Here is a 57,671-nt window from a genome sequence, read left to right on the forward strand (position 1 = left end):
ACTGTGACAACAGCTGCAGCCATACATCTTTCTCCAGCAGAGCCAAAGGCAGCACCAACAATTTGTTTGACGGCTGCCTCTATATCTGCGTCTTTTAGGACAATGGAGTGATTTTTAGCCCCTGCAAGTGCTTGGACACGTTTGCCATGCTCTGTACCTTTTTTATAGACGTATTCTGCAACTGGCTGAGAGCCGACAAATGAAATGGCTTTGACCTTTTGATGTTCAAGCAGACCGTTAACGACATCGTGAGCCCCATTGACTATGTTAAGAACACCTTTTGGCAGACCCGCTTCTTCAAATAGCTCTGCTAACCGTGCCGCAAGAACAGGCGTACGTTCTGAAGGTTTTAAGACAAACGTATTTCCGCAGGCAATGGCAAGCGGGAACATCCAGCAAGGAACCATCATTGGAAAGTTAAATGGCGTAATGCCGCCAATGACGCCAATAGGATAGCGATACATGCCTGATTCAAGTCCAGTCGCAATATCTGGCAGCTGTTTTCCCATCATTAAAGTTGGAGCACCGGCTGCGAATTCGACGCATTCAATGCCTCGCTGTACTTCTCCGCGTGCTTCAGTTAAGCTTTTTCCATTTTCGAGCGTAACCAGTTCGGCTAATTCTTCCCATTTTTCGACTAATAATTGCTGATATTTAAAGAGAATACGTGCACGTCTTGGTACAGGGGTTTTAGACCAGCTGGAAAACGCTTCTTTTGCTGCTTGAACTGCTCGTTCTACATCTCCTTTTGTTGATAGGGGAACTTCTGCAATGATTTTCCCTGTTGCTGGATTATAAACGGGTTCAGTTTGACTTGTTTCAGCATCTACCCATTCTCCTCCAATATAATTTTTTAATGTTTTGACAGTTGTTTTAGCCATGGTATTCTCTCCTCTACGATTAAATTGGTTGTGATTGTTCAACTTTTGTTTCGATCATAAAGTCTTTGATTTCTTTAACTGTGGGCATGGCATCTGATGAACTATGCTTAGAAATTACGATGGAGGCAGAAGCGCTTCCAAAACGCATAGCTTCTTCAATGGACATGTTGTTCATCAGTCCATAAATAAAGGCTGAAGCATATGAATCACCCGCTCCGAATGTTTTGAGGACCTTTGTTTTAAAGATGCCGCCTCGATATGACTGTCCATCCGGCGTATAAGCGATGGAACCATCACCCCCATGTTTAATAACAACGATTTTGGCATGGTGTGAAAACCATTTTTTGGCGGTTAATTCATCATTTGACGGTCCATCTGCTATGAGTTTTTCCATCATATCAAACTCTTCTCTTGTGCCGATGATCACGTCTGATTTTTCAGCAGCTAAGTTGTAATAAATCGCTGTTTCTTGCTCGGTTTGCCAAGTGTATGGACGATAATCCAGGTCAAAGAAGACAGTTACGTGATGCTTACGTGCATAATCAAGTGCCACAAATACTGCTTCTCTTGATGGACTTTTTGCTAGCGCAGTGCCTGAGATGAGTAAGGCTTTCGCCTTTTTGATATATTGTTCAGATACTTCTTGGACATCGATTTTTAAATCTGCTACATTGTCTCGGTACATTAAAATACTGCATTCTTCGGGACTCTTAATCTCAGTAAAAGCAAGACCCGTGACAGCACCAGATTGATCTATGACAATGCCGTCTGTATTGATGTTGTTCTTTTCCAAGTAGCTTGTTGCAAAACGTCCCATCTGATCGTTAGCGACTTTTCCAATGAATCCAGATTTCATACCGAGCCTTGCTAAACCAATGGCAATGTTGGCTGGAGACCCCCCGACGTATTTTGTGAAAGTCATCGTCTCTTCCATCGGCCGATTCAGTTCGTTCGCATTTAAATCAATACATAATCTTCCCATTGCAATAACATCAAGCTGCCGATCTTGTTTAAATGTTAAGTCTAGCATCAGCGTCCCTCCCTTTTCATACTCAATTTGTTTTTCATCACCCATTCATGTTCAGCATTGTTATGAAACTTCCAAGTTCTCACTGGCCCTGCCATGACATTCAAATAATAGATTTCATAGCCTGGTGGTGCTGACACAGGGTGATATCCTTTTGGTACAAGAACGGCGGAACTATCTCTTACAGCCATTGTCTCATCTAGTGAAAGATCATCTGTATATACTCTTTGTAAAACAAAACCTTGTTCTGGGTTTACTTTGTGATAATACGTTTCTTCTAAATAAGATTCGTGCGGTAAATTATCTTGATCATGTTTATGCGGCGGATAGCTCGACCAGTTTCCTTCCGGTGTAAATACTTCCACAACAAGCAGGTGGTCAGCTGGTTCATGTTCAGGTAAAATGTTGTGAACCTGTCTTGCAATATTACCAGCACCTCTATGTTCAACCTCTACTCGTTCAGGAAGAATGAGACGAGCCTGATATGTGCCTTTTCCAGGTGCACTACAAACGGCAATCTCAATATCTGTTATGGCTTCAATTTCGTAATGATCATCGTTTGGTATATAAATGGAGAAAGGAGGTGTTTTCTCGAAAACATTCATTCGTTCCCCAATTTCTTTCCATGTCTTTTCTTTCGTTTGGAGATGAAGTTTACCTGAGAGAATGACAATGCACACCTCATTTTCACCTGTTTTTTTACGAAGGTTTTCCCCTTTTGCCAATGTGTACACCTCAAAGCCAATATAGGTCCAACCTGCTGATTGAGGTGTGATGCTCAGCACCTTTCCCTCTTTGTCTCTTTTTTGTTTCGGTACAATTAAATCAGCCATTATGCACACACCTTTCATGTAGCTCTTCTTAATATTGTCTTGCTTGTTTTAATTTTTGCTGTTTTTCTTCATATTCTTTTTTGATCTGTTCTTTATCAGAGATTTCTGAGATACCTACGTTCCACCATGAGTCACCGTAACCTGCTGTCATAGTTTTTGGAAGTACCTTCACATCAATCAGGGTACTGACTGTCTGCTTTTTAGCATCTTCAAGCGCAGATTTCAGTTCATCGAGTGTATGAACTTCATATGTTTTTGCTCCATAACCTTTTGCTGATTGTGCAAAATTGATTCTCATAATCTCTCCATCAAGCTGTCCTGTTTTCTTGTTTCTTTTTCGAAATTCAGTCGCAAAACTGTCCATTCCATGGCCCATTTGCAAATTATTAATACAGCCAAAACCGGAGTTGTCAAAAAGAATGATATTCATTTTATAGCCCTCTTGAATGCTTGTGACAAGTTCACTATGCAGCATTAAATAACTGCCATCACCTGTTAAGGCATACACTTCTTTAGTTGGTTCAGCCATTTTCACTCCAAGTGCAGAAGCAATTTCGTAGCCCATACAAGAGTATCCATATTCAAGGTGATATGTGTTTCGCTCTTTTGTCACCCACATTCTCTGTAAATCTCCTGGGAGACTGCCTGCAGCACATGTAATAATGGCGTCAGATGGAATCCATTCGTTTAAACAGCCAAGTACAGTCGTTTGAGGTAGCGTTGTATGAAGTTTTTCCTTATATTCATCTAATTCATGATCAAAGTGGCTTTTGATTTCAGGTGTAAAGCCTGTTTCAGTGTACTGAATATGATGTAGCCGATGTAATTCTTGTTCCCAGTGCTGCTTTGCTTCTTTGATTTCATTTTGATAACCTGTTTGATAGTTTGCTAGTTCATCCTTTAATGCAAGGAGTGCCATCTTCGCATCAGAAATGACTGTTGTTGCATCTAATTTAGATGCATGATAATCGGATAGATTGATCGTTAAAACATCACTGTCTGCGTATAGCCGTTTAGATGATGTTGTAAAGTCTGTAAATCTAGTGCCGACGCCAATAATAAGGTCAGCCTTCTGAGCGAGTTCATTGGCAGCGCTATTGCCAGTGACACCAAGTCCGCCCACATTTAATGGGTGGTTGCTTTCAACACAGCTTTTACCAGCTTGTGTTTCACTAAAGGGTATATGAAAAGTTTCAGCAAATTGGACAAACTCGTCAGCCGCCTCTGAGTAACGCACCCCTCCGCCTAAAATCAAGAAAGGCTTCTTTTTCTTACGAATGAGTGCCGCTGCTTCTTGAATACTTCTTGCTGAAGGTGCATATCTGTCTAAAAAATGCGTCCGCTCTTGAAAAAAAGACAGCGGGTAATCCCATGCTTCTCCTTGAACATCTTGAGGAAGCGAAATTGTGACCGCACCAGTATCTGCTTGATTTGTTAAAACACGCATGGCGTTAATCAGTGCGGACATGAGCTGTTCTGGTCTTGAAACCCGGTCCCAGTATTTACTCACAGCCCGAAAGGCATCATTCGTCGATAAACTCAAGTCATATGTTTGCTCAATCTGCTGAAGTGCTGGGTCTGGCTGTCGTGTGGCAAAGACATCACTTGGGAAAAGCAAAAGTGGAATTTGATTCGCTGTTGCCGTTGCAGCAGCTGTGATCATATTGGCAGAGCCAGGCCCAACGGATGAGGTGCAGGCCATTACTTGTTTACGTTGCTTTTGTTTTGCGAAAGCCGTTGCAGCATGTGCCATCCCTTGTTCATTTCTTCCTTGATATACCTCGAGCCTTCCAGGGTTTTCTTGAAGGGCTTGACCGAGCCCCAACACATTACCGTGACCGAAAATAGTAAAGATTCCTTTGATAAAAGGCTTTTTTTCACCGTCATATTCAACGTACTGGGCATTTAAAAATTTGACCAATGCTTGACTCACCGTTAATCTGATTGTGTCCATTTTTTCCCCTGCCTTATCTGAAAATATTTTTGATATGTTCCTTCATGTTAAAGGTTGCTGACTTTCATCTTGCGAAGGAGCAACGATCCATTTGATATGATTCTTTTTGAAAAAGGTTGTGTAGGAGGTATCCAGAGAATCGTCAGTGATTAAGTAGTCGATTTCATCCAGCTGGCAATATGTCAACATCGCATATTTATTGAATTTTGTATGATCTACTAATAGAATCACTTCTCTCCCTTTTTTGACGACCATTTCCTTCATGCTTGTTTCTACTGGCGATGAATTTGTTACTCCATTTGAAATAGAAACCCCTGTTGAGGCCATAAACACTTTATCGAAGTTGTATTGAAGTACATCATTTGTATTAGTAATGCTGGAAAATGATTTCGTTTTCCGCTCTAATAGGCCGCCAGTTGAAATGACTTGAAGCTGAGTGTAAGGCAATGCTTGTACAATAAAGTCTAAGTTGTTCGTGACAACCGTTAATTCCTTTTCTTTTATAAAATGAATCATTTCTAATGTTGTGGTACCAGAGTCAATAAAAATGACATCGCCATCATCTACTAATTGAGCCGCATCTTTTGCAATCCATCTTTTTTGAAGTTGGTTTCGTGTTTGTCTGTCATGAAATGATTCAAGCCTTGCATGATTGGCTGCTACTCCCCCATAAACCTTTTGGATATGTCCTTCTTCAACGAGCTTTTGAACGTCTCGCCTAATCGTATTTTTTGACACCCCAAAGGTTGTGACAAGATCATCTAACGAGACAGACTGATGTTGGATCACATATTCTTTTATTTGCTGGATTCTTTTCGTTTTTATCATGCTTCATCTTCCTTTTCATCTTATCTATGGGAGTGTCTGCTAGATGTGATCAAACACGCTGACTTGATCCAAATTGTTGGATTTTCATCTTGACAGCTTGTTTAATGGCTTCTGTACCAGGTGTTAAAATTGTTTGTGGATCATTGGTTGCTTTGTTTTTAGTTAGTTGAGCTCGGACAGCTTGATTCCAAGCTTCCAAGCATTCAGTGTTGACATTGATTTTTGCATGACCAAGTGAGATAGCTCTTTGAATCTGATCAACAGGAATGCCTGAACCGCCGTGTAAGACAAGCGGAACGTCTGTGAGTTCAGCTATTTGCTTCATCTCATCAAATCCTAGCTTCGGTTCTCCTTGATAAGGGCCATGCACTGAACCGAGTGCTGCGGCCAAGGCATCAATTCCTGTTTCTCTAACAAGGCGCACACATTCGTATGGATCAGCATAGATGATATTTCCTACCAAGCCATCTTCCATTCCTCCAACAGAGCCAACTTCAGCTTCGACAGATACACCTCTTTTAGAGGCATAATGAACAACTTCTTTTGTCATGGCAATATTTTGTGAAAGAGGATAGGAAGAGCCGTCTATCATGACTGAGCTAAATCCTGCATCAATGGCAGCTTTGCACCGAGAGACAGTCATGCCATGATCTAAATGTAAAGAAACTGGGACACTGATCTCCAAATCTTTCATTAACCCTTCAACCATGCCTACAATCGTGTGAAAGCCGCCTAAATAATCAATGAGCCGGTCAGATGCTGCTAAAATGATAGGAGATCGCTCCTCTTTTGCCGCAAGTAAGATGGCTTTCACCCATTGCAAACCATTGATATTCATTTGTCCTACTGCATATTGTTTTTGTTTTGCTTCATGCAGTATGCTTTTCATTGAAATGAGCTTTGAATCTATTACGGTCATCTATTGAACACTCCTTACTGTTGAAACTCCATTTTCACAAATTGGTTCGACACCATCTTTGTTTTCATCCCTTTTATTTAAGACAGTGTTTGATGATCTGTTGTGATGTCAATTGATGTTTGATCGTGCTTACGAAAATTCATTTCTAGTTCTTCAAGTGTCAGCCCTTTTGTTTCCGGTAAGCACTTCACCACAAACAAAATAGACAGGACTCCGAAAGCGACAAAAACGAAGAAAGTCATCGAGAGGCCGATCTGAGCAAGTAATATTGGGAACGTCAAACCAATTAAAAAGTTCACCATCCATAGACAAAATACACTTACCCCCATACCAAGTCCCCGCAGCCGAAGAGGAAAAATTTCTGACAGCATGAGCCAAGTGACAGGAGAGATGGCGCCTTGCTGGAATGCAAGAAATGTAATCGTCAAAAATAAAATCAAATATGGAAGAAAGGCTGTTCCTGCAAAAAGATTAGAGCAAATGCCGATAGACAGTAATGTGAAGGTTGTTCCAATCAAGCCTGAAATTAACATAGGGCGACGTCCTATTTTGCCAAGCAGCCAAATTCCAACAAATGTAGCAAGGACAGAGATAACACCATTCCCGATATTCCCAATTAGAGCTGCTTTCGTTTCGAAACCTGCATCTTTTAAAATTTCTGTTCCGTAATACATGATGGAATTAACTCCTGTGAACTGCTGTACAACCGCAATTCCTATGCCTATAAACACAAGCCGCCTAATCCAAGGCGTGGATAAATCTTTTAAAGTCGCTTTATCTAAATTCACTTCTTCCCTGTAAGCATTCTCTATTTCGAGCAACTCTGTTTTCGCCGCTCCTTTTGAGCGAATGCGGTGAAGTACTTGAAGTGCTTCTTTGTTTTTCCCCTTTGTTACAAGCCATCTTGGGCTTTCTGGCACTTTTAGCATACCGAAGAATAAAATAATGGCTGGAATCGCCGCAATTGGTAGCATGATGCGCCATACATACGGGTTCTCTCCAAATAAATTTCCAATCAATGCATTACAGGTAAAAGCAAGTAATTGACCGGATACGATCATCAGTTCATTTTGTGTGACGATTCTTCCGCGATTTTCTGCTGGAGAGATTTCAGCTAAAAAGGCTGGAACTATGACTGAAGCTCCTCCAACTGCAAGCCCTAATAAGAATCGGAATAAGACCATTACTTCAGCGTTTGGTGATACAGTACATCCTAATGTAGAAAAAAAGAATAGAGCGGCTAAGTAAAAAATAGTTTTACGGCGTCCGAACCTGTCTGATAAACGTCCGCATATGACTGCACCTAATGCTGCACCTAATAATAATGCACTTGTCACAATCCCTTGCATCAATGCTGTTAAATTTAACTGATTCGGTAAAGACATGTAAGGTAATGCACCATTTAATACACCAGTGTCATAACCAAAAAGAAGTCCTCCAAAGGTCGAAATTAGGATAATAGATCTTAAATTGGTTTGTTGACTTTTGTTCATGGTCTTTTCTCCTGTTCTCTTTAAGAATGAATAGCCAAGTTTTCATCAATATACTGACGAGCCTTTAATGCATATTCTAAAGGATGGGCAATCGCAGGATTTTGTTCAGCTTCAATGACGATCCACCCTTTATAGCCATGACTGATTAACAAACGGTATACTTCATTAAAATCGATACAGCCATCCCCAGGTACTGTAAACAGTCCATTTAAGAAAGATTCTGAAAAAGACAATTCTTTTTGACGACAGCTTTCCATCACTTCTTTTCTCACATCTTTAAAATGCACGTGCTGGATACGGTCGATATGCAGCTTGAGCAAGGATAAATAATCGCCATCTGATACGTAAATATGTCCAGTATCATATAGAAGGTGAACATACCGAGGGTCTGTTCCAGCTAAAAGACGTGTGACATCTGATAAGGTTTGTACCCCTGTTCCGAGATGATGATGATAGGCTAGTTTGAGATGATAACTGTTTGCTATTTGACCTAATTCATTGAGACCTTCTAAAAGCAGAGCCCATTCCTCACCTGTGAAAGATGGCTGATGCTGATAGATGTTGATGTTTTCTTTTTGAATGGAATACGTTTGCTCTGAGACTACAGCTACACTAGCATGAATGTCTTGCAAGTACTGACAATGCTTTTTGAATGCTTGTATTGAAGCCGCTAAACCATCTCGTATCATGTAACTGCTAAACCATTTTCCAGCTATTTTTAAATTGCGAAGTTTTAGTTCTTTATTCAAGACAGCTGGTTCTGGAAAGAAACCACCTGCTTCAGTTCCTTCAAAACCAGCGACACAAATATCACTTAATAAATGAGATAGTGTGTTTTCAGCGCCAAGTGCTGGAATGTCATCGTTCCTCCATCCAATAGGCGCGATGCCCCATAAAATTTCTTCTTTAGACACGTTGTTTGTCACCATCCTTTTATTCATCATCTTTATTTCCACCAAACTTTATCACGAGTTAACCAATGTAGTGGTGATTAATTGGGTAACTAATGGTTAAGTTTGAGGTAATCATAATATTAAAAGCGCTTTCAGTCAATTATTTTTCTGAATTTTTTCTATTTATTTGTGATTTTTTGTATAAAAAAACCTGATGGCATTTGCACATCAGGTCTTGTTCCTTATTCTATAGATTTGACTTAATTTTAATGATAGATTCACCGTAATGCTTCATGGATTCTTTTAGATCTTCAATAAACTTTTTCGCATATGTTTTCATAATGAATGACTCCTTCGTTTTTCGGATTCTTTCATTATGAAGACAGTGTGTTTTATTTGCAAAACAGATGAAAGCGTCAACAAACTTTCAATTCATTCATTTGTCTCTTTTTCCTGTGATTTTCACCGACTCCTATTTTTTTAAAAAAGATTGATTGACATGATTAATTTGACGATGATGATGAAGCGCTATACTGTGTAGTCCCTTTGTAGGCTGGCAGTATATCCCCATGCGCTTCAATGAGGTCGTCGCAAAGATTCACGATGTCATCAATTGATAGTTCAGCGCTAGTGTGTGGATCCAGTAAAGCCGCTTGATAAATGTGTTCTTTTTTACCGCTGATTGCTGCTTCAATTGTCATCAGCTGTGAGCTGATATTCGTTCGATTGAGTCCAGCCAATTGTTCAGGTATTTCTCCAACATAGCAAGGCATAATGCCGCTTCGATCTGCCACACACGGTACTTCTACACAGGCTTTTTCAGGCAGGTTGTCAATGAGCCTGCCAGTGTTCAGAACATTTCCGCCAAATTTAAAAGGAACGTTCGTTTCGATCGCTTCAATGATCCGGGAACCATATTCTTTTGACCGGGTATGTGTGATCTGTGTGTTTCCCACAAGGTCATGCTTCATTGTATTCCAATTGTTGATTTGTTCCTCGCAGCGTCTCGGGTATTCATCGAGCGGAATGTTAAACTGACCGATTAGTTCTGGGTACCTTGATTTGATGAAATATGGATGGTATTCGGCATTGTGTTCTGAGGATTCTGTGACATAGTAGCCGAATTTATCCATCAGTTCAAAACGAACCATATCATGATGCCGCGATTGCTGTTTTTCTTTTGCTCGTCTTTTGATTTCTGGATACAAGTCTTTACCATCCCGTTTCACCTCTAATAACCATGCCATATGGTTAATGCCGGCGATTTTTTCTTCAATGCCTTCATGATCCATTTCAAGAGATTCAAATAGGTCCTTTGTACAGACTTGCACACTATGACAGAGACCAATCGTTTGAACCTGAGTATAGCGCAGCATCGCCCCAGTCAATGTGGCCATTGGGTTCGTGTAATTTAACAATAAAGCATTTGGGCAAACCTCTTCCATATCCTTTGCAAAGTCAAGCATGACAGGGATTGTTCGAAGGGAGCGGAAGATGCCGCCGATCCCTACCGTATCCGCAATCGTTTGTCTTAATCCGTATTTTTTTGGTATTTCAAAATCAATGACAGTACTTGGACGGTAGCCTCCAACTTGGATGGCATTGATGACATATTTTGCATCCTTTAAGGCTTCTTTGCGGTTGTGATAGGACTGGATGGTCACGTTTGCACCGTAATTTGCTTTTAAATGCGACAGCATTGTTTCTGATTCTTTCAGCCGGTTGTGGTCGATATCATATAATGCGAATTCAAAGCCTGCAAGGGCGGGAACAAACAGACAATCTCCTAATATATTTTTAGCAAACACGGTACTCCCTGCACCGATAAATGTAATTTTAGACATAGACACTCTCCTTTTTACATCCATATTGGGCTAGCCTTTGACAGAGCCTTGTGAAAGCCCTGCGATAAAATATTTTTGCAAAAGTAAAAACATCGTGACCATTGGCAGCATCGCAATGAGTGCAGCTGCCCCAACGAGCTGAAGCTGATGCTGATTTTGACCAAAAAAATGGGATAAGGCGACTGTGAGTGTATGCATCTCTTTATCTTGCAAAAAGAAGATAGCAAATTGATAGTCGTTCCAAATATACACGCAGGCAATGATTAATACAGAAGCGGTAATGGGCTTCAGAAGCGGAAAAACGACAGTGAAAAAAACTCTGAGTGTCCCTGCTCCATCAATACGGGCAGCTTCTTCAAGCTCCTTTGGAATTGTCGACCGGATAAAGCCTGCATATAAGAAAATTGTCAGCGGCAAAAAAGCAGCGACATTATTTAAAATAGCAATTTGATAGGTATTCATCATCCCGATTTGAACGACCATTTTATAGAGCGGGACAAGGGCTGTGAGTGGTGGAATGACCATAATGGCAATAAATAAAACATAGACCGCTTTATTCAGCTTTGTGTTCCTTCTTGCAAGCGGATAGGCTGCAAGAGATCCAAAGATAATGAGCAATACAGCGGAACTGAACGTAATGATCACTGTATTCAAAAAGGACTGGCCAAGCTGAGCCTCTGTCCATGCTGTGCGGAAGTTTTCAAGATGCAGCGCTTTTGGAAACAGCCATTTTGAACTAAAATCTCCTATCCCCTTTAATGATGTCGTCACCAAAATATAAAATGGAATGAGGTGCAGCAATGTGATCAATAGTGCGAGGACGGAGTACCATCTTTTCTTGCGTTTATAGGCGTTATCCATCACACCTCGGTCTCCTTTCGTTTGAAATAAATCAGCGCTGCGACACTAATGACAAGGATGATGACCGCCATGAATACCCCTTGCGTCGCTGCATAGCCTGCATCCTGACGTTTGAAATACAGATCATACATAAAGGTCGACATAGATTGCGAGGAATCTCCAGGTCCGCCGCCCGTGAGTGCCACAATGACATCAAAGAGCTTGAGCCCGCCAATGACATTCAGCACAACATTAATGGTGATCGACGGCATCAGCAGCGGCAATGTAATCCGCCTGAATTGCTGGAAGCTCGATGCGCCGTCTAATTGAGCCGCTTCATAATAATCCTTAGGAATACTTTGAAGTCCTGCTAAATAAATGATCATCGCAATCCCGACGAATTGATATGTGTTGACAAGCACAATGATCCATGTGTTTAATTCCGGGTTGCCGAGCGCATTTATTTGATCAAATCCAAAAAGCGTCACCACATCATTTAAGGCACCGCCTTGGTAAGCAAACACAAAATACCAAATATAGCCCATCGCAATCGGGCTGATCATGACAGGTAAATAGATGACCGTTCTTGTGATGGCTTTCATCTTTAAGCTTTGATTTAATAAAAGAGCATATCCAAGTCCGATGATATTTTGCAAGATGGTGCTCCCAATTCCATAGAGAAGCGTGTTTTTGACAACAAGCCATGTCGCTTGATCCTGAAGCAGCCTTTGATATTGCTCTAGACCAATCCATTGATAAGTTTGTGAGAAACCGTTCCAATTTGTAAAAGAAAGCAGAATGCCGTTCAAAAAAGGATAAATGATAAAGGTACTGACGACGAGAACAGCTGGCATGTACATCCACCAAAGTGAGGAATTCTGGCGTTTTTGTATGTTTTGTTTTGGTAAAGAGGTGAATGCGGCTGGCTGCTTTGCTTTTGTGATGTCATTCATTGGCTTCACTCCTGTTTCAGCATCCATCAGCTATTGTTTTTTCAGACGCTTATATTCCTCTTCCATTTTCTTTGATAACTGTTCTGGTGTGATGGAGCCTGCTAATAATTCTTGACCCGTTGTTGCCATGACTGCCCACATTCCGCTTGGTAAGTATTTTCGATCGAAATACGGTTCAATCTTCACCTGTTCGTATTGATCGTAAAATGTAGAGTAATAGTTTTTCGCTTTCACTTGTTTTAGAGCTGTTTCAGAGGATGTGCCCTCTGCGATTTTTTTTGCGTTTTCAGGTTTTGCTAAAAAATCGATGAATTGTTTTGCTTCTTTTAGATGCTTAGAGTCTTTCCAAGCAGCAACAGTAAAACGTTCTCCTCCAATCCAGCTTTGTTCATCTCCTTCATGAATGGCTGGAACAGGCATCGTACCTACTTTGATCGATGAATTCAGTTCTGTTGCTTCAGGTCCTAAAGATCCACCGACAAAGGTGAAGGCGATTTTGTTTTGTGCCATGAGTTCAGGCGCTTGAGAGAGTTTCGCTGTCAGGACATCCTTGTTTAAAAGGTCTTGATCCTTCAGATCTTTCATGAATTGTGCAAGCGGTGTATAGAGAGACCAATCAAATGATCCGTTTTCAAGTTCCTTTCCGTATTGATGCTTTTGATCGGTGATTAATAAAGGCGTCGCCAGCTCATCAAAGACCTGGGCAATATTTGAGTTATCTCCTCCTGGTATCCAGAGCGGCACAACATCTCCTTTGCTCTTTTCTTTCACTGTCAGCAAAGCAGATTTTAATTCATCAAGTGTTCTAGGGACTTCTATGCCATATTCCTTTAATAGATTGGCATTAAAGCTAAGCCCGTCTTTTGCTTGATTCAGCGGATAAGCGTACACTTTCCCATCTTGGTCTTTTAAAATCTGGTCGAGTGAAGGATCAAGCTGTTTGACCCAATCCATCTCTTTTAAATCAGCCACATACTCGCTATAGCGCAGTTTGGCCCAGCCATGTGTATCAAACAGATCTGGCATATCGTTTGCTCCCATTTTGACGCGGATCATATCTTCATAGCTGTTGCCTGGGAAATTAGCATCGATTCGAATCTGCTCATGCTCCTTCTCAAACTCGCGAATGACTTCTTCAAACGCTTTTCTTTCCCCGCTGTTGCTCATCGTTGAAAATAGCGTCAAGGTGACCTTTCCATTTGCTTCAGATGAGCTGTTATTACCGCAAGCAGACAAAATCATGGTCAAGAACATGGCTGCAGTCAGCAGCATGATTTTTTTATTCATGGTTTCCTCCTTTTAATCACTGAAAATTCAGACGATAATCGGTAGAATTCATGCAGTTGCGGAAACAAAGGAAGTCCATTATACTGGAATTCTATTCTTTTCTAAGAGATAAGAGAGCATACCGGCAGGCTGCCTTATGTTCAGCATGATCTGGCCATCATGCTATGCAGCTTGCTTTCTGCTTTTTTGTCTCTTTTTTGTGTGCTGAAATCTATGGTTCACCCCCTTTCATGGATGAGACAGGTACTGCCTCGCTCGATGAGTGTTGTTGGCACGACGACTTTTAGAGGAAGTTTTCTTCCGTTTATTCTCTCAAGCAAAAGCTTCAGACCGACTTCCCCCATTTCTTCTGTATATACTTTGACGGTCGTAAGCGGCGGGCTTGAAAATGACGCGGCTTCAATGTCATTAAATCCAACAATGGATACATCTGAAGGCACGTGTAGACCGGCTTCATGCAGAGCGCGCATTGCGCCGATTGCCATAGAGTCACTTCCAATGAAAAAGGCTTGCGGCAGTTTTCCCTTTTTGATCGCTTGCTGCATAAGCGTATAGCCTTCTTGCATGGAGTATTCACCAATGTGGATGTCTTCCATATGAAGAGCTCCCGCCTCCTGCATTCTTTTCATAAACGTCGTTTGTCTTTCGTCCTCAATCACAGCATTACCTTCGAAATAATGCTCCCGCTCTTTCCCGCCAATATAGCCTAGATGTGTATAGCCGAGAGATTGCAGATGACGAATGGCACGATCTGCCGCTCTGACAAAGTCCACATGTACACAATCATACAAATCTTCATCTGCATAATGATTGATAAAAACAATGTGTTCCATTCGATTTGTCATTTTTTCAACCGTATCGGGGCTGATTCGTCCAATGACGATCAAGCCGTCAATATCCTTTAGCATCGCCCCTTTATCCATGCTTCTTAGACGAAAGGTATGGAGAGTGGACAGGCCTTGTTTGGCATATTCTTTTTCAATTCCTTTTCGAATCGATGAAAAAAAGGGATCATTTAATTCTTCGTCAATGGATTGAGCGACAACAACACCGATGACTGGGGATTCAGATGGGCTTTTTTCTTCTGCTTGATCGGCTTTTCTTGCTCTCACTGGGGTATAGTTTAATTTCTTAGCAATGTCGAGGATGTTTTGTCTCGTTGTGTGTGAAACGGCAAGCGTTTGATCGCCATTTAACACACGGGAAACAGTGGAAACGGACACTTTTGCATCATGAGCAATATCTTTGAGTGTGGTCATAGGCAAACTCCTCATCGTTATTTGACTAAATATTTACTAAAGATATTTGAAGGATAACACATAAATAAAGCGCTTTCAATCATGGATTTGTGATTTTTATTTTGTTTTCGGGTAAGTTTTGGTGAATGAATTGTGTTTTAGTAAAATTTGCGTAAAAAAGAGGATGGATTTCATCCTCTTTTTTACTAACGTGATTCGATTGAGGCTGTTTCTTTTGCAAATATTTGCTTCATTCTTTCCCAAGCAGTGTCGAGTTCTTTATGAAGTCCAAATAAACCTGAGGTGCCGATGATGTAAATCTCATTTCCAGCCTCAGCAAGCAACCGGAACGTGCTCTCATTACAAGAGCCGTCTACTTCAATTGAAAACGAGTATCCTCCGTGTTTTTTGATATCTCTCACCTGTTTAATTTTTTGAAGCATTTCTTTAATAAAAGGCTGTCCGGCAAAGCCTGGATCGATCGTCATGATCGTCACTCTGTCTATTAAATGAATAAAGGAATCTAGCGCCGCAACTGGTGTGGCGGGATTTAGAACAAAGCCAACCTCACATTTTCTTTGGTGAATATGCCGGATGATTCGAAAGGCATCTTTTTGCACGACTTCTGGGTGTAAACAAATCATCGTTGCGCCTGCATCAATACATGCATCGATTAAAAATTCCTGCGGATGTTCGGCCATTAGATGAACATCAATCGGTAAATTTGTCAGTTTCCGAAGCTGTTCAATGAAAAAGGGTGATAACGTAATATTCTTCACATAATGTCCATCCATCACGTCGACATGGTACCGGTCTGCTCTTGTGTTGAGAAGATGAATTTGTTCACGGAAGTGCGTTAGATCCATGCACATCAGTGAAGGTGAAAAAATGGCTGTCATTCTCAGGCTCCTCCTTTTTACAGCTGAAATAAAAACTGGATCAATCCAATCAAGATTCCGATGATACCAAAGTCTGTATCTCCAAACGTTGTCCCTTCAAAGCCAAGGGCTCCTAACACAGGTAATAAACAGGCAGGTAAAAAGGAAAGAAGCAATCCATTTACAAATGCCCCAGCGACAGCACCTCTTACCCCTCCTGTTGCATTGCCATACACTCCTGCTGTAGCACCGCAAAAAAAGTGCGGGACAAGTCCAGGGACAATGACAGTTAAACCAAACAAAGGTAAAAGAAAAATGGATACAATGCCTCCTGCAAAGCTGCATAAAAAACCGATAATGACCGCATTTGGCGCAAATGGAAAAACGGTTGGCGCATCAAGTGCCGGCTTTGCCCCCTTCACGAATCGATCGGCAATTCCTTTAAACGCAGGCACGATCTCGCCAATGGCCATCCGTACCCCTGCTAAAATAATGTACACACCAGCAGCAAACGTAATCGCCTGAATGAGAATGAAGACAGCGAAGTTCGTGCCCCCGCTAATTTGTTCTATATAAGGAATTCCTGCAAACGGTGCAATCGCAAAGAACAGCAAAGCCATCGTAATCGAAATGGCAACAGATGTATCTCTTAGAAAACCGAGTGATTTAGGCACTTGAATGGTTTCCGTTGATTTTTCTGGAGATCCAACCCATTTGCCGATCATTCCCGCAGTAAAATAACCGAAAGTACTGAAGTGTCCGAGCGCGAGATCATTGCTTCCGGTGACTTTCCTCGTAAACGGTTGAAGGATTGCGGGTGCAATGACCATAGCTGCACCTAATATCATTGAGCCAGTGGAAATGAGCAGCCACCCGTGCAGGCCAGCTGTCGAGAGAACGACGGCGAGCATCGCCGCCATATACAACGTGTGGTGACCAGTCAAAAAGACGTATTTAAGGGGTGTGAATCTTGCAAGTAACAAATTGACCAGCATACCAAAAATCATGATGAGTGCTGTCTGTGTACCGAATTCCTTTTGAGCAATGGCGGCCATAGCATCTGTATTTGGGACAACCCCTTGAATGTGAAAGGCTGCTTCAAACATCTTTCGAAAAACCCCAAGTGAATCAGAGACGACTGTAGCGCCCGCCCCTAATATTAAGAAGCCCATGGTTGTTTTCAAGGTGCCTGACACAGTGTCTGCAGCTGATTTTTTCTGCAAAAGTAAACCGGCTAGTGCAAATAAACCGATGAGAATGGCAGGTGTGCCCAATATATCGTTCATGATTAGTTCTATCATGATGTGAATCCCCCTTTTTCATGACTTAAATGTGTTGACGAAGGACGTCTTTAATGGCTTCCTGGTCTAGTAAATTATTTAAGCCAGCCACATTTCTTGTGCCGTCATTCAGCTGGTCAATAATATCAGCTGCGCCGATATAAAGGTCTGCTTGTTCATTTTTACTTGTACTGAGATCGGTATGATCTACTTCAGCTTTAAGACCTAATTCTTCTAATGCTTTTTTGACATTCATTTCTACAATAAAGCTGCTTCCTAACCCGTTTCCACATACAACAAGAATTTTTTTCATTGTCTTACTCCCCCTTTATACTTGTGAAAATTGATCAATTAGTTTTTGGACCGATGCTAAATCTTCTGCTTCAATCAATTGTTTCGTGCGTTTCTCTTCACTTAACAGCATGGTCAGCTGTTTAAGTGCTTTCAAGTGGCTCATGCTGTCAATAGCGGCTAACACAATGACGAGCCGCACCTGCTTTTTTCCATCCTTTGAAAACGAAATGGGCTGGTTGAATGACATGAGCGTCATGCTCAATTTGTTCACGCCATCCTCGGGCCTTGCATGTGGGATGGCCACTTGTGGTGCAATGACAATATAAGGACCATTTTGATGAACAGACTGTATCATGGCTTCTACATAACTTGGTTTAATAGCATTTTGATCAAGTAAAGGCTGCGCCGCTTTTGTAATCGCCTCTTGCCATGTGTCTGCTGTTTGGTGGAGCTTGATGGTTTGTTCTGTTAATAAATCATTTAACACTGGGTTCCACCCTTTCTGATAGGATACATATGTGGGATGAAGCAGCTCCCGAATGTCATGAAGCAGTGCTTGTTTATTTTGAACGATGGTATGCTGCTGAATGATGTTGAATAGAGCGTTTACATACCCCTCGTCAATCTTCGTTTCTGAGCCTTTTCCGTATTGAAGTAATGTTTTTTTCTCATAGGCAGTTAAAATAGGATGAACGAGATGAACTGGTTTTCCTTTAAATGAAATAGGTGTTGTGGACACAACGAAATCTGCATCAACTGCTGCTAATTCTTCATATGCACGCTTTGATAACAGTCCGCGTACTTCGATGTAGCCGATTAATTCGAGAAGCTGAGTTTTCAGCATGTTACTTGTGCCAATTCCTTCTCCGCAGACAATGTATACAGAACGCCTAACAATGGATGAAATTCCTTCTCTTCTCATCCAGCTGCCAAAATGCATGGTGAGATATGCAATTTCATGGTCACTCAACTTTGAACAGGCCGCCTTTTCTAAATGACATGCAACTTTCTGAGTGATTTCAAACACTTCTGGCTGTGCTTTTTTGATAGAATCCGTCAGTTCGTTGATCATACCAATGTGATAGATGAGTCTGTAATAGGCTGGAATTAAATGCATTGTTAAGTTTTGCTCCAATGCTTTAGGTTCTTGAAAGGAAATACAAGCATATCGCTGAAAGTCCAATATCATTTGTCTGGCGATGGTGCGAATGAGATGTTCTTCTGGTTTTTTAATTGATGGAAGTTTTTGTTTTTTGGCACTGAGCCATAAGGTGCTAAGAAAATAGATCTCATCATCATGAACAATGAGACTGGCCTCTTTTTGAATCTGCGCCATGAAACGAATAGCAGCCAAGCATTCCTCTGTTTCTTGCAATGTTCGCTTTTCTTCGTTTGAAATGTGTACAGCATGCCCTAGCTTCATCCGCTTGAAGTAGAAAAAGAGATCCAAAGAGAGCTGATCCAGCATCTCATCTGCAAATTCAAGCTTAAGTTCTTGTTCTGACTGCTGGAGGAGATGGTGTACCCGTTTGGATGAAATTGGTCCCTTTAACCAAAACGACGGAAACGTTTTTTCGTTTTTTATCATGGTGCGAATGAAATGTATATAAGGTTTGAGTGCCAATCGAATGGCTCTTTCGTCTCCTGAAATGACATAGCCGCTTGCTGCCTGATAGCGGAGTGTGATCTCCTGCTTGAAAAGCGCTTCTTTTAGCTGTTTCATATCCTCAAGCAATGTATTTCGGCTCACCTTTGTCATTTTCATAAAATCATCAATTCTTAGGCAATGCTCGCTGCATGCAATGGATAAAAGCAAGATAGCCCTTCGTTCCTTTACACATGGTTCATAATCGTGACCAACAAGAATGGTATCAGCTTTTTGAAGAATGACTTCTTTTTCATGAGGATTTAAATAATAGCCAAGATGGCCTTTTCGCTGCACACCACTAAGCTGATGAGTTTCCAGCCAGCTGTTCATTCGTTTGATTTCAGCGTAAACGGTTCGAGTCGAGACATTCATTCGATTCTGTAAATCTTCTATTGATAGATAAGATGTCGTATGAAGCAGCATAGATAGTAACGTCGTGCCCCTTTTGGTTAAGTACAGTTGGAATTCCTCCTTTCTTCCCTTTGCTTATAAGTCTAATCAACTCACATGCATCAAAGAAGTCCAAATGTCTTCAGCACGTGCTGTGCAGCGATTGTGTGCTTTTTTCATAAGAAAAACACACTATAAGGCTTGTATACAAAGAGTCCTTTGTCTTTTTTACGTGATAGAAAACCTTTTAAAATGCCTTTTTTTGATCCTTCAATCTAAAAAATGTTCTTCTACAAAGGTATCGCTGTAAAAAAACGGACACCGATCAAGGCACTTAAAATGCTCAAGGCGATCAGTGTCAGTAGGTTCTGGCTTCTGGGCAAATTTTCACTCATTTTGTTATTTTATTTTCACTGCTTTCTCCCTTTGCTCTATTCATCTATCGGTTCTTCTGGTGAATCGATATTCTGATGATTCGATAGATTGAGAAATATGGAACTCTAGGCAAAATAAAAAGAGCCCATTAATGGACTCTTTGAATTATTACCAGCCTAAAGTCTGTCTGAATAGGTTTGGTGGTAATCCTACAAGTTGAACATCAAGTTTCAATGATCCTTCAACTCTGGAACTAGCGTTATGAATACGAGCAGAGATTGTCCAACCTTCATCAAGAACAATTAAAATCGTGTTATCTGATTCAGGCTTGAAATGAATATCATAAAATCTTGTTGGTAGTCTGAATTGCTGCATTTTTAGAGTTGGTCTTACGCCAAGAGATCCCTGATTCAATGTTCCTTGTAAGTTGAAACCTTGGAGCTCGGTTGTTCTGCGACCAGTTTTAACAATCGCTTTGTAGAAATCGTGTCTTCCCAATAAGTACGTCAATAATCTTTGAGGAATCTGACCACGATAAATCCCATCTAGTCTCCACAATTCATCAATTAACGCATTAAGGACGGGTATATAATATCGAGTAGCCTTATCAGGGATCTGGTTCCATAACGTACCTTGCGTTCTTAAATTACTTAGCTCTTTAAAGATTGGTACTATTTGGCGGAAATAATCAGCTGTTGAATTATAACCAAACCAGGAATCGCCTACATCAATTGTTGCTGATAAACGTGAATGCTTAAGAGCAGCATGATTATTCTTACAAGAGATTCCTATCTCCCAACCTTCAGTGCTCCTAACAGCTAGCACGTCACGAACATCACCAGCTTGACCTGCTGAATCAGGTAATATTGAAAGCTGTAAAGTTCCATTGTCATGAGTTAAACGTGGCTCTAATTGAAGAATGGTATTTATTCCTGCGTCAGCACCTTCACTCATTTTCTGTTGTGTCATCTGTGGAAGGGATAAAAAAGCGTTATGCGCTGTTTCTAACTGAGGAGAACCAATTACTTGAACATTAGCTCGTCCATTTAAAGATTGTTCAAGAGATTGTAAAAATGCAAACTCTAAGGACTTTCCATTTACTGTTTGACTTGCCATTAAATCACTACCTTCGTTTTCTCTCTTTCTATAGCTTTCTCGAGTGCTTCGGCAAATTTGTACCCAACGGCTTCGGCAAGTTTCGGTGGAACAGCATTTCCAATCTGCTTATACTTACTAGTTAAATCCCCTTCAAATACAAGAGATTCTGGAAATGTTTGAACAGCCGCAGCCTCCTGCCAGCTGAATCGTCTTGTTGTTCCTTCACCGAATTTCCATAAATCTTTTTCAAGTTTAATCATATCTGGTGAACTTGGATGTAGTGTTACTTGTTTAGCCATTGCTGGTATAGTGTAACTCACATTATCCCAATCACGTTTTCTGTTTCGACTCATGTATCTTGATGAATATGGATCTTGACAAACATCATTTGAATTTGGTTCTGGAAAATGTCCAATTGCCTCTCTAAGAGAAATTCGACCAGTGGGCTCGGGAAACTCAAACCCTTTATCAATATCTTGTCTGATTCCGACTAGAATTACTCGTTCACGATCCTGTGGAACTTGATAATCGGCAGCATTAAGAACTCGGTGATACAGATTGTAACCTTTTGAACTAAAGTCTTCAACAATTTTCTTTAAGATCAGACCATCTTCCATTGTTGTAAGTCCTTTAACGTTTTCCGCTAGGAATCCAATCGGCTGTTTAGCCTCTACAACTCTACAAAGTTCTAAATATAATTTATTTCGTACATCAAGAGCTTGGCGTGGACCAGCTGCCGAGAATCCTTGACACGGAAATCCACCGGTAACTATGTCAATATCGTCTGGAATTTCATCTGCACTAATATTTTCTACTTTGCCGGGTACTACAATTGCATCTGACCACTTCGAAAAAGTCTTACAAGCATCCTTGTCCATATCATTGGCAAAGATCGTCTGGAATTTTCCAGTTGCTTCTAATCCTAAGTCTAGACCACCAGCCCCACAAAATAAAGAGATTACTTTAAATTTTTTCATATTATTTACACCTCATAACTTGTATTATATCTTTTTTTATCTGCTTATCCAACCATTTAAAATTGGAATGATTACACGAACTCTTGTTCTCATTTTACTATATATGACCAAGCTTGTAAAAATAAAAAAGGAAGATTGGCACTTTTTGTTCCTTTTGATATTGAGGTATTAAGTAGATTGCTTCTCAATATCGATTTTTGCCTTGTAGATTTCACTATTTGATATGCATTCTTATCAAAATTCATAGTCGAAATCGCTTTTCCGTCATTTGTCGCATTCAACATTTGAACGTACAATGCCATTGTAGCTTGCTGATCCGTCTCTGACAGCATATTCATCTTTTAAATTTTGAGCAAGCTGCAATGCTTTTCGATTGCTTCAATGTCTCTTTAGAAACAGAACCCCTGAGCTTCATGTTACTCGTCTCTTGCCTAGTAAGCACCACCTTACGCTATTCGCTTAAATAGATTTTTCAATGATGACTACACTCCGAGAGGATGCCAAGTATAGTCAATCATCAAATATAATGAAAACTGTCCTCGATACGGCTGCCGGACCAGCTGCTATCCAGGCTCAGAATGTCCCTCTCGTATGGCCACATTCCTCACACCTTTGTTACGTATCCAGATACGCCATTGATAAGGGAAAGGCGCGTTTCCCAATAAAAAAAAGCGGACACCAATCAAGGCACTTAAAGTGCTCAATGATCAGCGACCGCAGGTTCTTCCTTCTGGACAAAATATTCACGTTCGTTTTCTTGTCTCTATCATACGATGATCCACTTAGGAAAAAAGGTTCCCTTTTTATTCCTAGTTTTTATCGGCTTTTTATCAGTTTTTTCTCGGTATGAAGTCCAATAAACATAAAAACCATGATAGGAATAAAGCCAATCATGGTTTTTTTACTTCCTACTATAAATCTTTTATTTTTCCTATACGTGACGATCAAAATTATTTGTTGTTTAAACTAAATCCGAAATCCAAATAGTTTTCAAATGAAAGACAGATACACCAATCCCCTTCTAATGATATAAAGTAGTGATGCTGTGGGATATCTAAAAAATAGACTAGTAACTCTTTTAAATGTTTTAATTCAAACTGGTACCCAAACTCTGTAAGGTTATCCCCTATGTAAATTACTTGTAAGTCATTAGCTAAATATTTTTCTTTTAATTCAGTTATAAATAGAAGAGCATCAGAAAGTAACGATTCATTATTTGAGCTCTTACTATGGTGTTTATTGGTTTGTAACCAATTTATTTTTGAACCAGCAAAAACAAATTTTTGTTCTATTAAATCTAAATAAATTTCTGGATTTTCATGTACTTTGACATATTTAAGTAGGTCTTTTAATTCCAAATCCTTTATTAGATCTTCATCATAAGAATTCAATAAAATGAACCCCTTTATCTAAATGTATTTATTTAACTACCTTCTTGTCAAAATTCATAGGAATCGCTGTGAGGTCTAACCAGCATTGATTATGGACAATATAGGAGGAGTCTCTCTTGTAAACCTTCCAAGATTTCTACAGGCATTTCCCTGACCTTGATATCATCGCCTAGGAAAAATAGCCAATTTGTCATTTCTGTTATTTCTTCTGAATGATTAACATCGATAAAAGTCTTTAAAATGGCTGTAGTTTGGTAAGGATTCGTATAAGAAATTGACATTTTGAAAGGATGGTATTTTTTGAACTGTGCAATTGCCTTTGGACCAAGTTCAAGGACAAGGTTGATTACTTCCTCCTGCTTACTTAGCTTTTTTAACATCTTTTTCCTGCTTAATCTATTTTTTGTAGAGCATGGTTCTACATCTGTGAGGTTGTCGACAGGCAAAATCCGTTTCTTCTCCTCCTTTAAATCAAAGCCTTCAATCAGCCACAGGCTTTTTTCACGATAAAGATTCAAGAGGTAAATAGGATAGGACTTTATCACGTTCTCCTCTCTCATCGTAATCAGTAAATATCGATCCAAAATAAGCAGTTGGATTAATTTTTCTAACATGGGATGAGGGATATCTGTCAAATCAAGCAGATCAGGATTATTCGGATTAGTCCCTTCAAATAGCAAGAGGCGATTTAACAGAACAAGGTCATCTTGCTGGGTCTCTGAGATGAGTCCTAGTAATTTTTCAGCTAAAGACTGTCGACTCTTTAAATAAGGGAGTTGTTGGTTTCTTGTGGCCATAAAGGCAATAAAAAGAGCTTTAATCTCATTATCGGTAAAACGAACAGTTGGCAGGACGGAATTGTTCATCACAAAATATCCCCCGTCCCTTCCGACTTCAGCGACAAGCGGCATCCCCATAGCTTCAATTTCTCTGATGTCTCTAATTGCTGTCGAACGAGAGATATGAAATTCTCTCATGATTTCAGAAATTGTAAAGTTGGCGCGGTTGTTAATATACCGCATGATGGTATTAATCCGTTCAACTTTTTTCATCTGATCCCCCTAAACAGTATCATTTTTTGACATGATTTAAGCCTATTATATATTTATCAATTGAAAAGAAAAAACATTTGATCAATTTTTCAAAAGGAAGTGTTGAATATGGCAGATTATATACTAGAAGAAAAAGACAGCTTTCACGTATTAGGTATTGGAACTGAACTTAAGAGTCATTACACAGACTATGCGGGCATCACGAAGGAAAAAGCAGACTTTTGGCAAGCAGTCACAAAAGAAGGTAAGCTTGACACCTTAAAAGCCATTGCCACAAATGACTATATTTTTATCGTAAACGAAGCGATAAATAACAAGCTGATGCATTATGTCGGGGTCATCACAGAGGAATCGTTACCAGAAGCGGACAGAGTGATTCAATTTCCTAAAGGGGAATATCTAATCGTTAAAGGGGAAGCTAAAACCGCTGATGACTTGCATCAAACGCTTACTGGTATTGCATTTGGTCAAGTCTTGCCTGAAGCAAAGAATTTCGCCTATGTTGGTGGACCAAATGCAGTGGTAGAGATGGGGCAGCGAAACGACTTATTACTTGGTGAGATGTGGATTCCTGTTGTACGAAAATAAGAAGGATATGGAGGGATAGAAATGGCCTATATCGTTGATTTTAAAAATGTGTCTACGATTGGTTTAGAGTCTTCACCTGTAGCAGAAGCACTTGCTGGCTTACGAGCGAATGAGGCTCGTTACTTTATGAACAAATATAAGCATGAATTGACAGTATTACCTGCCAGCGAAAGTCAGGATACCCTTGATTATGTGAACCGAGTGTTAAAAGAAGAACGTGAACTAGAGTTTGCAGCAAAACCTTTAGAAACGGCAAGTTTTCAAGTGGAAAATATCAAATGGACTTACGTTTTTTATGAGGATGGTCTTGCAATTAACGTCCTGTATACAGTGGATGATCCGAAAAAACGTGCTGTTGGTTTTAAGCTTTCTGAAGGTATGGAAGTACCAAAGGAATTAGAAGGGAAATTTAAATTTGCTAGGCAGAAGTCTAAACTTGCTGGAACGATTCGTGGGTCATTTTTTAAAATTAAAGGGGAATATTGAACTCGAATTTGTGAATCTGATTAAACAAAAAAATTAAAATTATTTCCCCCTTCTAAACAGAGCAGCATTCTCTATGCATTATTAGAGGATGTTTTTCTGTTTATTGTACCAACTTCATTTTCTTATGAAGAAGTTCGCCGTTAAAATGGCTTGGCGATTAGTCTTTTATATAAATGTCCTGCTATTTCATTGTTTAACATCTATACTTCTTCAAAGGAATTTCTGATCTATATCAAAGAAAAAGATGTAAAGTATCCCCCCTCATTCAAAAAAAACCACTATAAAAGCTGTGAGCGCCTAGTTTTGCTGGTCTTTATCATACGATGGGTTCCCATCCCTCTTTTGGTCGGTTTTTCCTCAATTTGAATTCCATAACACAAAAAACCTTGAGGGCATTAAGCAGGTCAAGGTTTTTTTGCGTAATCTCATTAAAAATGAACTAATTTGAATTCATTTTTGAAAGAAAGTCTTGAAGAACTACTTTTACTGGTGAATTCGTAGTAGTAGCCATTACATGATTTACACGTTTTAAAATTTGAGGATGCTTCAATATCAATTTCTTGCCTTCTTCAATTGGGAAGCTTCTCAATGTATCAATACAAATCTCAAATAATTCTTTATCATTAGTATTCAACAAATCTATTAAAATATTTAACTCATATTCATTGCACTCATTATCCAGGCAATAAGCAATTTTACGCTGCCACTCTATTGGTTTATTAAGCACCTGATTTGATAGTTCTTCCCAGTCATTTAGGCAAAAATCAGAGAGTATCTCACTAGCAATCAAACACCCGTCATCATACCATGAATCTACTGTTGTATCAGCAGATAAAAGATTATCTAATTCCTTAAACACATTTAAGACCTCCAATATAAATTAAAATCCTGATGGACGCAAAGCATTTTTTGTACCAGTCGGATATCCGCTGGTTACATCTCTCCCCACTTTAATTACATCAATTTCTACCCCATTTATACTTGCTCTATGCCAAGTCGCTCTATCTCTTAACCTTGATGAGATAGCATCTGTATCGCCTACGGCGGTAATACTTCTGAGAATTTGCTCATCTTTCCATGAATCGGGAAATAAAGTACTTTTTTTAATCTTGGAGATATTTCCATCAGAAAACTGTTTGGTAAATACAACATTTGTTGTACCATCCGCATTTGTTGATAACACTTCAACTGCAAATTTTTCATTATCATTATTAATTCTAGGCGAATGACCCCCTATTAACTGATTTTTGGGAACCTTCCGTTGCCCTTCTAGGATTTTAGCTTTAATTTCTGGGCTAATTACAGTTCTTCTAGCAGAATCTCCACCTGCACCCTGAATTCCCATCTTCCCATGAAACCCTTTCGCCCCAAACGGCAAAAGCATTCCAAGCGCCGCGTTCATGCTCGCTTCCTGCTGTTCTTTTGAGATCTTGTTTCCAAACATATCTCGGCCTGTGATCGCTTCGCTGAAGCCGTTGGTGGCGGTGAGGCCATATAAACCTTTTTCTGCGGCTGCCATGCCGCCTGCCGCGACTCGCTGTCCTGCGGTGAGTTCCTCGCCTGTAATTGGATCAACGCCTGTTGCGGCACGTTTTGCATCGTTCACGCCGGTCAGTTCATTGACAATATTTCCGCCATAATCTAGGGCTTTTTCATACCAAGGGCGGTTGGCGAGGGCTTCTTGTTCCTTTGCGATCTCGCGGGCCTCTTCTTGTTCTTTTTTGATTTTCAGATATTCAGAAGTTTGCTTCTCAATATCGCTTTTTGCCTTGTAGATGTCGCTATTTTGATACGCTTTCTTGTCAAAATTCATAGGCGAAATCGCTTTTCCGTCATTTGTCGCATTGATCATTTCAGCATACAATGCCATTGTAGCTTGCTACTCCGTCTCTGACAAAGCATATTCATCTTTTAAATTTTGATCAAGTTGCAATGCTTTTCGATTGCTTTATTGTCTCTTTCGAAACAGAACACTGTTAGCTGAATAAACACCACCTTACGCTATTCGCTTAAATAGATTTTGAAATGATGACTACACTCCGAGAGGATGCCAATTACAGTCAATCATCAATTGAAATGAAAAACTGTCCTCGATACGGCTGCCGCAGACCAGCTGCTATTCAGGCTCAGAATGTCCCTCTCGTATAGCCACATTCCTCAACACTTTTGTTCCGTATCCAGATACGCCATTGATAAGGGAGAGGCGCGTCTCCCAATAAAAAAAGGGGACACCAACCAAGGCACTTAGAGTGCTCAATACGTTCGTTTTGCTTGTCCCCTATCATACGATGATCCACTCAGGAAAAAAGATTCCCATTTTATCGGTTTTTTCTCGGTATGAAAGCCAATAAACACAAAAAACCTTGAAAGGCATATAGCCAGTCAAGGTATGATAACAATAACATTATATTTAGAAGTATCAACTACTTCACCTACTGATTTATCTGAGAGAATATCATAATTGTTTTATATTTATTTCTAATGTAATAAGGCTATTTTAAAGTAACTCCACTCCAACTTGTTTATAAAATTTAACTTTTAGCTTCTCTTCTTCGCCCACGTTCATTACCATAGCATTGTCATCTTTTTTTATACTTGTTACATTATTAAAATCACCTGTAAATACTATAGAATCATTAAATGTAATACTTAGACTACTCGTTTGCTTATATACATCTAAAGTTAAAATCACCTTGAAATTTTGGTCATCTTTGTAAGTATATATTAATTCTCCATCATCTATATTGCCTGTTATACTCACCGGCTCACTTTGAAAAAGTTCTAATAAATCATATTCATCATACTTGATAAACATTCGTATTCATCCTTTTATTAATTATTTCGGTATAACTGTGATAACATCGCCTGCTTCATTTATAATTACTTTGACATCCATTGTTTCATGAACAAACGTTCCGCTTCTATTACCAGGTATCTTTTTCGTATTCATTATAGCGTCTTCAATAACTGAAGGTGGAATATTTCTTGGATCAACATATTTTTTGATGAAATCACTAAATTCTTTTGTTTGTGGTTTAAATCCTAATTCTTCAGCTTTTTTAATTGCTCTACTTGTTAAAGTAGCTTTTACTTCAGGAATATCAGGTGCCATTCTTTCCAAAGCATGCTGAGAATACTTTCTTCCATTTATTTCTCCTCCACCTTTTGACATATTCCAACCAATTTCACCCGTACCTTTAATCCCCATTTTACCATGAAACCCTTTCGCTCCAAACGGCAAAAGCATACCAAGCGCCGCGTTCATGCTCGCTTCCTGCTGTTCTTTCGAGATCTTATTTCCAAACATGTCTCTGCCTGTGATCGCTTCGCTGAAACCGTTGGTGGCGGTGAGACCATATAAGCCTTTTTGCGATGTTTTTAAGGCATCAAAAGATTTTTGCGATGTCTTATAAATATCGACTGCCCTGACTGCGGCTGATGTGGCTTGGGTCGTTTTATAGACAGCTTTCCCGCCTTTGAAAATACGGCCTGCCCAACCCACGATAGGGATGTAGCCGGCTGCTGCCATGCCGCCTGCCGCGACTCGCTGTCCTGCGGTGAGTTCCTCGCCTGTGATTGGATCAACACCTGTTGCGGCACGTTTTGCATCGTTCACACCTGTCAGTTCATTCACGATGTTTCCACCATAATCGAGTGCTTTTTCATACCAAGGGCGGTTGGCGAGCGCTTCTTGTTCCTTCGCAATCTTTCGGGCTTCTTCTTGTTCTTTTTTGATTTTCAGATATTCAGAAGTTTGCTTCTCAATATCGCTTTTTGCCTTGTAGATGTCGCTATTTTGATACGCTTTCTTGTCAAAATTCATAGGCGAAATCGCTTTTCCATCATTTGTCGCATTCATCATTTCAGCGTACAATGCCATTGTAGCTTGCTGTTCCGTCTCTGACAAAGCATATTCATCTTTTAAATTTTGATCAAGCTCTCTTAGATCTTTGACTGTCTTTTTTCGTTCATCTTCCGCATCCTCTATTTTTTCATCAAAGGTTTGGCTATCAAATACCTCTAGGGAAATGAGGTCATCAATGTCTTGAAAAATCGTTTTGAGTGCCTTTTTTTGATCTTTCACAATGCTTTTGGCATTCTTGATGCCCATATGTACTGAGTTGTCTAAAAAGTGTTCTTCTACAAAGGTATCGCCGCCAAAGCTCGTATCATCCAGTGTCCCAGAAACACCTTCATGAAAGGCTTTTTGCTTATCAATGAAGCTGATAAACATGTCTACATTTCCAGCGAGCTCTTTATAGAAACTTTTAATATTATCTGCACCTTTCCCAGTGAAATCATCACCGAGATTGGCCACACCTTGTAATGCCTTTTTTAAATCTACCATTTGTTCGCGGAGTTCCTGGTAGTGTTTTGCCCTTGTGTCCATGGCACTTGTTAGTGCTTTTGCATCAAGTATCTTACCCAGAAGAATTCACTCCTTCCTATTCATTGACAAGGTCAATTTTACCAATAAAAATTTTGTCATTAAATAGGAATATTGATACAAAAAACAGTACTTATTATGTAAATAAACAATGTTTCAATAGAATACTTTAGCTCCACTTTTGTCAGTAATAATTATGATGCGATATTTAGAACATCTTTTAAATAAATATTTTTTTAAGCTACTTCATTATAAAATTGTTATAGAGCACTTCCATGGTAAGGAAGATGTCACTAGTCGAGGCAATCCCTACATGAATTAGGAATGCACTTAGAAAAAGCACACCCGCATCAGTGTACTTTTTACGATTTAGACTTAAGCAATTGCAGCTCTTGCTCCATGATATCTGCTGCTTCAGTTATAAATTGAATAATTAAATCTAATTCTTCTGGTTTGTATTCATTTGTGAGTTCCTTCGTTGATGTTGATAAGGATCGAAAGAGTTCTTTTACCTGTGATTTCCCCGCTGTTAGGGGAACAATGATGACTCTTCGTTTGTCTTTTGGATCCTTTTCTCTTTTGACGTAGCCCGCTTTTTCAAGCCGGTCAATGAGTGCTGTGACTGCACCGGAGCTAAGGCCTGTTTTTTCACTTAATTCCCCTGCTGTGAGGGGGCCGAGTTCATTTAATAAATCGGCGGATTTGAGATCTGTTGGAAAAAGGCCGAGCGATTGAGCGGCCGCTTGGTGGAACAAAACGGTTCGTGTGGCGAGGCGCCTCATTGTATATATGATCTGGGCTGCTCTGTCTTCAGCCTCGTTCTTTATTGACAACTTGTTCTCCTCCCTTTAAAATCAATTTATCTTGATCATCAAGATAAATGTTCTCTTACTTTATGGTTAAGTTGATCATAGCAAAAATAATGAGAGAACGTAAGCAGGAGGTAAATGAAATGAATCATGTGGATAAAGGAAAGGCATCCACTCGCTTTGTTGTCATCGGTTTGCTGTTAGGGATTTTTATGGCAGCGATGGACAATACCATTGTTGCAACAGCGATGGGAAGCATCGTAGCAGATTTAGGCAGTTTTGATAAATTTGCTTGGGTGACGGCTTCTTATATGGTGGCAGTGATGGCGGGAATGCCTATTTACGGAAAGCTTTCTGATATGTATGGCCGAAAGCGTTTTTTTCTGTTTGGACTTATTTTCTTTTTAATTGGATCAGCGCTGTGCGGTATCGCACAAACGATGGATCAGCTCATTATTTACCGAGCCATTCAAGGGCTTGGAGGCGGTGCACTTCTACCGATCGCATTCACGATTATCTTTGACATCTTCCCGCCTGAAAAGCGCGGAAAAATGTCTGGTATGTTTGGAGCAGTCTTTGGTTTATCAAGTGTACTCGGACCGCTTTTAGGTGCTATTATTACGGATTCGATCGGCTGGCATTGGGTTTTCTATATTAATGTGCCAATTGGTATTGTCAGTGTCTTCTTGATCGCCAGATACTATCAGGAATCGCTTGAACATCGTAAGCAGAAAATCGACTGGTCAGGTGCCATTACACTTGTCGTTGCGGTTGTCAGCTTAATGTTCGCTCTTGAGCTTGGCGGTAAATCTTATGCTTGGGATTCGGTGCAAATCCTCACACTTTTTGCTGTGTTCCTTGTGTTCGGTACGATCTTCTTTATTGTTGAGCGTAAAGCGGAGGAGCCGATTATCTCATTTTGGATGTTTAAAAATCGATTATTTGCAACATCTCAAATTTTGGCGTTTTTATATGGAGGGACATTTATTATTCTTGCTGTCTTTATTCCTATTTTCGTGCAGGCGGTGTACGGTGAATCTGCGACAAGTGCAGGGTTTATTTTAACACCAATGATGATTGGATCAGTCATTGGCAGTATGATTGGCGGAACGATGCAGACGAAAGTGCCTTTCAGACGTTTGATGACCATTTCTGTCATTTCATTTTTCGCTGGGATGCTGCTGCTTGCCAATATGTCACCAGATACAGCAAGACTGTGGCTCACACTCTTTATGATGATATCAGGCTTTGGCGTTGGCTTCAGCTTCTCCCTTCTGCCGTCAGCTTCAATGAATGATCTTGAGCCGCGCTACCGAGGCAGTGCAAACTCGACCAATTCATTTATGAGATCACTTGGGATGACGCTCGGTGTAACAATTTTCGGAACGATTCAAACCAATGTGCTGACAAATCGTTTAGCTGATGCCTTTAGCGGCATGAAAGGAGCCCCTTCTCAAATAAGCGATCCACAGGCTATTTTCCAAGAAGGTGCTCGCTCACAAATTCCGACTGATATTTTAAATAAAGTCATCGATGCGATGTCACAAAGTATTACGTACGTATTTTTGCTTGCATTATTCCCGATTGCACTTGCGGCGATTACGGTCGTATTTATGGGAAATGCACGGGTACGCACATCTAATGAAATGAAAGAAAACGAATAATGTGAAAAAGCAGAGCGATAGCGGCTCTGCTTTTTTTCTTATTGATATAACGGATGGGCTTTGCCCTCACTGCCCACGATTCGTATTTTCGATTGGACCATGTCTTTTGCTGCTTGTTTTGCTTTTTGTAAATACATACGCGGATCTAAGCTTTCAGGTTCGTTTGAGAAATGATCACGTATTGCTTCGGAATACGCATTTTTCAGTTCAGTTGAGACATTCACCTTTGCCATACCAAGTGTAACGCATCGCTTGACATCCTCATCTGGTACAGCGGAACCACCGTGCAGGACAAGTGGTACATCGACCAGCGCTGCAATTTGTTCAATGCGGGCAAAGTCAATATCCGGCACCCCTTTATAAATGCCATGGGCAGTACCAATCGCAGGCGCTAAAGTAGGCACCCCAGTTTCTTCTACAAATTGGCGGCATTCTGATGGAACGGCTTTTTCAGCATCCTTTTCGTCGACGACGATATCATCTTCTACGCCGCCTACCTTGCCTAGCTCTGCTTCGACATTTACACCGACTTTTAAGGCAAGATCCACGACTTCTTTTGTGCGGCGTACATTTTCTTCATATGAGTGCATAGATGCATCGATCATAACGGATGTATATCCAGCTCTGATACAGGTGAGAATCACATCAAAGTCTGTGCAGTGATCCAGGTGAAGACCGATTGGGATTTGATATTGATCAGCCGCCGCCTTCACTGTATCTGCAATCGCTTTTGCTCCAAGAGATTGAACCGTTCCAACCGTTGTTTGCAAAATCACAGGTGACTTTAATTCTGCAGCAGTTTCGAGCACCCAATAGATACTGTCAAAGGAGTGTACATTGAATGCCACAATTCCGTATTGTTCTTTTTTCGCAGCCTCAAGCATCGGTGTTGTTGAAAGTAAAGGCATGATCAAACATCCTCTCTAGTTAAAATATCCGTTTCTAATACAGCAAGCATGTCTTCATTTGTTCTTGTTTCCAGCAGTTTTTGACGTTTCGTTTCATCCATTAAGCCTCGTGAAAGGGCTGAAAGAGCTTTTAAATGAGTCGTCCCTGCTTCACTTTTAGGGATCAGTAAGGATAAGAAGAAAAAGCAAGGCTTCCCATCAAAAGCGTCCCATTCAATTCCTGTTTCCGTGCGGACGATCACAAGTGCTGGTTTCGTGATGGCTTCTGTTTGTGTATGCGGAATGGCAAATCCATCTTGAAATCCGGTTGTACTAAGTGCTTCCCTTTCCGCTAAGCCTTTTTTGACATCCTCTGGTGAGGTGCAAATACCTGCTTTATAGGCAATGTCTGCAATGGCTGCGAACACGCCAGCCTGTGAAGAAGCTGTTTCGTGAAGATTCATATAGATATGTTCCATCATTTCTCCTCCTCCCTTTTAAACTGCTGGTTTGTCTATTTTTTTACGGTAAAGTCCGTAGAGAATCGCACCTACGAGTGAGCCGATTAGTATGGAAAGCACCCATTGGAATGCGCCTGTGACGACCGGCAGAACTAGGAATCCACCGTGCGGAGCTGGAACCTGTACGCCAAACAAATATGTCAATATAGCAGAGATGGCCGAGCCAAACATGATAATTGGCAGGACAACGACCGGGTTTTTGGCCGCAAATGGAATGGCTCCTTCTGTAATATGTGTCGCTCCTAGAATATAGTTGATTGCCCCTGCATTTCGTTCTTGTGGCGTGAAATGTTTTCGGAAAATCGTTGTGGCAATCGCAATGATAAGCGGCGGTGTGATACATGCTGCTGATACACCTGCCATGAAGTAAAGGTTACCTTCTGCAAGTAAAGCCGTTCCTGTGACATAGGCTGCTTTGTTAAAGGGTCCGCCCATATCAAATCCACACATTGCTCCAACAATTAAGCCTAAAAGTAGCGGATTTGTGGATTGTACAGATGAAAGAAAGTCCATTAAGGAATTATTTAGCCCTGTGATTGGAACTAACAACGGGGTCATGACAGCCCCAATTAAGAAAATACCGATGACAGGATAGATGAAGATCGATTTTAATCCATCAAGTGATGCTGGTAATTTTTGAAGCAAGAATTGAAGCAATAAAATGATATATCCTGCTGCAAAACCTGCGATAATACCGCCTAAGAAACCAGCACCTCCATCATTTGCAAGGAGACCACCTATAAATCCGACGACCATCCCTGGGCGTCTAGCGATCGAATCAGCGATAAATGCTGCTAAAATTGGTACCATTAAGCTGAAGCCAAGTCCGCCAATGCTTTTCAAATAGGCAGCAAACGGATGATACGTTTCGTGCTTAGGATCAGCAGAGTAGATACCAAATAAGAAAGAAAGGGCAATTAAGACCCCGCCTCCAACGACAAATGGCAGCATGTGTGATACACCGTTCATTAAGTGCTTATAAATGGTGTGTATCCATTTATTTGCCGACTTTTGTTGAGAGGATGAAGGAGCTGATGGTTTCTCCGTTCCAGAACCTCTTCCTTTCACTTGATGAACGGGGGCATCTCCATTTATAATGCTCTGAATCAACTCAGCCGGCGTGCGAATGCCTTTGGCTACAGGCACTTCAATGAGTGGTTTGCCGTGAAAACGGTCTGTATGCACATCTTTATCGGCTGCCACAATGACCCCATCTGCCTCCATAATGTCTTGATCAGTTAAAGCGTTTTCAATTCCTACTTGACCATGCGTTTCGACTTTAATGTCGACCCCTAGTTGCTCAGCAGCGATTTTTAATGCTTCAGCTGCCATGAATGTGTGTGCAATGCCTGTTGGACAGCCGGTTGCAGCGACAATTTTTTTGCGGCTCATGTGTTATTCCCCCTTATATCTTCTGAATGTGTACTTGCTCAATCAATGAATCAATATCATGTAAATCACTTAAGCCTTTTGAAAACGCAGTAGAGGCCCCCGTTGCAATGCCGTAGCGTAAGCACTCTTCAGGTGAGTGTCCTTCAAGGTGTTTACTAAGAAAAGCTGCGAGCATCGCATCTCCAGAACAAGCTGTGTTTACGACAGTGCCTGTTGGTGCGTTTCCTTTAAACACTGCGTCCTTCGTAATGAATAAAGCCCCTTCCTCGCCTCGGGAAATAAGCACTTGCTCTGCACCCATCTCAATGAGCTTTTCTCCTGATTGAATGAGTTCTTTTTCTGACAAAGGATGTGTTTTGCCGAAAAAAGCAGCGATTTCTTCTTCATTCGGTTTTAATAAATAAGGCTTGTATTGAAGCGTCTCAAGAACTGCTGCTGAGCTTGTGTCTAGAATGAACTTGACCTTCTGTTGATGGCAAATAGCGGCTACTTCTGAAAAAATGCTGGTAGGAACGCCTTTTGGCAGACTGCCTGACATGATGAGAATGCCTCCCTGCGGGATAGCCGCAATTTTCTGACGAAAGGCGTGAAGCGCTTTTTCTTCAATTGCAGGGCCCTGATTCACGAGCTTGTATTCTTCTGTCGTATTGATAAAAACGTTAATGCGTGTGATTCCTTCAACCGAAATAAAATCGGTCTGAATGGAGAGGTCCTTTAAGGATTGTTCAATATAAGAGCCTGAAAACCCAGCGATAAATCCTAATGCAGTGCTGGTGAAGCCATATTTCTTTAGCATAATTGACACGTTCACGCCTTTTCCATTCGGCTGATAATCTTCATCTTCCGTCCGGTTGACTGCATTTGCCCGCATTTCTTTTAATGCAATATATAGGTCAATAGCAGGATTTAAGGTGCAGGTATAAATCAATTGGTTTCACCTTCTTTCTTTTCTCTAAAGAAAGTATCTCATACGATTCAGTGAAAATGTTTTCAGAATGTGTAAAGGTTTTCATGAGAAAAAGCCTTCCAGATCAAAGTCTCGAAGGCTTTCTTATTGGTTATTTCATTCGGATCACATAAGCATCAAGTAAAATGCGGGCAATGACATGAAGAGACAGGCGGGATCTAACTTCATAATCTGGGAAGAAAGATTGTTCCCCTTTATATCCGACTAGTGTCATATCTGATATTTTGCTTAATGTAGAATCTATTCTTGTTGTAACCGTAATAGTTGTGACTTGCTTCATACTGAGGTTTTGACACGCTTCAACAAGCTCAGCTGTTTCGCCATTTAATGAAACAAAGATGGCAAGCTCACTTTTTTCAATGTCTCGCGATTTCAGCCGAATGATATTCGGATCGTCGTGTACTTCACATGTTTTCCCGATGAGCTGTAATTTGATGGTCATCTCTTTGGCGATCATCTCTGAGAAGCCTCTGCCGAAAATATAAATTTTGTCTGCGTTATGTATTTTTTGAACGGCATCTTCAATTTGCCCAATACTTTGCAGCTGTATCGTTTTTAAAACCTCTTCTTCATTTTTCCGAATTGCTAGTTTGATGTCTTCATCAATATTTTTGAGCTGGTCGCTTGCATCTGTCATTTTCTTTTCTTGTTTCAATCGATATTTAAAGGATGTATAGCCGTTATAGCCAATTTTTTTCATCAGTCTGACAATCGTGGCCGTTGATACATTGGCTCTTTCGCTTAAAGTGACAATGGATAAGGTGGAGATATCCTCTAAATGCTGGTGAATATAATTGAGTAAATATCGTTCTGTTTCACTTAACGTTTGATATACATCACTTGGGATGTTAAATAATGATTCATTCAATTCGATTCCCCCTTATTCATTTCATACTATAATTAAATGCCCAATAAAAACAAGATGATTCTTTTGTCATGTATTTAGATGAAAGGCGAAAATGAGTGAAATTTTATTTTTGACATAAACTAAGGAAAAGTGGTGTCTATGTGAAAGGAGCTGATCCGAATGCTTCATCTTTTGTTTTTTCTGATCCTTCTCTATGTCGTTTATGTCTTTTTGACCGCATTTGTTTTGTTTTATTTACCGATCCAAAAAACATGCAAAGAACATTGTATCTATAAAGCCTCTTCGATCTCAGGCGACGATCAAGGCACAAATCAAGTGATGCTTCTTGATGATGGATTTGAGTCTGGTCAGGCCAGAATCCAAATGATTCGTGAGGCAAAGAGAATGATCCGCCTAAGTTATTATTCCATTCAAAAGGGAAAAACAGCCGAATGGGTACTAGGTGCATTAATTGAAGCAGCTGATCGAGGGGTAAAGGTTCAGCTGCTTTTAGACGGCATCTGCCACAGTTTGCGTGGACCTCTGAAGCATTTACAGTATGCCGTGGCAAATCACCCGAACATGGCCATTCGTTTTTATGAGCCCTTTCGGTTATTTAAGCCATGGACGTGGCATAACCGCCTTCATGATAAGCTGCTGCTGGTGGATGGCCGAGTGGCTGTGATGGGCGGAAGAAATATCGGTGATAAATACTTTGCAGATCAGCCTCCGAAAGATTTTGCATTTGACCGCGATGTGCTGCTTTATAACGACAAAAAAGGAAAAGTATTAGATGAAATGGAGCAATACTTCGTTTATTTATGGAATCATGACTTTACGAAAAGAACAAAAGCTGTGTTCTCCAAACAAAAAGCAAAAAAAGGCTTAAAACTAAGAAAGAAACTGCTTAGATCCTATCAGGAGGCAGTGCATGCGAAAGAACCTTTTGTGATGTCGTCCTTTAATTGGGCAGCAGATGGCACCTCAGTAAAGCAGATTGCATTTTTTACTAATCCTGTGGAGCGCTTCAATAAGCGTCCTCTTGTGCTCAAAAAACTAAACGATCTTGCTCACCGAGCAAAGCGTTCTGTGCTCATACAGACGCCTTATATTATCCCGACACGACCCATGAAAGACGGCCTCACTCCATTAGCTAGCGAGATTCAAACGACAGTTGTCACGAATTCTCTTACAGCGACGCCAAATCCGTTAGCTTTTGCAGGATATTTAAGCACGAAAAAGGAACTGATGAAAACTGGTGTTCATTTATATGAATATGAAGGTCCATATTCTATTCACGCGAAATCAATGGTCGTTGATGATTATTTAAGTATCATCGGGACATATAATTTAGATGCGAGGTCTAGTTTTTTAAATACAGAGTCGATTTTGGTCATTGATAGTGCCCCGTTTGCGCTATCACTTACTCAGGCAATAGAACGTAAAATAGCCTATAGTATTCTCGTCGCAAAGGACAAAGCAGCCTATAAAGCGGCGTCCTATGGGCAGAAAAAAAAGCCTTTGATGAAAAGGCTCCTTTTAAATGGGCTATCCGCGATAACCGTTCTATGGCGGCGGTTGATCTAAAGGGCAGCTACTCTTGTGGCAGCCCTTTTTCTTCTGATTGCTCCTCTTCTGCTGACTCCAATTTGGTCAATTTAAACACCAAGATCCCCGCAACAATCACAATGACACCTAATAGTTTTGCCGGAGAAAATTCCACTTTCTCTAACCCAAGCCAGCCAAGCGAATCGAACAAAAGCGCAGAGCCGAGCTGTGAAATCAGGACAATCGAGATTCCATAAGTCGGACCGAGACGTTTGATGCTTTGAACGAGGCAGATGACCACCCCTACTCCAATGGCTCCGCTCATCCAGTACCACGCTTCCATATGTCTTAATTGAAACATGCCGGTTCCTTCTAGCAAAAGACCCATCAAAAGTGAAGCAATAAAGCCCATACCTAGAACGAGAGTGGTCGTTGACCAAGAGCCTGTCTGCTCATTGACCTTACTGTTAAAAATGGTTTGTAAGCTGACGAGTGCGCCAGCCGTAATGGCTAATCCTATTCCTATGATCATGTCTGAATCCCTTCATTTCTTCTATTCATAAATGTTTCGCTCCGCTATTTCTAAGAGTCCTTCCCGGTCAAGAATCGTAATCTTCCCTCTTCGCCTCTCTATCAGCCTTTTTTTACAAAATTGCTGAATCACCCGGTTAATATGACGGTAGCTTGTACCAATTAAGCTCGCCGCATCAGTAAGACGAAGTGCGCTCGCGCTGTTATTCCCTGTTAACACAGACAATAAGTAGCTTGCAAGCCTGACCTCTACAGGATATAAAAGATGGAAGCTCAAATCGTTTGATTTCGTATAAAATTTGTTTGTGATGCCCTTTAGTAAAAAGGTTAACACGCGGGGGTCATCCTTCGCATGGCGCATGAGTGCTTGATGAGAAATCCTTAGCATATGTACTTCTGTGACAGCCTCCACTGTATTGACCATATCTGTCCGCTGAACGTATTCAATATCTCCAATCGCTTCAAGAGGATGTTTAAAACAAAGAATAAAGGTCTTCCCTTCTTTTGTGGTGGTGAAAATCTTTAATTTTCCTTTTACTAACAAGTACAAGTGCTCCCTCTGATCTCCCTTTGAACAAATCAGCTCACCTTGCTCATAGCGCCATAAGCTGACGTGTGATATGAGTTTCTGATGAAAGACGTTTTCTAATTCATGTGCCTTGAGATAAGAGGAAAATAGAGATTCATCATGGAGCTCCTCCATCTGACGTCCTCCTTTATAGCTTTAAAATGATGACGCCTGCGATCATCAATAGAATTCCTGCATAATGCGGCCATTTCATTTTCTTTTTCTGTACACCAAACCATCCTTTTGCATCAATTGCAAAGGTGAAAGCAAGCTGTGCAATGAGCAAAGCAGCAATGGTCAGTGTGACACCGATCATTTGAATCGCAGTCACTTCATTGAAAATAATAATGGCTGCAAATGCACCGCCTACTAAATAAAGCGGCTGCACCTTTCGATATTCCCTGAAGTGTCCGTCACGTACGATCAGTAAAATGATCAGTGCAATAATAAAACCGGTCAGCTGCGTGATGGTTGCCGCCTGCCATGTCCCGATATCCTGGCTGATTCTTGCGTTTGCTACGCCTTGCAGTGTAATACAAGCGCCTCCTAATAAAGCGAAAATAACACCTTTCATTCGTTCAAATGCTCCTTCTTTTTTCAGTCTAGTTCCATTAAAAGATAGATGCCCTCATGTTGAAAAGGACATATGTCCCACTTTGCGTATTATATCAGAAACTTTTTCTTTTGCAGTTTCATCGTTTTAGATTTTTCACAGTGGGTACAGTTTTATATCACCTGAAAACAGAATATTGAATGGAATCACATATTAAAAAGGAGACATGTCAGAATGAGAAAACAAGAGAAACATTTTATTAACGGAGAATGGATCGCATCAACAGGAAACGAAACGACGGAGGTCATCAATCCTGCTACAGAGGAAGTCATTGGCACCATTAGCTTAGGTACAAAAGAAGATTTAGATAAGGCAGTCAAAGCCGCTCGTGCCGCCTTTCCTTCTTTCTCAAAAACATCTCGAAATGAACGCATAAAGATGCTGGAAAACATTGTGCGCGGCTACGAAAAGCGTAAGGATGAACTAATAGAAGTCATGACTCAAGAGCTTGGTGCACCGCTGAAAGTATCAGAAGAGGTTCATTACAAAATGGGACATGAACATTTTTCTAAAGCAGCGGAAGCACTTAAATCGTATACATTTACTGAGGACCGCGGCGGACACACCATTATAAAAGAAGCGATTGGTGTCAGCGGATTAATTACACCTTGGAATTTCCCAACGAATCAAACATCACTTAAAATCGCGGGTGCCATTGCAGCAGGCTCACCAGTTGTCTTAAAGCCTGCGGAAATTACACCTTTTGCCGCAATGATTCTTGCAGACATCATTGATGAAGCAGGCGTACCGAAAGGCGTCTTCAACCTAGTAAACGGAACTGGTGATGTTATTGGTGACGGCATTAGCTCACACCCTGATATTGACTTTGTTTCATTTACGGGATCAGGTGCTGTCGGCTCTAAAATAATGGAAAATGCTGCAGACAATATTAAGAAAGTGGCTCTTGAGCTTGGCGGGAAATCCCCTCTTATCGTCTTAGATGATGCAGATGTGGATGAGGCAGCCGAAACAGCCGTTCATCATATTGCGATGAATACAGGTCAAGTGTGTTCCGCAGCTACACGTGTGCTGATTCCAGAATCAATGAAAGATGCATTTGAAAAAGCGCTGCTGAATGCCCTGCCGAAGTTTACCGTTGGTGATCCGCGAGAAGATCACGCCACTGGCCCACTTGTCTCCAAAAAGCAATGGGATACCGTACAGTCTTATATTGAAAAAGGAATTGAAGAAGGTGCTCACCTGCTTGCTGGGGGAACTGGGAAGCCGGACGGACTAGACAAGGGCTATTTCGCTAAGCATACAATTTTCACAAATGTGAAAAATGATATGACCATTGCGCAAGAGGAAATATTCGGACCCGTCATGAGTGTGATCACATATCAAGACCTGGATCATGCCCTTGAGATTGCCAATGATACAGTGTACGGTCTTGCTGGCTATGTGGTTGGAAAAGATGAAAAAACATTAAAATATGTAGCTGAACATATTCGTGCCGGTCAAATTACCATTAATAATGCCGAAACAGATTACTTTGCCCCGTTTGGCGGTTTTAAGCAATCTGGTATCGGAAGAGAATGGGGAGACTTCGGTATCGAGGAATATTTAGAAGTGAAAGCTGTGATGGGACTTCCAACAGCATAATTTAAAAAAGGAGAAAAACCTTAAGGTTTTTCTCCTTTTTTATGATAGAAAGAATCGGCCCCTCCTCCCTACTTATCCATCATGATTTTATATTTTTCGACCTTTGCTTTAGGAGGAAACGATTCTTGTAACTCATCAAACCAAACCTCAATCGTTTGACCCTGTGACAGCTCTTTAGAATCTACTTTTGTTAAATCCATAACAATGAGATCATTTTTATATTTTTCAATAAGACGATGAGTTTTCAATGAATCATCGCTTTTGAGAGGCGTTTTATTGTTTATAAGAAGTAAATTCGTCTCCCCTTTTCTTAGCAGGATGCCTTTTTTTGAAAAAGGTGCTGTTATTTTATTCTTATTGTCTGAATCCTTTATATTGCCCTTTGGAGAATGGCACGCTACTAATAAAATGAGAAAAATCAAGATGACAAGTCGAAAATATTTTATATTTTTAAACTTTAGCTGCATCAATTTCATACACCCCTTTTCAATTCCTTACGATCGCTTCTTCATTCAAAACGGCTCATTTTTCTTAAGGTGCTTTATCCAGTTAAACGATTCACCTTCATGTTCCTTCACCTTGCAAAGGTATTAGAAATCTTAATCATGACAATCAATATTATATATTTTACTTAATGGCAAACTTTCGGTAAAGTTCAAATTGAACCTATATATATAATTCCTATCGAATTAATCTATGTTTATATTCCTTGTGAGGTGGATATCGTTGCAACTTCATGTATTGAACAGTCCGTTTAGTCAGGAGCAGGCAGAACTGCTTAATCAGCTGCTACCGACTTTAACAGATCAGCAAAAAATTTGGCTTACCGGTTATTTATCAGCACAGGCAGCTTTAGCCGGATCAGAAAATACTGCCCAAACCCCTTCTCCATCTGCTGCAGCACCAGCGCAGCCTGTCAGCAAAGATGTGACCGTGCTTTATGGCTCGCAAACAGGCAATTCTGAAGGGTTAGCAAAAAAGACAGCGCAGCATCTTGAAGAGAAAGGTTTTCAAGTGACGCTCTCTTCTATGTCAGATTTTAAACCAAATAGTCTGAAAAAAATAAACAATTTACTGATCATCGTCAGCACACATGGCGAGGGAGATCCGCCTGATAATGCCCTTTCTTTCCATGAATATGTTCACGGCAGACGGGCACCAAAGCTCGATCATTTAAGCTTTTCTGTCCTATCACTTGGTGACAGCTCCTACGAATTCTTCTGTCAAACAGGTAAAGAATTTGATGAGCGTTTAAAAGAGCTTGGCGGAACGCGTCTTTTCGATCGAGTGGACTGTGATCTTGATTATGATGAGCCGTTTTCTGAATGGCTTCAAGGGGTGGCATCTTCACTTAGCGAAGGCGGAGCCGCAGCAACCCCGCAGGAATCAGCGGAAGCAAACACTCAAACGACTGCATCTGAATACTCAAGAACAAATCCTTTTTATGCTGAAGTGCTTGAAAATATCAACCTAAATGGCCGCGGTTCTAATAAAGAAACCCGTCATTTGGAGCTTTCTCTTGAAGGATCAGGGCTTGTTTATGAGCCGGGTGACAGCCTTGGTATTTATCCAACAAATGATCCAGCGCTTGTTGATGAATTGATTACAGCCTGCGGATGGAATGCAGAGGAAGCCGTAACCGTTCATAAAAACGGCGACACGCTTCCTTTAAAGGAAGCACTCACCTCTCATTTTGAGATTACCGTCTTAACAAAACCTCTTCTTCAAAAGATGGCGTCCTTTACAAAGAGCGAAGCCTTGCAGGTCCTTTTAGAAGAAGGAAACGAAGAAAAGTTAAAAGCATATATAGCAGGAAGAGATTTAGTAGATGCTGCTCGTGATTTCGGTCCTTTTGAAGGAACAGCGGCAGACTTCACTGCCATTTTAAGAAAAATTCCGGCTCGCCTTTATTCCATTGCAAGCAGCCTGAAAGCAAATGAAGAAGAAGTTCATTTGACGATCGGTGCTGTGAGATATGATGCTCACGGAAGAGAACGTCAAGGTGTCTGCTCAATCTTATGTGCGGAGCGCTTAGAACCAGGTGATAAGCTGCCTGTTTATATTCAGCACAATCAAAACTTTAAGCTTCCTGAAAACCCTGATGCACCGATCATTATGGTAGGACCAGGCACAGGCATCGCCCCTTTCCGTTCCTTTATGCAGGAGCGTGAGGAAGTCGGTGCAGATGGAAAGTCATGGTTGTTCTTCGGTGATCAGCACTTTGTGACGGATTTCTTATATCAAACCGAATGGCAAAAGTGGTTAAAAGATGGTGTGTTAACAAAAATGGATGTGGCTTTTTCAAGAGATTCAGAGGAAAAAGTATATGTCCAACATCAAATGAAGAAACAAAGTAAAGAATTATTCGAATGGCTGGAGCAAGGTGCATATGTATATGTCTGCGGAGATGAAAAACATATGGCGCATGATGTTCATGATACCCTTCTATCAATCATCCAAGAAGAAGGTGCGATGAGCAAAGAGAAAGCAGAAAGCTATCTAGCCAACATGCAGCAGCAAAAACGCTATCAGCGTGACGTATATTGATTGAATGCTTGAAAGAAAGGAGCTTTTACTTACATGGTGAAGACAGCATTAACAGCGCCGGATGGACCTCCGAGCGACGTAGAGGAAATCAAAGAAAAAAGTGATTATTTACGGGGTACATTAAAAGAAGTGATGCTTGATCCGATTTCAGCGGGTATTCCTGATGATGACAACCGCCTGATGAAGCATCACGGCAGTTATTTACAGGATGATCGTGACCTGAGAAATGAACGGCAAAAACAAAAGCTTGAGCCTGCCTATCAATTTATGCTGCGCGTCCGCTTGCCTGGCGGAATCGCTACATCCAAACAGTGGCTTGTGATGGATGAACTTGCTCACAAATACGGAAACGGTACGTTAAAGCTGACAACTCGTGAAACCTTCCAGCTTCACGGTATTTTAAAATGGAATATGAAAAAAACCATTCAAGACATTCATTCTACTATGCTTGATACGATCGCTGCTTGTGGCGATGTGAACCGTAATGTCATGTGTACGTCAAATCCTTATCAATCAGAAGTGCACCATGATGTATACGAGCTGGCGAAAAAATTAAGTGATGACCTGCTCCCGCAAACAAGAGCTTATCACGAAATTTGGCTTGATGAGGAAAAGGTAGCAGCAACACCTGACACTGAGGTTGAACCGATGTATGGTCCGCTTTATTTACCAAGAAAATTTAAAATTGGCGTGGCCGTCCCTCCTGCTAATGACATTGATGTCTTTTCGCAGGATCTAGGTTTCATTGCCATTATAGAAAACGATCAACTGGTCGGTTTTAATGTCGCAATTGGCGGCGGAATGGGTATGACTCATGGTGATACAGCGACTTATCCGCAGCTTGCAAGGGTCATCGGCTTTTGTACACCTGAACAAGTCGTAGAAATTGCCAAACAAGTCATCACCATTCAACGTGACTACGGAAACCGTTCCGTGCGAAAAAATGCCCGCTTTAAATATACAGTGGACCGCCTTGGTCTTGAGAATGTAAAAGAAGAGCTTGAGCGCCGTCTTGGGTTTACTCTTTTAGAGGCAAAGGATTATCACTTTGATCATAACGGTGACCGTTATGGCTGGGTAAAAGGCATTAATGGCAGATGGCATTATACGATGTTTGTAGAAGGCGGACGCATCACAGATTATGATGATTATCCGTTGATGACAGGCATCCGTGAAATTGCCAAGGTTCATACGGGTGATTTCCGTTTAACCGCCAATCAGAATTTAATCATTGGGAATGTGACAACTCATAAAAAGAAACAAATCGAACAGCTCATTCAGAAGTTTGGTTTATCAGACGGCCAGCAGCATTCTGCCCTGCGCCGCAGCTCAATGGCTTGTGTATCTTTGCCAACTTGCGGTTTAGCGATGGCTGAAGCAGAGCGCTACCTTCCACGATTGATTGATAAAATCGAAGACATCGTTGAAGAAAACGGATTAAGTGATAAAGAAATCACCATTCGAATGACTGGATGTCCAAATGGCTGTGCTCGTCATGCGCTTGGAGAGATTGGATTTATTGGAAAATCACCTGGTAAGTATAATATGTATCTTGGTGCCGCATTTGATGGCAGCAGATTAAGTAAATTATACCGTGAAAATGTGGGTGAAGACGACATTTTAAAAGAACTTGGCTCTATTCTTCCCCGCTACGCAAAAGAACGAGAAGAAAATGAACATTTCGGTGATTTTGTGATTCGGGCAGGTATTGTAAAAGAAACAACAGATGGCACGAATTTTCATGTGCAATAAAAAAGACAGGACGCTCTCCTGTCTTTTTTTTATGGACTTTGTTTCCTTTTCAAGTATTCGCAAATGCTGTTATACACATCAGGGTTATCTAGAGACGAAAGATCTGGTGAAGGCTGCTGTTCATAAGCTCCTTTTAATAAACGACGGACGATTTTTCCGTTTCTAGTTTTCGGTAAAGCTGAAATGAGATGAATTTCCTTTGGTGTGAGCGCTTTTCCCGCATATGAACCAACATGTATTTTGAGCTCTTGAATGAGTGCTGCTTCTTCGAAAGACTGTGAACTGGCCACAATGAAACAAACTAGTGCTTCTCCCTTCACCTCATCCTTTACTCCAATCACAGCAGCCTCATGTACGGCTGGATGCCCGACAAGAATGGATTCAATTTCAGCTGGACCAATGCGTTTACCTGCTGTATTAATGACATCATCCGATCTGCCCGTGATATGGAATGCGCCATCCTCTGATTGCATCACCCAATCACCGTGCGTCCACACCCCATCAAATCGTTTAAAATAGGTGTCTTCATATCGCTCCGGATCTTTCCAAAACCCACATGTCATGCCAACCCACGGCTTTTTCACAACAAGTTCTCCTACCTCATTCAGCACGCTCTCTCCTGCCTCATTATACACATCTGCCGCCATTCCTAAGATTGCCGCATTAAAAAGGATCGGTTTGATTGGACGAAGCAGCGTACTTCCTACAATACCGCCAGAAACCTCTGTTCCCCCTGAGTAATTTAAGATTGGAATGTGCTTTTGACCAATGGTATCAAAAAGCCATTGCCATGGTGCTTCATTCCACGGTTCACCTGTAGATATGATGGCTTTCACATGCGGCAGCTCAATGTCTGAAAGGTTTTGCCGCATCGCAGATCGAACAAAAGTAGGTGAAAGTCCAAAATGGGTGACTTTTTGCTCGTGGATGAATGACCAAAGGTGCTGTTCATCTGGATAATCGGGGGCGCCGTCATATAAAACAATTGCAGCACCATTGATCAAGCCGCCAAAGACGAGAAAGGGCCCCATCATCCATCCCATGTCTGTGAGCCAAAACAAACGGTCTCCTTTTGCAACGTCCATACAAAGACCGGCATCAAAAGCCGCTTTTACAGGAAAGCCTGCGTGTGTATGAACAGCCCCTTTTGGTGTACCGGTTGTTCCAGACGTGTATAAGATCATAAGGGGATCTTCATTTGAAAGATAAGTCGTTTTACTCAGTGGTTCCTCTTTTAACAAATCGTTTAGCTGAATATCCTCTTTATATCCAGTAGAAGAGGAAGCATGTACAATGACTGTTTGGACAGTCTTGGTTTTGTCGATCGCTTCTGCCGCACATTCACGCATGTTGATCGTCTTTCCCCGGCGCGTCACGCTAGAGCCTGTGACGACAATGGTTGCACCTGATGCACGAATACGTACGGCAAGAGGCTCGCTTCCATAGCCAGAAAAAACCGGGCTAAAGATGACACCAATCTTTGCAAAGGCAAGCATGACAGCAGCTGTTTCCGGAAGCATCGGCATATAAATGACCGCCACATCCCCTTTTTGTATTCCCTTCTTCAAAAAACCAGCAGCGAGACGGTTGACCTTTTCTTGAAGTTCGAGGAACGTCCATCTTCTCTCTTCTCCCGCTTCATTTCTCCACATCACAGCTGGTTGATGCTGGGTTTCTTCATTCTCTGCCCATTTGTCAACAGCCGTTTCGACCACGTTGAGCCGGCCGCCTTTATACCAATTGGGCCACATGAATGAATCTTGGCCTAATGCGGCTTCATACGGCTCCTTCCACACGATGCCGACCGCCTTCTCGGCTTCTCTCCAAAACCAATCGGTCCGCTCGATACTAGCTTGATAGAACGCATCATAAGTAGAAAAACCAAGTGAATGCATCCATTTGTAAAGGCGTGTTTGTTTCATCATCTGCTCTTCGGGTATCCACGCTGGTTTTAGGTTCATCATGAGGCCGCCCCCTTTAGACCGGATAAACCGGGTGTTTTCGTCTTGTAAATGTCATCTCTTTAGAGGTATAGGCTTGTAATCTATGACAAAGCTCATCTCGCAAATGGTCAAATGGGATGACACCATCGACTATCATTTCAGAGGCAAGCTCATATATATTCATATCTTCCTGGTATTCCTTGCGTTTCTCTTGAATAAATGCCGTTCTTTCCTCAGCAGGCAGTTCGGCAATTTTATTCGCATAGACCGCATTTACAGCGGCTTCTGGTCCCATGACAGCAATTTGTGCTGATGGAAGTGCGAGACAGCAGTCTGGTTCAAAGGCTGGACCTGCCATTGCATATAAACCTGCACCGTATGCTTTACGAACAATGACGGATATTTTCGGAACGGTTGCCTCCGACATGGCGGAAATCATTTTCGCCCCGTGCCTGATAATGCCTGCTTGTTCCACTTTTGTTCCGATCATAAACCCCGGTATATCGGCAAGGAAAAGGAGTGGAATATGAAAGGCGTCACATAGCTGAATAAACTTAGCGGCTTTGTCGGCTGAATCATGGAATAAAACGCCGCCTTTTACCCTCGGCTGGTTGGCAATAAGACCGACAGGCTGACCATTCATGCGGCCAAAGCCTGTGATCAATTCTGCGGCAAACAGTTTTTTGATTTCAAAAAAAGATCCTTCATCAATGAGTAAATCAATGAGCTGATACATATCAAAAGGGGTATTCTGCCCTTTAGGGATGAGGTCTTGGATGGTGATTTCTGATGGTTTAGGTGCGATTGCGGCTGCCCGTTTTGGTTTTTCTGTATAGTTGGCAGGCATGTAAGTTAAATAAGTGCGAGCGATTTGAATGGCTTCTTCCTCTGTTTTTGCTAAAATATCGCCGCATCCAGAAATGCTGCAATGCATTTTTGCTCCGCCCATTTCTTCAAGTGATACTTTTTCTCCGATCACCATTTCGGCCATTCGCGGTGAGCCTAAGTACATTGAGGCATTCCCTTCGACCATGACGACGATGTCACAAAAAGCAGGAATGTAGGCACCTCCGGCTGCAGAAGGACCAAATAGTAAACAAATTTGCGGAATACGTCCAGACAGCTTCACCTGGTTATAAAAAATGCGGCCTGCGCCCCTTCTGCCTGGAAACATGGCGATTTGATCGGTGATTCTAGCACCCGCAGAGTCGACTAAATACAGCATTGGGCAGTTGAGCTTTTCGGCTGTTTCCTGGATTCTAATGATTTTTTCTACCGTTTTGACGCCCCATGATCCTGCCTTGACGGTAGAATCATTTGCCATAACGCAAACAGTCTGCCCATTCATCCGCCCCGTCCCTGTGATAACACCATCTGCTGGTAAATGTTCATTGTGACACTCGGCAAACATGGCATCCTCAATGAAAGAATCCTCATCTAATAACAACTGGAGGCGGTCACGGACGAACAATTTTCCTTTTTCTTTGTTTTTTTGATGGTATCGCTCGGCCCCGCCTTTCAGAATCTGCTGTTTTTTCAGTTCATATTCTTCGATCATACCGATTCCCCTTTCTTGCTACCTGCCTCTGTATTGAGGCGTTCGTTTTTCTTGGAAGGCTCGAAGACCTTCCGTTCGATCTTCTGTCTCAATGAGCCGTAGATAGGCTTCGTATTCCTTTGTCAAACCTGTATGCAAATCGTGATCAAGACTTGATTGAATCGCTTGTTTCGCTTCTTTTAAGGCAAGCGGGCCATTTTTGATGATTTGTTTTGCAAGAGAGATGGCATCGTTCATGAGGGAATCTGCTAAAGAGATATGCTCAATGAGCCCGATTTGAATGGCTTCTTCTGCTTGTAATGATGAGCCTGTGAAAATAAGTTCTTTTGCTTTACCAAGTCCAATGAGGCGCGGAAGCCGCTGCGTCCCTCCGGCTCCTGGTATGATAGCTAGTCCTGTTTCTGGCAGGCCGAGTCTTGCTCCGGCTCGTGCAATGCGGAGATCACAAGCGAGCGCGAGCTCAAGTCCTCCGCCTAGTGCGTGTCCGTTCATCACTGCAATGACAGGTACAGGAATAGATTCAATCTCGATAAAGGTTTGCTGAATCGAAAGAACAGCGCCTTTCGCTTCTGCTTCTGTCATCAATCGTCGTTCTTTTAAATCTGCTCCAGCGCAAAAGACTTTAGAACCGGCTCCTGTAATGAGCAGACAGCGGATGCTTTTATCGTGTTTGATTTCTTGAATGATCTGATTGATCTCCTCCAGCATTGGAGCGGATAGGGAATTCGCTTGTTCTGGCCTGTTTAAGGTCATGATGCCGATCTGTTCATCTTGTATCGAAAAATGGACCAATGATGTCATGTTATTCATCCTTTATGAAGTAGTCTGAGAGTGAAAAGCGCGTAAACAGTGACTAGGCAGGGTTCGGTCTACTTTCGCTTCAATCCATTCTGCCGCTTGAATTAATGCAGGAAGGTGAATATTTGTCTCAATTCCTAGTTTTTGAAGCATATGCACCACATCTTCTGTCGCCACGTTTCCGCTGGAACCAGGTGCATAGGGACATCCGCCAAGCCCCCCGCTGGAGGAGTCAAATATCGCGATCCCTGCTTTTAATGCCGTATAAATATTGGCAAGAGCCATCCCCTTCGTATCATGAAAATGAAGAGCGATTTTATCAGCAGGAAAACGTTCAAGTAAAATGTCTAAGCGCCTTTCTACTTGTAGCGGATGGGCTTCACCGATGGTGTCACCAAGAGATATTTCATCAATGCCATAAGAAAGCAAAATATCCGTTAACCGCAGGACTTGATCCATTGGCACTTGTTTTTCATACGGGCAGCCAAACACGGTGGAAATATACGCGCGCGTGTTTTTTCCTGCTGCTTTTAAATCAGCTGTCATTTGTTTGATGACAGGAAGTGTTTCGTGGATGGATTGATTCATATTTTTCTTGTTATGTGTTTCACTCGAAGAGATAAACATAGCCCCTGTGTCAAGATTGGCTTCAAAAAAATGAGCTAAGCCTTTTTCATTGGGAATGAGTGCTGCATAGGTGATGTCGTCTTTTTTGTTTAAGGATTGGGTGAGTTCTTTAGCATCTTTTAAGGCTGGAACCCATTTAGGATGAACAAATGATGTGACTTCAATATAAGGGAGCTGGGCTGCTGCGAGCAGATCTATCCACGTTCGCTTCTCGCTTGTGTCCAGCCAGACTGATTCATTTTGCAGTCCGTCCCGCGGGCCGACCTCCCTGATAAGCACACTCTTTGGTAATGTCATCTGGCTCCCTCCTATTCTGTTAGTTCTAAAAGAACCTCTCCTTCATCGACAAATTCCCCCTCTGCCTTATGCACTTTGCTGATGATCCCGGCCTCTTCAGCAACGATCGGAATTTCCATTTTCATTGATTCTAAGATGGCAACCTCCTGTCCTTTTTGCACTTCATCGCCTTGTTTCACAAGAAGCTTCCACAAGTTTCCGGCCATTTGAATTGTGACAGTTTTCATGAACGGTTTTCCTCCCTTTTTTTCATGAGAAAATCGGTTGTGATGCTGCCTTGTAAGAAAGCAGAAGATCCGGCCATTTCCCTTAAAAGCGGTAAGTTGGTTTTGATCCCTTCTATTTCATATGCTTGTAATGCCTCTTTTAATCGTTCTATTGCAAGTTTTCGCGTATCACCGTAAACGATCATTTTCGCAATCATTGGATCGTAAAAAGGGGTAATGATGCTTCCATTTGTCACACTTGACTCATGACGGATATACGGAGCTTCAGGTGTGGAGAGCCGAGTGATCGTTCCTGGTGATGGATAAAAGGTGACGGGATCTTCCGCATAAATTCTAACCTCGATGGCATGACCAATTTGATGAATATCCTCCTGATTAAAGGAAAGCGGCTCACATGCAGCGATTTTCAGCTGCTCCTCGACAAGGTCAATGCCTGTAATTTCTTCTGTGACAGGATGCTCTACTTGTAATCTCGTGTTCATTTCTAGGAAATAAAATTGTTGATGCTGATCGACTAAACATTCAATCGTTCCTGCATTTTCATACCCAATTGCTTTAGCTGCTTTGACGGCCATCTCCCCCATTTGATGTCTCACCGATTCATCGAGACAGGCGGCTGGTGCTTCTTCAATGATTTTTTGATGTCTTCGCTGGAGTGAACAGTCGCGCTCAAATAAGTGAACCCCATGACCGAAGGAATCAAAAAGGACCTGAATTTCAATGTGCCGAGCGTCTTCAATGACCTTTTCCATATACAGCGTCCCATCGTTGAAAAAGCTTTGCGCTCTTTTTTGATTCCCTTCAAAAGCCCTATACAGCTCCTCGTCATTTTGCACGAGCTGCATGCCAATTCCTCCGCCCCCGCTTGATGCCTTGAGCATGATCGGATAACCGAGTGACTGCGCTTGACTCACCCCTTCTTCTGCATCATGCAGCGGAGCTGAAACGCCTGATACAATGGGGATACCTGCTTGAGCCATCGTTTTTCTTGCTTCAATTTTATTCCCCATTTGCTGAATGACTTGTGCGGATGGACCAATAAAGGCGATTCCTTCGCTGCGACAGCGTTCTGCAAAGGCTGCATTTTCTGATAAGAGGCCATATCCTGGGTGGATGGCATCTGTATTTGTCTGCTTGGCTACACGAATGATTGCTTCCATGTTTAAATAGCTTTCAGATACTTTCGCGCCTCCAATCGGATAGGCGCTGTCTGCTTCTTGCACATGAAGTGCATGCTGATCTGCTTCTGAATAAACGGCGACGGTGTGGATCCCGAGCCTTTTACACGTTCGAATAATGCGCCTGGCAATTTCGCCTCGATTTGCAATCAGTACTTTTTGAAACATCGCTGCCTTCACTCCTTTATTAGATCAAGCGCCTGCTTTTTCAGACGAAATTTTTGAATCTTCCCTGATGCGGTCATTGGATACTCGTCAGTGATGAAAAAATATTTAGGAATTTTGTAGCGTGCCATTTGCGACTGACAATAGCTGGTGAGTGTCTCAATTGTCACTGCCCTGCCTTGCTTGAGCCGAATGAATGCGGCGGCTTCTTCTCCATACGTCTCGTCAGGTATACCAACGACCTGTGCATCAAGAATGTCCGGATGAGTATAAAGAACGTCCTCAATCTCTTTTGGGTAAACATTCTCCCCGCCTCTAATGATCATATCTTTCAGCCGTCCTGTGATTTTCACATAGCCGTCCTCATCCATCTCTGCTAAATCACCCGTATGAAGCCAGCCGTCCTGATCAATCACTTCATTTGTGGCTTCTTCATTTTTATAGTAGCCTTTCATCACATGATAGCCTCTTGTACACAGCTCGCCTTGTTCTCCTCTTGGTACTTCCTCCGGTGTGCCTGGAACGGTGATTTTCACTTCGATGTGAGGAAGCGCCCGGCCGACCGTTTGAACCCGTCTTTCAAATGAATCATCCGTTCTTGTTTGGGTAATGACAGGAGAGCTTTCGGTCTGTCCGTACGCAATCGTGAGCTCCTGCAGTCCCATTTGTTCAATGACGGCCTTCATCACATGAGATGGGCAAAGAGATCCTGCCATAATGCCCGTTCGTAATGTGGACAGATCGTATTGGTGAAAATTCGGATGGTCGAGCTCTGCAATGAACATTGTCGGGACGCCGTGAAGGACGGTGCACTTCTCTTTTTCCACGATTTGAAGAACTCTCTCTGGATGGAAGGATTCAACTGGAATGATCGTTCCTCCTTTTGTGAGACAAGCAAGCACGCCAAGAACGGATCCAAAGCAATGAAAGAAAGGAACAGGGATACACATTCGATCCTTTTGGGTAAGCTTCATACAATCTGCGATTTGGCTGGCATTGCAGACAATGTTTGTATGGCTGAGCATGACTCCTTTTGGGTAGCCGGTTGTGCCTGAAGTATATTGCATATTAATGACATCATCAGGTGCAAGCTCATCCATTCGTTTCTCCCACTCATGATCCTCTGTTCTTTTGGCAGCTGTTTGAATACTGTTCCAGCTGCGCATGCCCTTTGGCGTGTGCTCACCTATATAGACGATCCTTTTTAAATAAGGAAAAGATGAGGATGTGATCTCTCCTTGATGAGCGTTTTGAAGCTCCGGTATGAGTTCTTCAAGCATTTTGACATAGGATGTCTCTTTAAACCCGTCTACGATAAACAGCATGCTGCTATCAGAGTGCTTGAGTAAATAGGCGAGTTCTTGTGCTTGAAAATTCGTATTTACGGTGACAAGAACGGCTCCAATTGACGCGCAGGCGAATTGCAGCATGAGCCATTCAGGTACATTGGGCGCCATGATGGCGATATGATCCCCTTTTTGAACACCTAATGCCATAAGACCTTTCCCGGTTTCCTTGACTTCTCGATAAAACGCTTCATATGAATAACGTAAAGAACGTTCTGGATACACAATGGCTTCATGTGCTGGATGCTGCTCCATTTTCTCTTTTAATAGAGAGCCGATCGTTTGTGGATGAATCGACATCATGGCTTTCCTCCTCTATTGATGGTAAGCGTTTTCATTATCGGATTACGCTAACAGTTGTCTTGCGATGACTAGACGCTGAATTTCAGAGGTCCCTTCTCCAATTTCCATTAGCTTCGCATCTCTCACAAGCCGTTCTACACCACATTCTTTCATGTAGCCTGTTCCCCCGTGAATTTGAACAGCATCAAGACTTGCTTTTGTCGCCATTTCAGAAGCGAAAAGTTTGGCATAGGCAGCTTCTTTTGTAAACGGCTTGCCGTGATCTTTCAGCCAAGCGGCTTTCCAAACCATTTGTCTGGCGAGCTCTATTTGCATCGCCATATCTGCCAGCTTAAACTGAATCGCTTGGAAGGAAGAAAGGGTCTGCCCAAATTGCTTTCTTTCTTTTGCATGCGAGAGCGAAGCATCTAGTGCAGCTTGTGCGATACCAACTGATAACGCAGCAATTGAAATGCGTCCCCCGTCTAATGTATATAAAAATTGTTTAAAGCCTTTCGCTGGGTCTCCTAAAATATTCTGGGCGGGTACACGTACACCGTCTAAAATGATTTCTGCTGTATCTGAACCGCGCACGCCCATTTTGTCATATGGATTTGTAATGGTCAGCCCTTTTTGCCCTTTCTCCACAATGAAGGCGGAGATGATTGGGCGGCCGTTTTCATCATGATCCGAGACAGCAGTGACGATAATGGTTCTGGCAAAATTGGCGTTTGTGATCCAGCACTTCTCCCCGCTAATGACATATTCTTGTCCGTCTTTGACCGCTTTTGTTTTCGTCCCTTTTGCATCTGACCCTGCATTTGGTTCTGTTAATCCAAAGGAACCGAGTGCTGTTCCAGATGCCAGCGGGACAAGATGATCCATCTTTTGCTCCTCTGTACCGAAATAATAAAGCGGGCTTGCGCCTAAGGAGACGGCTGCGGCATAACTAAGACCTGTACTACCGCACTGTTTTCCGATTTCTTCTACAGCCAGTGCATATGATATCGTATCTCCTCCTGAGCCGCCGTATTTCTCTGGAAAGGGGATGCCCATAAAGCCGAGTTCCCCCATTTTTTGAAACGTTTTGGCTGGGAATACGGCCTGTTTATCAATCGTTTGAGCGAGTGGTGCAATTTCTGCTTTGGCGAAATCTTTGACCATCTGGCGGATCATTTGTTGTTCTTTCGTTAATTCAAAATCCATCTTGCTTCCCCCTTTAGCTCTTTTCTATCATATTTATTAATCAAGCAGCTGCTTCATGCCAAGCTTGATTGAATTCAGAAAATTAAAACAAGAATAATAGAAAAAAAAGCATGAACGAAGAAAATCTCATTCATGCTTTTTCGTTATTTCACTATTCTTGTAGAAGGCTTGCTTTCGTGATGAAGACGATTAAGAGCCGAAATCTTGTAAGTAGCCATTTTCTTTTGATTGACTGGGAGGTCATTAATCGTTGTTATGGTTCCTTTTTCTTTTCTAACCGTTTGCAGCAATTCATATGTTCCTTTATTTGTTAATCGATAGACCGCATAATAGGATACGTTAGAATGCGGATCATTTTTGATTTGTAAAGCCGCACCATCCGATGTCTTTTTCACAGATTGAATGATTGGTTTTTTAGGTGCTTTCTGATGAAGCCAAGGCATTTCTGGAATGAGAGCTGGTTTGCGGTATGACTCTTCTATCAATCGATCCTTTACATTCAAAGGGTTGCGATTGATATCCTTCAGGCTGAAATGCATGCTTCCCTGCACGAGCTGTGACTGCCTGTTCAGCTCAATCTGCCTAAAATATTCTTCCGGGTCAGACCAAGCAGGATCACTGTTTTGATTAATTTTATATGCCGCCTGACCAATGTACAGGTGAACCGGCTCCCCTTTCACCTCATTTGACCACCATTTCGTCAGCACATCATAATCGGCAGCTTGAAAGCCGATGCTCCAGTAAATTTGCGGAGTAACATAATCAATATCGTGCTGCTGAATCCACTCTCTTGTATCAGCATACAAATCATCGTAGTTGGTCATTCCTGCTGTGGTGTTTGAACCAGTCGGGTCATCTTTTATGTTGCGCCATACACCGAATGGACTAATACCAAATTTCACATACGGTTTTTCTTTCTTAATGGTGTCATTGATTTGCTTCACCAGCTGATTCACATTATCTCTTCGCCAATCTTCTATATGAGTAAATGCTTTTTTTCCATATGTTTCATACGTTTCTTGATCTGGAAACGAGACACCGGCTATTTTATATGGATAAAAATAATCATCCATATGCACTGCATCAATATCGTAGTTTTTCACAACTTCTTCTATGCCGCCGACAATGAAGTCCTGCGTTTCAGGAATACCAGGATTGTAATAAAGCTGATTACCATAGGCAATCGTCCAATCAGGATGCTCTCTTGCAGGGTGATCGGCAGACAAACGGCTGAGATCAGTATGATTCATTGTGATTCGGTAAGGGTTAAACCAAGCGTGAAATTCAAGGCCGCGTTTATGAGCTTCTTCGATCATAAACTCAAGCGGATCGTACCCCGGATCTTTCCCTTGTGTTCCAGTCAAATATTCTGACCACGGCCCGTATGCTGAAGGATAAAAGGCATCTGCTGTTGGTTTAATTTGCATAATGACGGCATTCATATTCATCGCTTTGATTTCGTCTAACAAACGAATGAACTCTTGTTTCTGCTCTGCTACGGGCAGCCCCTTCTTTGAGGGCCAATCTAAGTTATAAACTGATGCAATCCATACCGCGCGCATCTCTCTTGTGCTCTCAAGCTTCCCTTTTGGCACTGCACGAGCTGCTAGACTGCTAGAAGGAATCAATAAAAATACAAACATCAACATCAGTGTTAAAACTGTCATACTGATCTTTTTCAGCATGTTTTGCATCACCTCATCTTAAGTTTATTCCGCTTTTTGTGATGGAATGCCAGCAGATGGTGTAAGCAGAATATTTTTCATTTCCTTGAGCTGGGATTCAGGGACTTTGCAGGCTTCAATTAAATACCGCTCTGCACTACCGTATGTCTCCAGCATTTCGTGCAGCACATCTTCAAGATAATCTTGCTGCACACCGACAAGCGGCTGAATTTGTTCTTTTGACACCCGGTATAAACTCATCAATCGGACAAATCGTTCCTGCCTTCTGATGAGCATT

General features: G+C 41.6%; 51 protein-coding genes and 2 pseudogenes (2 of these 53 only partly in view). 7 read left to right on the forward strand and 46 right to left on the reverse strand.

Translation table 11 applies throughout. From position 1 onward, the window contains the following. The 22 genes and pseudogenes from AAZR19_RS10635 to AAZR19_RS10740 form a co-directional block, all read right to left on the reverse strand. Positions 1 to 881 carry the 5' portion of a CoA-acylating methylmalonate-semialdehyde dehydrogenase gene (locus AAZR19_RS10635; protein WP_434703089.1) on the reverse strand. Its footprint begins 580 nt before the window's first position, so only the first 881 of its 1,461 coding nucleotides appear in the window; its start codon is at positions 879 to 881; the stop codon falls past the left edge of the window. A 19-nt stretch (positions 882 to 900) separates the two neighbouring features. After that, positions 901 to 1,911: a 5-dehydro-2-deoxygluconokinase gene (iolC, locus tag AAZR19_RS10640; RefSeq protein WP_041109301.1), complete on the reverse strand. Its 1,011-nt coding sequence runs from the start codon at positions 1,909 to 1,911 to the stop codon at positions 901 to 903. Beyond that, complete coding sequence (gene iolB, locus AAZR19_RS10645; RefSeq protein WP_434703091.1) at positions 1,911 to 2,741, reverse strand: 5-deoxy-glucuronate isomerase; 831 nt, start codon at positions 2,739 to 2,741, stop codon at positions 1,911 to 1,913. Before iolB ends, iolC begins: the two co-directional genes overlap by 1 nt. 28 nt (positions 2,742 to 2,769) lie before the next feature. Then, a complete protein-coding gene (gene iolD / locus AAZR19_RS10650; RefSeq protein ID WP_434703093.1) occupies positions 2,770 to 4,695 on the reverse strand; it encodes a 3D-(3,5/4)-trihydroxycyclohexane-1,2-dione acylhydrolase (decyclizing) in 1,926 nt (641 codons plus the stop codon). Between the two features lie 42 nt (positions 4,696 to 4,737). Beyond that, on the reverse strand, positions 4,738 to 5,523 hold the full coding sequence (locus AAZR19_RS10655; protein WP_434703095.1) for a DeoR/GlpR family DNA-binding transcription regulator: 786 nt from the start codon (positions 5,521 to 5,523) through the stop codon (positions 4,738 to 4,740). A 49-nt stretch (positions 5,524 to 5,572) separates the two neighbouring features. Next, entirely contained in the window at positions 5,573 to 6,442 is an 870-nt protein-coding gene (gene fba, locus AAZR19_RS10660; RefSeq protein ID WP_041109307.1) for a class II fructose-1,6-bisphosphate aldolase, read from the reverse strand. A gap of 77 nt (positions 6,443 to 6,519) precedes the next feature. Continuing rightward, positions 6,520 to 7,935, reverse strand: coding sequence for a sugar porter family MFS transporter (locus AAZR19_RS10665; RefSeq protein ID WP_041109309.1), 1,416 nt, complete (start codon positions 7,933 to 7,935; stop codon positions 6,520 to 6,522). 20 nt (positions 7,936 to 7,955) lie between these two features. Then, a complete protein-coding gene (iolE, locus tag AAZR19_RS10670) occupies positions 7,956 to 8,849 on the reverse strand; it encodes a myo-inosose-2 dehydratase (RefSeq protein WP_041109780.1) in 894 nt (297 codons plus the stop codon). Positions 8,850 to 9,331: 482 nt separating this feature from the next. Beyond that, complete coding sequence (locus tag AAZR19_RS10675; protein ID WP_041109311.1) at positions 9,332 to 10,672, reverse strand: alpha-glucosidase/alpha-galactosidase; 1,341 nt, start codon at positions 10,670 to 10,672, stop codon at positions 9,332 to 9,334. A 30-nt stretch (positions 10,673 to 10,702) separates the two neighbouring features. Continuing rightward, on the reverse strand, positions 10,703 to 11,533 hold the full coding sequence (locus AAZR19_RS10680; RefSeq protein WP_024425187.1) for a carbohydrate ABC transporter permease: 831 nt from the start codon (positions 11,531 to 11,533) through the stop codon (positions 10,703 to 10,705). Continuing rightward, positions 11,533 to 12,465: a carbohydrate ABC transporter permease gene (locus tag AAZR19_RS10685; RefSeq protein WP_434703099.1), complete on the reverse strand. Its 933-nt coding sequence runs from the start codon at positions 12,463 to 12,465 to the stop codon at positions 11,533 to 11,535. The genes AAZR19_RS10680 and AAZR19_RS10685 overlap by 1 nt, the downstream gene beginning before the upstream one ends. Positions 12,466 to 12,495: 30 nt before the next feature. After that, the gene (locus AAZR19_RS10690; RefSeq protein ID WP_212048915.1) at positions 12,496 to 13,752 is read right to left on the reverse strand and encodes an ABC transporter substrate-binding protein; all 1,257 of its coding nucleotides are present in this window, start codon (positions 13,750 to 13,752) and stop codon (positions 12,496 to 12,498) included. A 218-nt stretch (positions 13,753 to 13,970) separates the two neighbouring features. After that, positions 13,971 to 15,011 carry a LacI family DNA-binding transcriptional regulator gene (locus AAZR19_RS10695; protein WP_254001715.1) on the reverse strand — a complete coding sequence of 347 codons (1,041 nt, stop codon included), beginning with the start codon at positions 15,009 to 15,011 and terminating at the stop codon, positions 13,971 to 13,973. A 185-nt stretch (positions 15,012 to 15,196) separates the two neighbouring features. Further along, positions 15,197 to 15,889, reverse strand: coding sequence for a D-allulose 6-phosphate 3-epimerase (gene alsE, locus AAZR19_RS10700; protein ID WP_041109318.1), 693 nt, complete (start codon positions 15,887 to 15,889; stop codon positions 15,197 to 15,199). 17 nt (positions 15,890 to 15,906) lie between these two features. Continuing rightward, a complete protein-coding gene (locus AAZR19_RS10705) occupies positions 15,907 to 17,169 on the reverse strand; it encodes a PTS ascorbate transporter subunit IIC (protein ID WP_041109320.1) in 1,263 nt (420 codons plus the stop codon). A gap of 25 nt (positions 17,170 to 17,194) precedes the next feature. Then, positions 17,195 to 17,461 carry a PTS sugar transporter subunit IIB gene (locus AAZR19_RS10710; RefSeq protein WP_024425192.1) on the reverse strand — a complete coding sequence of 89 codons (267 nt, stop codon included), beginning with the start codon at positions 17,459 to 17,461 and terminating at the stop codon, positions 17,195 to 17,197. Between the two features lie 15 nt (positions 17,462 to 17,476). Next, positions 17,477 to 19,549, reverse strand: a complete 2,073-nt coding sequence (locus AAZR19_RS10715; RefSeq protein ID WP_434703158.1) for a BglG family transcription antiterminator — start codon at positions 19,547 to 19,549, stop codon at positions 17,477 to 17,479. A 474-nt stretch (positions 19,550 to 20,023) separates the two neighbouring features. Next, positions 20,024 to 20,971, reverse strand: coding sequence for a HaeIII family restriction endonuclease (locus AAZR19_RS10720; RefSeq protein ID WP_434703102.1), 948 nt, complete (start codon positions 20,969 to 20,971; stop codon positions 20,024 to 20,026). Further along, on the reverse strand, positions 20,971 to 21,930 hold the full coding sequence (locus AAZR19_RS10725; RefSeq protein WP_434703104.1) for a DNA cytosine methyltransferase: 960 nt from the start codon (positions 21,928 to 21,930) through the stop codon (positions 20,971 to 20,973). Before AAZR19_RS10725 ends, AAZR19_RS10720 begins: the two co-directional genes overlap by 1 nt. A gap of 171 nt (positions 21,931 to 22,101) precedes the next feature. Then, positions 22,102 to 22,290, reverse strand: a pseudogene (locus AAZR19_RS10730) (T7SS effector LXG polymorphic toxin); the annotation flags it as partial. A 590-nt stretch (positions 22,291 to 22,880) separates the two neighbouring features. Next, positions 22,881 to 23,321 carry a rhs-associated protein gene (locus AAZR19_RS10735; RefSeq protein WP_101677122.1) on the reverse strand — a complete coding sequence of 147 codons (441 nt, stop codon included), beginning with the start codon at positions 23,319 to 23,321 and terminating at the stop codon, positions 22,881 to 22,883. 89 nt (positions 23,322 to 23,410) lie between these two features. Further along, a complete protein-coding gene (locus AAZR19_RS10740) occupies positions 23,411 to 24,373 on the reverse strand; it encodes a helix-turn-helix transcriptional regulator (protein ID WP_434703107.1) in 963 nt (320 codons plus the stop codon). Positions 24,374 to 24,481: 108 nt separating this feature from the next. Between AAZR19_RS10740 and AAZR19_RS10745 the strand changes: the two genes are divergently transcribed. Next, positions 24,482 to 24,961, forward strand: a complete 480-nt coding sequence (locus AAZR19_RS10745; RefSeq protein WP_434703108.1) for a GyrI-like domain-containing protein — start codon at positions 24,482 to 24,484, stop codon at positions 24,959 to 24,961. Positions 24,962 to 24,982: 21 nt separating this feature from the next. Beyond that, positions 24,983 to 25,447, forward strand: coding sequence for a phage tail protein (locus AAZR19_RS10750; RefSeq protein ID WP_434703110.1), 465 nt, complete (start codon positions 24,983 to 24,985; stop codon positions 25,445 to 25,447). A 439-nt stretch (positions 25,448 to 25,886) separates the two neighbouring features. Here AAZR19_RS10750 and AAZR19_RS10755 read toward each other — a convergent pair whose 3' ends face one another. The 5 genes and pseudogenes from AAZR19_RS10755 to AAZR19_RS10775 all read right to left on the reverse strand — a co-directional run bounded on the left by AAZR19_RS10755 (position 25,887) and on the right by AAZR19_RS10775 (position 30,616). Further along, positions 25,887 to 26,306, reverse strand: coding sequence for a hypothetical protein (locus AAZR19_RS10755; protein ID WP_434703112.1), 420 nt, complete (start codon positions 26,304 to 26,306; stop codon positions 25,887 to 25,889). Positions 26,307 to 26,327: 21 nt separating this feature from the next. Then, positions 26,328 to 27,377, reverse strand: a pseudogene (locus AAZR19_RS10760) (pre-toxin TG domain-containing protein); the annotation flags it as partial. Between the two features lie 567 nt (positions 27,378 to 27,944). Next, complete coding sequence (locus tag AAZR19_RS10765; protein WP_025093598.1) at positions 27,945 to 28,262, reverse strand: hypothetical protein; 318 nt, start codon at positions 28,260 to 28,262, stop codon at positions 27,945 to 27,947. Between the two features lie 21 nt (positions 28,263 to 28,283). Next, positions 28,284 to 29,837, reverse strand: coding sequence for a ribonuclease YeeF family protein (locus AAZR19_RS10770; RefSeq protein WP_434703114.1), 1,554 nt, complete (start codon positions 29,835 to 29,837; stop codon positions 28,284 to 28,286). 359 nt (positions 29,838 to 30,196) lie between these two features. Then, positions 30,197 to 30,616 (reverse strand): MarR family winged helix-turn-helix transcriptional regulator, encoded by a 420-nt coding sequence (locus tag AAZR19_RS10775; protein ID WP_052462979.1) that lies wholly within the window; start codon positions 30,614 to 30,616, stop codon positions 30,197 to 30,199. Between the two features lie 170 nt (positions 30,617 to 30,786). Between AAZR19_RS10775 and AAZR19_RS10780 the strand changes: the two genes are divergently transcribed. Further along, positions 30,787 to 32,307, forward strand: a complete 1,521-nt coding sequence (locus AAZR19_RS10780) for an MDR family MFS transporter (RefSeq protein WP_056766947.1) — start codon at positions 30,787 to 30,789, stop codon at positions 32,305 to 32,307. 38 nt (positions 32,308 to 32,345) lie between these two features. Here AAZR19_RS10780 and AAZR19_RS10785 read toward each other — a convergent pair whose 3' ends face one another. The 5 genes from AAZR19_RS10785 to AAZR19_RS10805 form a co-directional block, all read right to left on the reverse strand. Then, positions 32,346 to 33,215: a class II fructose-bisphosphate aldolase gene (locus AAZR19_RS10785; RefSeq protein WP_434703116.1), complete on the reverse strand. Its 870-nt coding sequence runs from the start codon at positions 33,213 to 33,215 to the stop codon at positions 32,346 to 32,348. Between the two features lie 2 nt (positions 33,216 to 33,217). Next, complete coding sequence (locus AAZR19_RS10790; RefSeq protein ID WP_024427781.1) at positions 33,218 to 33,676, reverse strand: PTS sugar transporter subunit IIA; 459 nt, start codon at positions 33,674 to 33,676, stop codon at positions 33,218 to 33,220. 15 nt (positions 33,677 to 33,691) lie between these two features. Beyond that, positions 33,692 to 35,107 (reverse strand): PTS fructose transporter subunit IIC, encoded by a 1,416-nt coding sequence (locus AAZR19_RS10795; protein WP_202738958.1) that lies wholly within the window; start codon positions 35,105 to 35,107, stop codon positions 33,692 to 33,694. 13 nt (positions 35,108 to 35,120) lie between these two features. Beyond that, the gene (gene pfkB, locus AAZR19_RS10800; RefSeq protein ID WP_434703119.1) at positions 35,121 to 36,035 is read right to left on the reverse strand and encodes a 1-phosphofructokinase; all 915 of its coding nucleotides are present in this window, start codon (positions 36,033 to 36,035) and stop codon (positions 35,121 to 35,123) included. A gap of 130 nt (positions 36,036 to 36,165) precedes the next feature. Further along, entirely contained in the window at positions 36,166 to 36,942 is a 777-nt protein-coding gene (locus AAZR19_RS10805; protein ID WP_024425669.1) for a MurR/RpiR family transcriptional regulator, read from the reverse strand. 159 nt (positions 36,943 to 37,101) lie between these two features. On the opposite strand from AAZR19_RS10805, the gene AAZR19_RS10810 reads away from it, so the two are divergent. Beyond that, on the forward strand, positions 37,102 to 38,508 hold the full coding sequence (locus tag AAZR19_RS10810) for a phospholipase D-like domain-containing protein (RefSeq protein WP_434703121.1): 1,407 nt from the start codon (positions 37,102 to 37,104) through the stop codon (positions 38,506 to 38,508). 7 nt (positions 38,509 to 38,515) lie between these two features. Here the strand turns inward: AAZR19_RS10810 and AAZR19_RS10815 are convergent, their stop codons facing one another. Genes AAZR19_RS10815 through AAZR19_RS10825 form a run of 3 tightly spaced genes read right to left on the reverse strand, consistent with a single transcriptional unit; the run spans position 38,516 to position 40,142 of the window. After that, positions 38,516 to 39,001: a DMT family transporter gene (locus AAZR19_RS10815; protein WP_041109339.1), complete on the reverse strand. Its 486-nt coding sequence runs from the start codon at positions 38,999 to 39,001 to the stop codon at positions 38,516 to 38,518. Between the two features lie 21 nt (positions 39,002 to 39,022). Further along, positions 39,023 to 39,703, reverse strand: coding sequence for a Crp/Fnr family transcriptional regulator (locus AAZR19_RS10820; protein ID WP_197202710.1), 681 nt, complete (start codon positions 39,701 to 39,703; stop codon positions 39,023 to 39,025). A 13-nt stretch (positions 39,704 to 39,716) separates the two neighbouring features. Further along, a complete protein-coding gene (locus AAZR19_RS10825; RefSeq protein ID WP_041109341.1) occupies positions 39,717 to 40,142 on the reverse strand; it encodes a DMT family transporter in 426 nt (141 codons plus the stop codon). A 213-nt stretch (positions 40,143 to 40,355) separates the two neighbouring features. Between AAZR19_RS10825 and AAZR19_RS10830 the strand changes: the two genes are divergently transcribed. Continuing rightward, on the forward strand, positions 40,356 to 41,783 hold the full coding sequence (locus tag AAZR19_RS10830) for an aldehyde dehydrogenase family protein (RefSeq protein ID WP_197202711.1): 1,428 nt from the start codon (positions 40,356 to 40,358) through the stop codon (positions 41,781 to 41,783). A gap of 68 nt (positions 41,784 to 41,851) precedes the next feature. Here the strand turns inward: AAZR19_RS10830 and AAZR19_RS10835 are convergent, their stop codons facing one another. Beyond that, on the reverse strand, positions 41,852 to 42,259 hold the full coding sequence (locus tag AAZR19_RS10835) for a DUF3221 domain-containing protein (RefSeq protein WP_254805708.1): 408 nt from the start codon (positions 42,257 to 42,259) through the stop codon (positions 41,852 to 41,854). 250 nt (positions 42,260 to 42,509) lie between these two features. On the opposite strand from AAZR19_RS10835, the gene AAZR19_RS10840 reads away from it, so the two are divergent. Together AAZR19_RS10840 and cysI are read left to right on the forward strand one after the other, a co-directional pair. Continuing rightward, complete coding sequence (locus AAZR19_RS10840; RefSeq protein ID WP_423059541.1) at positions 42,510 to 44,330, forward strand: assimilatory sulfite reductase (NADPH) flavoprotein subunit; 1,821 nt, start codon at positions 42,510 to 42,512, stop codon at positions 44,328 to 44,330. A gap of 33 nt (positions 44,331 to 44,363) precedes the next feature. Further along, a complete protein-coding gene (gene cysI / locus AAZR19_RS10845) occupies positions 44,364 to 46,082 on the forward strand; it encodes an assimilatory sulfite reductase (NADPH) hemoprotein subunit (RefSeq protein WP_434703126.1) in 1,719 nt (572 codons plus the stop codon). A 29-nt stretch (positions 46,083 to 46,111) separates the two neighbouring features. Here cysI and AAZR19_RS10850 read toward each other — a convergent pair whose 3' ends face one another. The 10 genes from AAZR19_RS10850 to AAZR19_RS10895 all read right to left on the reverse strand — a co-directional run. Next, entirely contained in the window at positions 46,112 to 48,046 is a 1,935-nt protein-coding gene (locus AAZR19_RS10850) for an AMP-binding protein (protein WP_202738952.1), read from the reverse strand. A 13-nt stretch (positions 48,047 to 48,059) separates the two neighbouring features. Beyond that, positions 48,060 to 49,583: an acyl-CoA carboxylase subunit beta gene (locus AAZR19_RS10855; protein ID WP_087975318.1), complete on the reverse strand. Its 1,524-nt coding sequence runs from the start codon at positions 49,581 to 49,583 to the stop codon at positions 48,060 to 48,062. Between the two features lie 18 nt (positions 49,584 to 49,601). Beyond that, a complete protein-coding gene (locus tag AAZR19_RS10860) occupies positions 49,602 to 50,384 on the reverse strand; it encodes an enoyl-CoA hydratase (RefSeq protein WP_434703129.1) in 783 nt (260 codons plus the stop codon). A gap of 12 nt (positions 50,385 to 50,396) precedes the next feature. After that, positions 50,397 to 51,305, reverse strand: coding sequence for a hydroxymethylglutaryl-CoA lyase (locus tag AAZR19_RS10865; protein ID WP_434703131.1), 909 nt, complete (start codon positions 51,303 to 51,305; stop codon positions 50,397 to 50,399). A gap of 11 nt (positions 51,306 to 51,316) precedes the next feature. Beyond that, complete coding sequence (locus AAZR19_RS10870; RefSeq protein WP_041109356.1) at positions 51,317 to 51,532, reverse strand: acetyl-CoA carboxylase biotin carboxyl carrier protein subunit; 216 nt, start codon at positions 51,530 to 51,532, stop codon at positions 51,317 to 51,319. Continuing rightward, complete coding sequence (locus AAZR19_RS10875) at positions 51,529 to 52,878, reverse strand: acetyl-CoA carboxylase biotin carboxylase subunit (protein WP_434703133.1); 1,350 nt, start codon at positions 52,876 to 52,878, stop codon at positions 51,529 to 51,531. The genes AAZR19_RS10870 and AAZR19_RS10875 overlap by 4 nt, the downstream gene beginning before the upstream one ends. Positions 52,879 to 52,886: 8 nt before the next feature. Beyond that, a complete protein-coding gene (locus tag AAZR19_RS10880; protein ID WP_434703135.1) occupies positions 52,887 to 54,524 on the reverse strand; it encodes an AMP-binding protein in 1,638 nt (545 codons plus the stop codon). 42 nt (positions 54,525 to 54,566) lie between these two features. Further along, positions 54,567 to 55,709, reverse strand: a complete 1,143-nt coding sequence (locus tag AAZR19_RS10885; RefSeq protein ID WP_075623280.1) for an acyl-CoA dehydrogenase family protein — start codon at positions 55,707 to 55,709, stop codon at positions 54,567 to 54,569. A gap of 143 nt (positions 55,710 to 55,852) precedes the next feature. Beyond that, positions 55,853 to 57,394 carry a glycoside hydrolase family 10 protein gene (locus tag AAZR19_RS10890; RefSeq protein WP_434703138.1) on the reverse strand — a complete coding sequence of 514 codons (1,542 nt, stop codon included), beginning with the start codon at positions 57,392 to 57,394 and terminating at the stop codon, positions 55,853 to 55,855. Positions 57,395 to 57,418: 24 nt separating this feature from the next. Further along, positions 57,419 to 57,671, reverse strand: the 3' portion of a protein-coding gene (locus tag AAZR19_RS10895) for a tyrosine-protein phosphatase (RefSeq protein WP_163115590.1). It continues 554 nt past the right edge of the window; only the last 253 of its 807 coding nucleotides appear in the window; its start codon lies beyond the right edge, outside the window; it ends in the stop codon at positions 57,419 to 57,421.

The sequence above is a fragment of the Bacillus sp. Je.9.29.b genome (assembly GCF_051129925.1).
Classification (GTDB): domain Bacteria; phylum Bacillota; class Bacilli; order Bacillales; family Bacillaceae; genus Bacillus; species Bacillus safensis.

Coding starts and splice junctions, on each gene's coding strand:
- AAZR19_RS10725 (WP_434703104.1), bottom strand. CDS start 21,930: ATGAAAAAATTTAAAGTAATCTCTTTATTTTGTGGGGCTGGTGGTCTA.
- AAZR19_RS10885 (WP_075623280.1), bottom strand. CDS start 55,709: ATGGATTTTGAATTAACGAAAGAACAACAAATGATCCGCCAGATGGTC.
- AAZR19_RS10835 (WP_254805708.1), bottom strand. CDS start 42,259: ATGAAATTGATGCAGCTAAAGTTTAAAAATATAAAATATTTTCGACTT.
- AAZR19_RS10770 (WP_434703114.1), bottom strand. CDS start 29,837: ATGGACACAAGGGCAAAACACTACCAGGAACTCCGCGAACAAATGGTA.
- AAZR19_RS10780 (WP_056766947.1), top strand. CDS start 30,787: ATGAATCATGTGGATAAAGGAAAGGCATCCACTCGCTTTGTTGTCATC.
- iolB (WP_434703091.1), bottom strand. CDS start 2,741: ATGGCTGATTTAATTGTACCGAAACAAAAAAGAGACAAAGAGGGAAAG.
- AAZR19_RS10740 (WP_434703107.1), bottom strand. CDS start 24,373: ATGAAAAAAGTTGAACGGATTAATACCATCATGCGGTATATTAACAAC.
- AAZR19_RS10750 (WP_434703110.1), top strand. CDS start 24,983: ATGGCCTATATCGTTGATTTTAAAAATGTGTCTACGATTGGTTTAGAG.
- AAZR19_RS10765 (WP_025093598.1), bottom strand. CDS start 28,262: ATGTTTATCAAGTATGATGAATATGATTTATTAGAACTTTTTCAAAGT.
- AAZR19_RS10680 (WP_024425187.1), bottom strand. CDS start 11,533: ATGGATAACGCCTATAAACGCAAGAAAAGATGGTACTCCGTCCTCGCA.
- AAZR19_RS10825 (WP_041109341.1), bottom strand. CDS start 40,142: ATGAAAGGTGTTATTTTCGCTTTATTAGGAGGCGCTTGTATTACACTG.
- AAZR19_RS10880 (WP_434703135.1), bottom strand. CDS start 54,524: ATGATGTCGATTCATCCACAAACGATCGGCTCTCTATTAAAAGAGAAA.
- iolC (WP_041109301.1), bottom strand. CDS start 1,911: ATGCTAGACTTAACATTTAAACAAGATCGGCAGCTTGATGTTATTGCA.
- AAZR19_RS10685 (WP_434703099.1), bottom strand. CDS start 12,465: ATGAATGACATCACAAAAGCAAAGCAGCCAGCCGCATTCACCTCTTTA.
- AAZR19_RS10785 (WP_434703116.1), bottom strand. CDS start 33,215: ATGCCTTTACTTTCAACAACACCGATGCTTGAGGCTGCGAAAAAAGAA.
- AAZR19_RS10695 (WP_254001715.1), bottom strand. CDS start 15,011: ATGACCACACTCAAAGATATTGCTCATGATGCAAAAGTGTCCGTTTCC.
- AAZR19_RS10855 (WP_087975318.1), bottom strand. CDS start 49,583: ATGATCGAAGAATATGAACTGAAAAAACAGCAGATTCTGAAAGGCGGG.
- AAZR19_RS10875 (WP_434703133.1), bottom strand. CDS start 52,878: ATGTTTCAAAAAGTACTGATTGCAAATCGAGGCGAAATTGCCAGGCGC.
- AAZR19_RS10810 (WP_434703121.1), top strand. CDS start 37,102: ATGCTTCATCTTTTGTTTTTTCTGATCCTTCTCTATGTCGTTTATGTC.
- AAZR19_RS10775 (WP_052462979.1), bottom strand. CDS start 30,616: ATGAGGCGCCTCGCCACACGAACCGTTTTGTTCCACCAAGCGGCCGCT.
- AAZR19_RS10720 (WP_434703102.1), bottom strand. CDS start 20,971: ATGGCAAGTCAAACAGTAAATGGAAAGTCCTTAGAGTTTGCATTTTTA.
- AAZR19_RS10665 (WP_041109309.1), bottom strand. CDS start 7,935: ATGAACAAAAGTCAACAAACCAATTTAAGATCTATTATCCTAATTTCG.
- AAZR19_RS10690 (WP_212048915.1), bottom strand. CDS start 13,752: ATGAATAAAAAAATCATGCTGCTGACTGCAGCCATGTTCTTGACCATG.
- AAZR19_RS10870 (WP_041109356.1), bottom strand. CDS start 51,532: ATGAAAACTGTCACAATTCAAATGGCCGGAAACTTGTGGAAGCTTCTT.
- fba (WP_041109307.1), bottom strand. CDS start 6,442: ATGACCGTAATAGATTCAAAGCTCATTTCAATGAAAAGCATACTGCAT.
- AAZR19_RS10795 (WP_202738958.1), bottom strand. CDS start 35,107: ATGAGCCGCAAAAAAATTGTCGCTGCAACCGGCTGTCCAACAGGCATT.
- AAZR19_RS10820 (WP_197202710.1), bottom strand. CDS start 39,703: ATGGAGGAGCTCCATGATGAATCTCTATTTTCCTCTTATCTCAAGGCA.
- AAZR19_RS10705 (WP_041109320.1), bottom strand. CDS start 17,169: ATGATAGAACTAATCATGAACGATATATTGGGCACACCTGCCATTCTC.
- AAZR19_RS10815 (WP_041109339.1), bottom strand. CDS start 39,001: ATGATCATAGGAATAGGATTAGCCATTACGGCTGGCGCACTCGTCAGC.
- alsE (WP_041109318.1), bottom strand. CDS start 15,889: ATGACAGCCATTTTTTCACCTTCACTGATGTGCATGGATCTAACGCAC.
- AAZR19_RS10850 (WP_202738952.1), bottom strand. CDS start 48,046: ATGATGAACCTAAAACCAGCGTGGATACCCGAAGAGCAGATGATGAAA.
- AAZR19_RS10830 (WP_197202711.1), top strand. CDS start 40,356: ATGAGAAAACAAGAGAAACATTTTATTAACGGAGAATGGATCGCATCA.
- iolD (WP_434703093.1), bottom strand. CDS start 4,695: ATGGACACAATCAGATTAACGGTGAGTCAAGCATTGGTCAAATTTTTA.
- AAZR19_RS10675 (WP_041109311.1), bottom strand. CDS start 10,672: ATGTCTAAAATTACATTTATCGGTGCAGGGAGTACCGTGTTTGCTAAA.
- AAZR19_RS10860 (WP_434703129.1), bottom strand. CDS start 50,384: ATGACATCATTGGTCCATTTTTCGATACAAGATGAACAGATCGGCATC.
- AAZR19_RS10865 (WP_434703131.1), bottom strand. CDS start 51,305: ATGACATTACCAAAGAGTGTGCTTATCAGGGAGGTCGGCCCGCGGGAC.
- AAZR19_RS10745 (WP_434703108.1), top strand. CDS start 24,482: ATGGCAGATTATATACTAGAAGAAAAAGACAGCTTTCACGTATTAGGT.
- AAZR19_RS10655 (WP_434703095.1), bottom strand. CDS start 5,523: ATGATAAAAACGAAAAGAATCCAGCAAATAAAAGAATATGTGATCCAA.
- cysI (WP_434703126.1), top strand. CDS start 44,364: ATGGTGAAGACAGCATTAACAGCGCCGGATGGACCTCCGAGCGACGTA.
- AAZR19_RS10710 (WP_024425192.1), bottom strand. CDS start 17,461: ATGAAAAAAATTCTTGTTGTATGTGGAAACGGGTTAGGAAGCAGCTTT.
- AAZR19_RS10790 (WP_024427781.1), bottom strand. CDS start 33,676: ATGATGGAACATATCTATATGAATCTTCACGAAACAGCTTCTTCACAG.
- AAZR19_RS10890 (WP_434703138.1), bottom strand. CDS start 57,394: ATGCTGAAAAAGATCAGTATGACAGTTTTAACACTGATGTTGATGTTT.